At 63.6% G+C, this 57,671-nt stretch carries 52 protein-coding genes and 1 pseudogene (1 of these 53 running past the window's edge); 27 read left to right on the top strand and 26 right to left on the bottom strand.

Features of this window, described 5'->3' with window-relative positions; genetic code table 11:
* Positions 1 to 475: 475 nt before the first annotated feature.
* From kdpC to BLT65_RS20265, 8 genes are all read right to left on the bottom strand, one after another.
* Positions 476 to 1,057, bottom strand: a complete 582-nt coding sequence (gene kdpC, locus BLT65_RS20230) for a potassium-transporting ATPase subunit KdpC (RefSeq protein ID WP_042316186.1) — start codon at positions 1,055 to 1,057, stop codon at positions 476 to 478.
* Between the two features lie 46 nt (positions 1,058 to 1,103).
* On the bottom strand, positions 1,104 to 3,188 hold the full coding sequence (gene kdpB / locus BLT65_RS20235; protein WP_042316188.1) for a potassium-transporting ATPase subunit KdpB: 2,085 nt from the start codon (positions 3,186 to 3,188) through the stop codon (positions 1,104 to 1,106).
* Positions 3,189 to 3,230: 42 nt separating this feature from the next.
* Complete coding sequence (gene kdpA, locus BLT65_RS20240) at positions 3,231 to 5,036, bottom strand: potassium-transporting ATPase subunit KdpA (RefSeq protein ID WP_042316190.1); 1,806 nt, start codon at positions 5,034 to 5,036, stop codon at positions 3,231 to 3,233.
* Positions 5,033 to 5,125, bottom strand: a complete 93-nt coding sequence (kdpF, locus tag BLT65_RS20245; RefSeq protein ID WP_007583461.1) for a K(+)-transporting ATPase subunit F — start codon at positions 5,123 to 5,125, stop codon at positions 5,033 to 5,035. The genes kdpA and kdpF overlap by 4 nt, the downstream gene beginning before the upstream one ends.
* Positions 5,122 to 5,235 carry a hypothetical protein gene (locus BLT65_RS20250; protein ID WP_007583456.1) on the bottom strand — a complete coding sequence of 38 codons (114 nt, stop codon included), beginning with the start codon at positions 5,233 to 5,235 and terminating at the stop codon, positions 5,122 to 5,124. The genes kdpF and BLT65_RS20250 overlap by 4 nt, the downstream gene beginning before the upstream one ends.
* A gap of 160 nt (positions 5,236 to 5,395) precedes the next feature.
* Positions 5,396 to 6,370, bottom strand: coding sequence for a quinone oxidoreductase family protein (locus BLT65_RS20255; RefSeq protein WP_091780248.1), 975 nt, complete (start codon positions 6,368 to 6,370; stop codon positions 5,396 to 5,398).
* A gap of 65 nt (positions 6,371 to 6,435) precedes the next feature.
* Positions 6,436 to 6,825, bottom strand: a complete 390-nt coding sequence (locus BLT65_RS20260) for a methylglyoxal synthase (protein ID WP_007583451.1) — start codon at positions 6,823 to 6,825, stop codon at positions 6,436 to 6,438.
* 60 nt (positions 6,826 to 6,885) lie between these two features.
* Entirely contained in the window at positions 6,886 to 7,665 is a 780-nt protein-coding gene (locus BLT65_RS20265) for an SDR family oxidoreductase (protein ID WP_091780251.1), read from the bottom strand.
* A gap of 273 nt (positions 7,666 to 7,938) precedes the next feature.
* Here BLT65_RS20265 and upp point away from each other — a divergent pair, with 273 nt between their 5' ends.
* Positions 7,939 to 8,589, top strand: coding sequence for a uracil phosphoribosyltransferase (gene upp / locus BLT65_RS20275; RefSeq protein WP_042316195.1), 651 nt, complete (start codon positions 7,939 to 7,941; stop codon positions 8,587 to 8,589).
* Between the two features lie 717 nt (positions 8,590 to 9,306).
* On the opposite strand, the gene BLT65_RS48880 is transcribed toward upp, so the two are convergent.
* Complete coding sequence (locus BLT65_RS48880; RefSeq protein WP_482811879.1) at positions 9,307 to 9,750, bottom strand: hypothetical protein; 444 nt, start codon at positions 9,748 to 9,750, stop codon at positions 9,307 to 9,309.
* A gap of 37 nt (positions 9,751 to 9,787) precedes the next feature.
* Between BLT65_RS48880 and BLT65_RS20280 the strand changes: the two genes are divergently transcribed.
* From BLT65_RS20280 to rng, 8 genes are all read left to right on the top strand, one after another.
* On the top strand, positions 9,788 to 10,516 hold the full coding sequence (locus tag BLT65_RS20280; protein WP_091780256.1) for a YebC/PmpR family DNA-binding transcriptional regulator: 729 nt from the start codon (positions 9,788 to 9,790) through the stop codon (positions 10,514 to 10,516).
* 274 nt (positions 10,517 to 10,790) lie between these two features.
* Positions 10,791 to 12,074 (top strand): phosphoribosylamine--glycine ligase, encoded by a 1,284-nt coding sequence (gene purD, locus BLT65_RS20290; RefSeq protein ID WP_091780261.1) that lies wholly within the window; start codon positions 10,791 to 10,793, stop codon positions 12,072 to 12,074.
* A 279-nt stretch (positions 12,075 to 12,353) separates the two neighbouring features.
* Entirely contained in the window at positions 12,354 to 13,286 is a 933-nt protein-coding gene (gene hemF / locus BLT65_RS20295) for an oxygen-dependent coproporphyrinogen oxidase (RefSeq protein WP_042310233.1), read from the top strand.
* A gap of 51 nt (positions 13,287 to 13,337) precedes the next feature.
* Entirely contained in the window at positions 13,338 to 14,078 is a 741-nt protein-coding gene (locus BLT65_RS20300) for a nicotinate-nucleotide adenylyltransferase (RefSeq protein WP_042310235.1), read from the top strand.
* Positions 14,079 to 14,080: 2 nt separating this feature from the next.
* Positions 14,081 to 14,539, top strand: coding sequence for a ribosome silencing factor (rsfS, locus tag BLT65_RS20305; RefSeq protein WP_091780264.1), 459 nt, complete (start codon positions 14,081 to 14,083; stop codon positions 14,537 to 14,539).
* A gap of 70 nt (positions 14,540 to 14,609) precedes the next feature.
* Positions 14,610 to 15,080, top strand: coding sequence for a 23S rRNA (pseudouridine(1915)-N(3))-methyltransferase RlmH (rlmH, locus tag BLT65_RS20310; RefSeq protein ID WP_007583432.1), 471 nt, complete (start codon positions 14,610 to 14,612; stop codon positions 15,078 to 15,080).
* Between the two features lie 160 nt (positions 15,081 to 15,240).
* On the top strand, positions 15,241 to 15,867 hold the full coding sequence (locus BLT65_RS20315; protein ID WP_091780267.1) for a Maf family protein: 627 nt from the start codon (positions 15,241 to 15,243) through the stop codon (positions 15,865 to 15,867).
* A gap of 9 nt (positions 15,868 to 15,876) precedes the next feature.
* Entirely contained in the window at positions 15,877 to 17,346 is a 1,470-nt protein-coding gene (gene rng, locus BLT65_RS20320) for a ribonuclease G (protein ID WP_007583428.1), read from the top strand.
* 6 nt (positions 17,347 to 17,352) lie between these two features.
* Here the strand turns inward: rng and BLT65_RS20325 are convergent, their stop codons facing one another.
* A complete protein-coding gene (locus BLT65_RS20325) occupies positions 17,353 to 17,769 on the bottom strand; it encodes a DUF4279 domain-containing protein (protein ID WP_091780270.1) in 417 nt (138 codons plus the stop codon).
* Positions 17,770 to 17,780: 11 nt separating this feature from the next.
* Positions 17,781 to 18,698 (bottom strand): hypothetical protein, encoded by a 918-nt coding sequence (locus BLT65_RS47920; protein ID WP_244186533.1) that lies wholly within the window; start codon positions 18,696 to 18,698, stop codon positions 17,781 to 17,783.
* Positions 18,699 to 18,863: 165 nt separating this feature from the next.
* Here BLT65_RS47920 and BLT65_RS20335 point away from each other — a divergent pair, with 165 nt between their 5' ends.
* The 3 genes from BLT65_RS20335 (at position 18,864) to BLT65_RS20340 (ending at position 19,821) form a co-directional block, all read left to right on the top strand.
* A complete protein-coding gene (locus tag BLT65_RS20335; protein ID WP_091780273.1) occupies positions 18,864 to 19,052 on the top strand; it encodes a hypothetical protein in 189 nt (62 codons plus the stop codon).
* 182 nt (positions 19,053 to 19,234) lie between these two features.
* Positions 19,235 to 19,405 (top strand): hypothetical protein, encoded by a 171-nt coding sequence (locus BLT65_RS47250; protein ID WP_007744176.1) that lies wholly within the window; start codon positions 19,235 to 19,237, stop codon positions 19,403 to 19,405.
* 119 nt (positions 19,406 to 19,524) lie between these two features.
* Positions 19,525 to 19,821 carry a hypothetical protein gene (locus BLT65_RS20340; RefSeq protein ID WP_042310245.1) on the top strand — a complete coding sequence of 99 codons (297 nt, stop codon included), beginning with the start codon at positions 19,525 to 19,527 and terminating at the stop codon, positions 19,819 to 19,821.
* A gap of 37 nt (positions 19,822 to 19,858) precedes the next feature.
* Here the strand turns inward: BLT65_RS20340 and BLT65_RS20345 are convergent, their stop codons facing one another.
* The 3 genes from BLT65_RS20345 to msbA form a co-directional block, all read right to left on the bottom strand.
* Complete coding sequence (locus tag BLT65_RS20345; RefSeq protein WP_091780276.1) at positions 19,859 to 21,115, bottom strand: O-antigen ligase family protein; 1,257 nt, start codon at positions 21,113 to 21,115, stop codon at positions 19,859 to 19,861.
* A gap of 235 nt (positions 21,116 to 21,350) precedes the next feature.
* The gene (locus BLT65_RS20350) at positions 21,351 to 22,325 is read right to left on the bottom strand and encodes a glycosyltransferase family 4 protein (protein WP_244186534.1); all 975 of its coding nucleotides are present in this window, start codon (positions 22,323 to 22,325) and stop codon (positions 21,351 to 21,353) included.
* A gap of 108 nt (positions 22,326 to 22,433) precedes the next feature.
* The gene (msbA, locus tag BLT65_RS20355) at positions 22,434 to 24,227 is read right to left on the bottom strand and encodes a lipid A export permease/ATP-binding protein MsbA (protein WP_091780283.1); all 1,794 of its coding nucleotides are present in this window, start codon (positions 24,225 to 24,227) and stop codon (positions 22,434 to 22,436) included.
* 316 nt (positions 24,228 to 24,543) lie between these two features.
* On the opposite strand from msbA, the gene BLT65_RS20360 reads away from it, so the two are divergent.
* Positions 24,544 to 25,311, top strand: coding sequence for a glycosyltransferase family 2 protein (locus BLT65_RS20360; RefSeq protein ID WP_091780286.1), 768 nt, complete (start codon positions 24,544 to 24,546; stop codon positions 25,309 to 25,311).
* Positions 25,312 to 25,352: 41 nt separating this feature from the next.
* On the opposite strand, the gene dnaE is transcribed toward BLT65_RS20360, so the two are convergent.
* Entirely contained in the window at positions 25,353 to 28,919 is a 3,567-nt protein-coding gene (dnaE, locus tag BLT65_RS20365) for a DNA polymerase III subunit alpha (RefSeq protein WP_091780289.1), read from the bottom strand.
* 283 nt (positions 28,920 to 29,202) lie between these two features.
* Between dnaE and BLT65_RS20370 the strand changes: the two genes are divergently transcribed.
* Positions 29,203 to 30,078, top strand: a complete 876-nt coding sequence (locus tag BLT65_RS20370; RefSeq protein ID WP_091780659.1) for a sulfurtransferase — start codon at positions 29,203 to 29,205, stop codon at positions 30,076 to 30,078.
* An 86-nt stretch (positions 30,079 to 30,164) separates the two neighbouring features.
* Positions 30,165 to 31,055 (top strand): tRNA glutamyl-Q(34) synthetase GluQRS, encoded by an 891-nt coding sequence (gluQRS, locus tag BLT65_RS20375; RefSeq protein WP_091780291.1) that lies wholly within the window; start codon positions 30,165 to 30,167, stop codon positions 31,053 to 31,055.
* Between the two features lie 108 nt (positions 31,056 to 31,163).
* On the opposite strand, the gene BLT65_RS20380 is transcribed toward gluQRS, so the two are convergent.
* The 6 genes from BLT65_RS20380 to purT all read right to left on the bottom strand — a co-directional run bounded on the left by BLT65_RS20380 (position 31,164) and on the right by purT (position 38,455).
* On the bottom strand, positions 31,164 to 32,624 hold the full coding sequence (locus BLT65_RS20380) for a DEAD/DEAH box helicase (RefSeq protein WP_079486244.1): 1,461 nt from the start codon (positions 32,622 to 32,624) through the stop codon (positions 31,164 to 31,166).
* A 458-nt stretch (positions 32,625 to 33,082) separates the two neighbouring features.
* Positions 33,083 to 34,519 (bottom strand): aldehyde dehydrogenase family protein, encoded by a 1,437-nt coding sequence (locus BLT65_RS20385; protein ID WP_091780294.1) that lies wholly within the window; start codon positions 34,517 to 34,519, stop codon positions 33,083 to 33,085.
* A 91-nt stretch (positions 34,520 to 34,610) separates the two neighbouring features.
* Entirely contained in the window at positions 34,611 to 36,263 is a 1,653-nt protein-coding gene (locus BLT65_RS20390) for an acetolactate synthase large subunit (protein WP_091780297.1), read from the bottom strand.
* A gap of 245 nt (positions 36,264 to 36,508) precedes the next feature.
* Complete coding sequence (locus BLT65_RS20395; RefSeq protein ID WP_420852475.1) at positions 36,509 to 36,805, bottom strand: MliC family protein; 297 nt, start codon at positions 36,803 to 36,805, stop codon at positions 36,509 to 36,511.
* 159 nt (positions 36,806 to 36,964) lie between these two features.
* Positions 36,965 to 37,129, bottom strand: a complete 165-nt coding sequence (locus tag BLT65_RS20400; RefSeq protein WP_318225822.1) for a DUF6726 family protein — start codon at positions 37,127 to 37,129, stop codon at positions 36,965 to 36,967.
* 111 nt (positions 37,130 to 37,240) lie between these two features.
* Positions 37,241 to 38,455 carry a formate-dependent phosphoribosylglycinamide formyltransferase gene (purT, locus tag BLT65_RS20405; RefSeq protein WP_042310267.1) on the bottom strand — a complete coding sequence of 405 codons (1,215 nt, stop codon included), beginning with the start codon at positions 38,453 to 38,455 and terminating at the stop codon, positions 37,241 to 37,243.
* Between the two features lie 344 nt (positions 38,456 to 38,799).
* On the opposite strand from purT, the gene BLT65_RS20410 reads away from it, so the two are divergent.
* Both BLT65_RS20410 and BLT65_RS48440 read left to right on the top strand, forming a co-directional pair.
* On the top strand, positions 38,800 to 39,408 hold the full coding sequence (locus BLT65_RS20410; protein ID WP_091780301.1) for an META domain-containing protein: 609 nt from the start codon (positions 38,800 to 38,802) through the stop codon (positions 39,406 to 39,408).
* A 135-nt stretch (positions 39,409 to 39,543) separates the two neighbouring features.
* Positions 39,544 to 43,578, top strand: coding sequence for a DNA translocase FtsK (locus BLT65_RS48440; RefSeq protein ID WP_091780303.1), 4,035 nt, complete (start codon positions 39,544 to 39,546; stop codon positions 43,576 to 43,578).
* A gap of 90 nt (positions 43,579 to 43,668) precedes the next feature.
* On the opposite strand, the gene BLT65_RS20420 is transcribed toward BLT65_RS48440, so the two are convergent.
* Complete coding sequence (locus BLT65_RS20420; protein WP_091780307.1) at positions 43,669 to 44,826, bottom strand: lactonase family protein; 1,158 nt, start codon at positions 44,824 to 44,826, stop codon at positions 43,669 to 43,671.
* 376 nt (positions 44,827 to 45,202) lie between these two features.
* On the opposite strand from BLT65_RS20420, the gene BLT65_RS20425 reads away from it, so the two are divergent.
* Positions 45,203 to 45,358: a DUF3096 domain-containing protein gene (locus BLT65_RS20425; protein ID WP_081921138.1), complete on the top strand. Its 156-nt coding sequence runs from the start codon at positions 45,203 to 45,205 to the stop codon at positions 45,356 to 45,358.
* Between the two features lie 202 nt (positions 45,359 to 45,560).
* Here BLT65_RS20425 and BLT65_RS20430 read toward each other — a convergent pair whose 3' ends face one another.
* Positions 45,561 to 45,806, bottom strand: coding sequence for a hypothetical protein (locus BLT65_RS20430; RefSeq protein WP_007583392.1), 246 nt, complete (start codon positions 45,804 to 45,806; stop codon positions 45,561 to 45,563).
* A 243-nt stretch (positions 45,807 to 46,049) separates the two neighbouring features.
* Between BLT65_RS20430 and BLT65_RS48575 the strand changes: the two are divergent.
* From BLT65_RS48575 to BLT65_RS20440, 3 genes and pseudogenes are all read left to right on the top strand, one after another.
* Positions 46,050 to 46,238: pseudogene (locus BLT65_RS48575) on the top strand (trehalase-like domain-containing protein); the annotation flags it as partial.
* Positions 46,239 to 46,331: 93 nt separating this feature from the next.
* A complete protein-coding gene (locus tag BLT65_RS20435) occupies positions 46,332 to 48,170 on the top strand; it encodes a glycoside hydrolase family 15 protein (RefSeq protein WP_425273138.1) in 1,839 nt (612 codons plus the stop codon).
* Positions 48,171 to 48,391: 221 nt separating this feature from the next.
* Complete coding sequence (locus BLT65_RS20440) at positions 48,392 to 49,675, top strand: polyhydroxyalkanoate depolymerase (RefSeq protein ID WP_007583390.1); 1,284 nt, start codon at positions 48,392 to 48,394, stop codon at positions 49,673 to 49,675.
* Positions 49,676 to 49,806: 131 nt separating this feature from the next.
* On the opposite strand, the gene BLT65_RS20445 is transcribed toward BLT65_RS20440, so the two are convergent.
* Complete coding sequence (locus tag BLT65_RS20445; RefSeq protein WP_007583389.1) at positions 49,807 to 50,439, bottom strand: TetR/AcrR family transcriptional regulator; 633 nt, start codon at positions 50,437 to 50,439, stop codon at positions 49,807 to 49,809.
* Between the two features lie 418 nt (positions 50,440 to 50,857).
* Here BLT65_RS20445 and rsxB point away from each other — a divergent pair, with 418 nt between their 5' ends.
* From rsxB to BLT65_RS20460, 3 genes are all read left to right on the top strand, one after another.
* Entirely contained in the window at positions 50,858 to 51,730 is an 873-nt protein-coding gene (rsxB, locus tag BLT65_RS20450; protein WP_091780662.1) for an electron transport complex subunit RsxB, read from the top strand.
* 9 nt (positions 51,731 to 51,739) lie between these two features.
* Positions 51,740 to 52,384: an endonuclease III gene (gene nth / locus BLT65_RS20455; RefSeq protein ID WP_042310279.1), complete on the top strand. Its 645-nt coding sequence runs from the start codon at positions 51,740 to 51,742 to the stop codon at positions 52,382 to 52,384.
* A 133-nt stretch (positions 52,385 to 52,517) separates the two neighbouring features.
* The gene (locus BLT65_RS20460) at positions 52,518 to 52,952 is read left to right on the top strand and encodes a DUF1841 family protein (RefSeq protein ID WP_036003650.1); all 435 of its coding nucleotides are present in this window, start codon (positions 52,518 to 52,520) and stop codon (positions 52,950 to 52,952) included.
* Between the two features lie 103 nt (positions 52,953 to 53,055).
* On the opposite strand, the gene BLT65_RS20465 is transcribed toward BLT65_RS20460, so the two are convergent.
* Positions 53,056 to 53,439 carry a c-type cytochrome gene (locus BLT65_RS20465; RefSeq protein ID WP_091780313.1) on the bottom strand — a complete coding sequence of 128 codons (384 nt, stop codon included), beginning with the start codon at positions 53,437 to 53,439 and terminating at the stop codon, positions 53,056 to 53,058.
* 111 nt (positions 53,440 to 53,550) lie between these two features.
* Positions 53,551 to 53,931: a c-type cytochrome gene (locus tag BLT65_RS20470; protein ID WP_007583383.1), complete on the bottom strand. Its 381-nt coding sequence runs from the start codon at positions 53,929 to 53,931 to the stop codon at positions 53,551 to 53,553.
* A gap of 374 nt (positions 53,932 to 54,305) precedes the next feature.
* Here BLT65_RS20470 and BLT65_RS20475 point away from each other — a divergent pair, with 374 nt between their 5' ends.
* From BLT65_RS20475 to BLT65_RS20485, 3 genes are all read left to right on the top strand, one after another.
* A complete protein-coding gene (locus BLT65_RS20475) occupies positions 54,306 to 55,148 on the top strand; it encodes an AAA family ATPase (RefSeq protein ID WP_042310284.1) in 843 nt (280 codons plus the stop codon).
* Positions 55,149 to 55,191: 43 nt separating this feature from the next.
* Complete coding sequence (locus BLT65_RS20480; protein ID WP_091780316.1) at positions 55,192 to 56,367, top strand: vWA domain-containing protein; 1,176 nt, start codon at positions 55,192 to 55,194, stop codon at positions 56,365 to 56,367.
* Between the two features lie 124 nt (positions 56,368 to 56,491).
* A protein-coding gene (locus BLT65_RS20485; RefSeq protein ID WP_091780320.1) for a benzoate/H(+) symporter BenE family transporter crosses the window boundary here: on the top strand, positions 56,492 to 57,671 show its 5' portion. The gene runs 32 nt beyond the window's last position; the window shows 1,180 of its 1,212 coding nt (coding positions 1-1,180); it begins with the start codon at positions 56,492 to 56,494; its stop codon lies beyond the right edge, outside the window.

Below are 57,671 nucleotides of genomic sequence, written 5' to 3' on the forward strand. Positions count from 1 at the left end.
AGCGCACGCGCTCCACCCTGTCAGAGCGCCGAGCTATACGCCGCCACAACCTACACACAGTTTGCCACCTGGGCGGCACATACCATTCGCTGCCACTAACACGTGTACGGGTGTGTGAAGCGGGTGAGGCGTTCGTTCAAAGCGTTGGCAACGAACGTGGGTCACGTGATTGCCGTGTGAGGCGTAAGACCCTGTGGGGGCCCTCAGGCAAGAAGAAATGTTGGCGGTGTTAGCCGCTTTCTTTTGCCTACTTTTCTTTGCGGCGGCAAAGAAAAGTAGGTGCCGCCCCGCACAGGGGCGACGCTTGAAGCGGGCTAACAAATCGCGGATGCCAGCGCAAAAGCAAGAGCAACAAACCCAAACCGGATGCCACCGCAAACCCAAGCAAACCACCCCAGCGTCGCAGACAGAAAAAAACCAAAAAGCCCAGGGCGACGCCATCACCAAAAAAACGTCGCCCCGGGAAGGTCACACCTCACCCACGCTGCGCGTCATCCAGCGCAAGATTCAACTCAAGCACATTAACCCGCGCCTCGCCAAACAACCCAAACTGCCGCCCATGCGTATAGCGATCAACGAGAGCGGCAACATCATTGGCATTCATCTTCCGCGCAGCAGCAACCCGCTCAACTTGAAAAGCCGCCGCGGCAGGCGAAATCTCCGGATCAAGCCCACTACCCGAAGAAGTCACGAGATCAACAGGAACAGCCGTATCAGCAGGCATATGCCCAGCAGCCTTCAACGCATCGAGACGACCTTTAACCTCATCGGCGAGAGCCGGATTAATCGGCCCGAGATTCGAGCCACTCGACCCCTGCGCGTTATACGGCATCGGCGCCGTCGCCGACAAACGCCCCCAGAAGTACTGCGGCGCATCGAACTGCTGCCCGATCAACCGCGACCCGACTACCTTGCCGTCCTTCTCGATCATGCTGCCATTGGCCTGATCGTGAAAGACAGCCTGGCCGAATGCCGTCATCACGGCAGGATACGCAAGCCCAGTCACAGCCGTCAGCACGGCAAAGATCACCACCATCGGGCGAAAAAGCGATTTCATGATTCAGATTCCTTTTATCTGTCGATAGACGTGCGTCGCACAGCCATCAAACCCAACCGCACGCGGCCAGCACCATGTCGATCAGCTTGATGAACGGGAACGGCAGCAGAATCCCGCCCAACCCATAAACCAGCAAATTACGACGCAACAGCGATGCGGCGCCCAGCGGACGATACGTCACGCCCTTCAGCGCGAGCGGGATCAACGCCACGATGATCAGCGCATTGAAGATCACCGCCGACAAAATCGCCGACGACGGCGAGCTCAGATGCATCACGTCGAGCACGCGCAGCTGCGGATACGTGGTCGCGAACGCGGCCGGAATAATCGCGAAGTACTTGGCGACGTCATTGGCAATCGAGAACGTCGTCAACGAGCCGCGCGTCATCAGCATCTGCTTGCCGATCTCGACGATCTCGATCAGCTTGGTCGGATTCGAATCGAGATCGACCATGTTGCCCGCTTCCTTCGCGGCCTGCGTGCCCGTGTTCATCGCGACCGCAACGTCAGCCTGCGCGAGCGCCGGCGCATCGTTGGTGCCGTCGCCCGTCATCGCGACGAGCCGGCCTTCCGCCTGGTGCGCGCGGATCGTCGCGAGCTTCGTTTCAGGCGTGGCCTCCGCGAGGAAGTCGTCGACGCCCGCTTCCGCTGCGATGGCCGCCGCCGTCAGACGGTTGTCGCCCGTCACCATCACGGTCTTGATGCCCATCTTGCGCAACTCGGCAAAGCGCTCCTTGATGCCGCCCTTCACCACGTCCTTCAACTCGATCACGCCGAGCACGCGCGCCGGGCCTTCCGTCTTTTCCGCCACCACGAGCGGCGTGCTGCCGCGACGCGCGACTTCCGCGACCGCGTTCGACACGTCGGTCGGGAAACGGCCGCCGTGTGCTTCGACGTATTGCTTCACTGCGTCGGCAGCGCCCTTGCGGATTTCACGGCCTGCGAGATCGACGCCACTCATGCGCGTCTGCGCGCTGAACGCAAGAAACACGGGATGCAGAACGGCCATGTCGCGCTGACGAATGTTGAAGCGCTGCTTCGCGAGCACGACGATGCTGCGGCCTTCCGGCGTTTCGTCGGAGAGCGACGACAGTTGCGCGGCATCCGCGAGCGTCTCTTCGGTCACGCTAGACGCCGGAATGAACGTCGATGCCTGGCGGTTGCCGAGCGTGATCGTGCCCGTCTTGTCGAGCAGCAGCACGTCGACGTCGCCAGCCGCTTCAACGGCGCGACCCGATGTCGCGATCACGTTCGCCTGCATCATGCGGCTCATGCCCGCCACGCCGATCGCGGACAACAGACCACCGATCGTCGTCGGAATCAGACACACGAGCAGCGCGACGAGCGCGGTGATCGTCACGACGTGCCCCGCCTTCGCGGCTTCGACGGAGAACATCGAGAACGGCAACAGCGTGGCCGTGGCGAGCAGCAGCACGATAGTCAACGCGACGAGCAGAATGGTCAGCGCGATTTCGTTCGGCGTCTTCTGACGCTTCGCGCCTTCGACCATCGCGATCATGCGGTCGAGGAACGCTTCGCCAGGATTGGCCGTGACGCGCACGACGATCCAGTCCGACAGCACGCGCGTGCCGCCCGTCACCGACGAGAAGTCACCGCCCGACTCGCGGATCACAGGCGCGGATTCACCCGTGATGGCCGACTCGTCGACGGACGCGACACCTTCGATCACTTCGCCGTCGGCGGGAATCACGTCGCCCGTTTCGACCAGCACGACGTCGCCGCGGCGCAGGTCGGAAGCCGTCATGATGCGGATCGGCGACTTCGGATGCGGCTCGTTGAGCTTCTTCGCCATCACGTCTTTCTTCGCGCTGCGCAGCGAGGCCGCCTGCGCTTTCGAGCGCCCTTCAGCGAGCGCTTCGGCGAAGTTCGCGAACAGCACCGTGAACCACAGCCACAGCGACACCGCGAGAATGAAGCCCGCGGGCGCCTCGGCCTGGCCCATCAACGCGGCGATCCAGAGGATCGTCGTCAGGATGCTGCCGACGTACACGCAGAACATCACCGGGTTGCGGAACTGCGTGTGCGGCTTGAGTTTCTTGAACGAGTCCACGATCGCCGGGCGCACAAGCGCCGGATCGAACATGGACCGGGTAGCGGAATGGTCAGTCATTTCTTCCTCTAATTGCTTCGCCGTTTCTTTTCGCGTGGCGTATCAATGGCCCGCGATCATCATCAGATGTTCAACGCCGGGGCCGAGCGCGAGCGCGGGCACATACGTGAGCGCGCCGACCAGCAGCACCGTGCCGAGCAGCAGCACGACGAACAGCGGTCCGTGCGTCGGCAGCGTGCCGCCCGTCACCGCGATGCGCTTCTTCGCGGCCAGCGAGCCGGCAATCGCGAGCACGGGGACGATCGTGCCGAAGCGGCCGAACCACATCGCCACCGCCGTCAGCCAGTTGTAGAACGGTGTGCTCACCGTGAGGCCCGCGAACGCGCTGCCGTTGTTGTTCGCCGCCGAGCTGAATGCGTACAGGATTTCGGAGAAGCCATGCGCGCCCGGATTCAGGATGCCCGCCTTGCCCGCATCGGTGAGCACGGCAATCGACGTCGCGACCAGCACGAGCAGCGGCGTGAGCAGCACGACGATCGACACCATCTTCATCTCGTACGCTTCGATCTTCTTGCCGACGTATTCAGGCGTGCGGCCGATCATCAGCCCCGCGACGAACACCGCCAGCATCGCGAACACCAGCATCCCGTACAGACCCGAACCCACGCCGCCGAAGATCACTTCGCCGAGTTGCATCAGGAGCATCGGCACGAGGCCGCCGAGCGGCGTCAGCGAGTCATGCGTGTTGGCCACGGCGCCGCACGAAGCCGCCGTCGTCGCAACCGTGAAGATGCCCGACTGCGCGATGCCGAAGCGCGTTTCCTTGCCTTCCATGTTGCCGCCCGGCTGCAGCGCGGTCGCCGACTGATCGACATGCAGCGACGTGAAGAGCGGATTGCCGCCTTGCTCCGCGCTGATCTCGCCCGCGACGCACACGGCGAATGCGATCGTCATCACCGCGAGCACGGCCACGCCTTGCCGGCGGTCACCGATCACGCGGCCGAACACGAGACACAGCGCGGCGGGGATGATCAGGATCGAGAAGATCTGCACGAAGTTCGAGAACGGCGTCGGGTTCTCGTACGGATGCGCGGAGTTGCCGTTGAAGAAGCCGCCGCCGTTCGTACCGAGCATCTTGATCGCTTCCTGCGAGGCGACCGGGCCCATCGCAATGGTCTGCGTCTTGACAGGCGTATCGACCATCACCGGGTTGCCCTTCGCGTCCTTCACCGGGTTGCCCTGGGCATCCGTCTTCGGCGCGGAGTACGTGGTGGTCTGCAGCGTCGGCACGTCCTCGTACGACTTGAAGTTCTGGATCACGCCTTGGCTCATGAAGACAGCCGCGACGATCATCGACATCGGCAGCAGCACGTAGAGCGTCACGCGCGTGATGTCGACCCAGAAGTTGCCAATGGTCTTCGCGGTGTGGCGCGCGAAGCCGCGCACCAGCGCAATCACGACGACGATGCCCGTCGCCGCCGACAGGAAGTTCTGCACTGTCATGCCCAGCATCTGCGTCAGATAGCTGACTGCCTGTTCGCCGGAGTAGTCCTGCCAGTTCGTGTTGGTGACGAAGCTGATGGCCGTGTTGAATGCGCCGTCGACGGTCATCGCGCTGAACTGCTGCGGATTGCCGGGCAACAGGCCTTGCACGCGCAGCAGCACGTAAAGGAACGCGACGCCGAGCAGGTTGAACGCGAGCGTGGCGATGGCGTAGTGCTTCCAGCTCATTTCCTGTTCAGGATCGACGCCTGCGAGGCGGTACAGCAGACGTTCGATTGGCCCGCCCAGCTTGACGACGCGCGACGTGCCGTCCATCACGCGCGTCAGATAGCGCGAGACGGGCACGGCGGCAGCGAGCAGCACGACGATGAAGAGCGCCGGCTGCAAGACATTGTTGAGGTTCATTCAATGTCCTCCGCGCGCAGCAGCGCATAGACGAGATAAGCGAACAGCAGCGCGGTTGCCGCGCCCGATAGCCAGAGGATCCAGTTCACGAGCGCGCTCCCTGACCACGGCCGTAACGCGTCAACTTCTCGCATCCGGCGATCAACCCAAAGGTCAGCGCAGCAAAAAGCGCGATGCCCCCGACGTACAGCACATCCATTTCATGTTCTCCATTTGTTGGACGATGGATGGTCGCAACGTTATGCCCATTGACGTAAAGGGCAGGTCAAAGATGGGTGGGGGAGTGTAAAAAAGGTGTAAACGGAAAAGGCCGCTTCACGTCGCGCGTGAAGCGGCCCTTGTTGTTGCGGTGAGGCTTGTTACGGCACCAGAACCGTCGACCCCGTCGTCCTGCGCGCCTCCAGATCCGCATGCGCCTTACCTACGTCGGCAAGCGCATAGCGCTGATTGATGCTCGTCTTCACCTTGCCCGACGCGATCACGTCGAATAGATCGGCCGTCATCGCGTCGAAGTCGCTGCGCTTGCCCATATACGTAAACAGCGTCGGCCGCGTAAAGAACAACGATCCGCGCCCGGCGAATTCCGATGAATCGATGGGCGGCAGCGGGCCCGATGCATTGCCGAAGCTCACGAACATGCCGAGCGGCGCCAGGCAGTCGAGCGACGCCGTAAACGTATCCTTGCCGATCGAGTCGTACACGACGGGCACACCGGCGCCGTTCGTGATCTCGCGCACGCGCTTCGTGAAGTTCTCGCGCGTGTACACAATGGGATGGTCGCAGCCGTGCGCCTTCGCGATCTCCGCCTTCTCGTCGGAACTGACCGTGCCGATCACCGTCGCGCCCAGCGCCTTCGCCCACTGGCACACGAGCAGCCCGACACCGCCCGCCGCCGCCTGGATCAGGATCGTGTCGCCCTGCTTCACGGGATACGTGCGACGCAACAGATATTGCGCGGTCAGCCCTTGCAGCATCACGGAAGCGGCTTGTTCGTAGTCGATCGCATCGGGCAGTTTCACGACCTGCGCAGTGGGCAGCACACGCTCTTGCGCGTACGCGCCCGGCGGCCGCGCGACGTACGCGACGCGGTCGCCCGCCTTCAGGTCCGTCACGCCGGCGCCGACGGCGGTCACCTCGCCCGCCGCCTCCATCCCGAGACCGCCCGGCAACGGCAGCGGATACAGCCCCGTGCGGAAATACACGTCGATATAGTTCAGGCCGACGGCATGCTGTTTGATACGGATTTCGCCGTTGCCCGGCTCGCCCACTTCGACGTCGACCCACTTCATCACTTCCGGGCCGCCTGTCTTGTCGAATCGAATTGCCTTGGTCATGTCATCTCCGGATTTATTCGTTGCCTGGTTCGTGTTGATGGCGCGGTTAAAAGCGTCCGACGCCGTCAGACCTGATGGTTCAGACGCAGCGTCAGCACGTCGAGGATCATCCGCGCCGTCGAGATGTTGGTCGCGCACGGCACGTTGTGGACATCGCACGCGCGGACCAGCGCGTTGATGTCCGGCTCGTGCGGCTGCGGCGTCATCGGGTCGCGCAGGAAAATCACCATATCGACATTGCCTTCGGCCAGTTGCGCGCCGATCTGCAGGTCACCGCCGTGCGGACCGGACAGCATCCGCTCGACTTTCAGGCCATGCGCGTCGGTGATGCGCGAGCCCGTCGTGCCCGTCGCGATCAGATCGCAGCGCGACAGCGTGTCGACGTACTCGCCCGCCAGCCTGACGATGTCATCCTTCTTATGATCGTGCGCGATCAGCGCGACGCGTGTTGTCATGTCGTTGCTCCTCTTGTGTTGTCGTTATGGTGTTTGCGATGTGCCGCAAAGGGCCTTGCATCAATAGGTGCCGGGATACGAGCCGCCGTCGATCAGCCAGTTCTGCCCGGTGATATAGCCCGCATGCACGCTGCACAGGAACGCACAGGCGCGGCCGAACTCGTCGGGTGCGCCGAAGCGGCGCGCGGGAATCGTCGCCATGCGCTGCTTGCGCGCATCGTCGACGGAAATGTTTTGCGATTTCGCCGATGCCTCGAACGTCACGGCGATGCGGTCCGTGTCGAACAGGCCAGGCAGCAGGTTGTTGATCGTCACGCCGTCCGGCGCCACCTTGCGCGCGACGCCCGCGACGAAGCCCGTCAGCCCCGAGCGCGCGCCGTTCGACAGGCCGAGCACGTCGATAGGCGCCTTCACCGACGAACTCGTGATATTCACTACGCGCCCGAAGCCACGCGAGATCATGCCGTCGATGGTTGCGCGGATCAGTTCGATCGGCGTGAGCATGTTCGCTTCGAGGGCCCGAATCCAGTCGTCATGCGTGAAGTTGCGGAAGTCGCCCGGCGGCGGGCCGCCCGCATTGTTGACGAGAATATCCGGCTGCGGACACGCGGCGAGCGCCGCGGCGCGGCCTTCGGGCGAGGTGATGTCGCAGGCCACCGCTTTCACGTCGACGCCCGTCTTCGAGCGGATCGCGGCCGCCGTGGCTTCGAGCGTTTCCGCCGTGCGCGCGACGATCGTCACGTTCACGCCTTCCGCCGCCAGCGCCTCGGCGCAGCCGCGCCCCAGTCCCTTGCTTGCCGCGCACACCAGCGCGGTCTTTCCAGCGATGCCCAGATCCATGTGAATTTTCCTGTTGTCGTGCGCGCAACGAGCGGGACGTGCCTGCGCATTGCGCCCGGGGTGGTCGGTCAACTGTCCCCCGATTCTAGAAGAATCGACGCGGCGCTGCCGGACGTCGCTGATATACCTTTCATCAGCATCCGTCTCTTTGCGCCGCCCTTCCGGTAAACTTGCAGCCATGGCGCAGCCGCGCGCCGCCGCCCCGTTGCGGGGTGCGTGCGCCGCGCCAACTCATCGTCAGCCCAGCCTAACTTCGCCGCGAGGCGCTCCGTCATGACTCAGGACAGCCGTTTTCCCAATCTTTTCATCCTCGATCACCCGCTGATCCAGCACAAGCTGTCGCACATGCGCGACCGCGACACGTCCACGCGGACGTTCCGCGAACTGCTACGCGAGATCACGCTGCTGATGGGCTATGAAATCACCCGCAACCTGCCGATGACGACTCGTCGCGTAAGCACGCCGCTCGTCGATATCGACGCGCCTGTGATTGCTGGCAAGAAGCTTGCGATCGTGCCCGTCCTGCGCGCGGGTGTTGGTATGTCGGACGGGCTGCTGGAGCTGATTCCGTCGGCGCGGGTCGGGCATATTGGGGTGTATCGCGATGACGATCATCGGCCGGTCGAGTATCTGGTGCGGTTGCCTGATCTCGAGGATCGTATTTTTATTCTTTGCGATCCGATGGTCGCGACGGGGTATTCGGCCGTGCATGCTATCGACGTGCTGAAGCGGCGCGGTGTCGCGGGTGAGAATATCTCGTTCCTCGCGCTTGTGGCTGCGCCTGAAGGCGTGCAGGTGTTTCAGGATGCTCACCCTGACGTGAAGCTGTACGTTGCTTCGCTCGATTTGCATCTGAATGAGCATGCTTACATTATTCCTGGGCTTGGGGATGCTGGGGATCGGTTGTTCGGGACGAAGAACTAGTCTTTTTTTGCCCTTCGGGCCGTTCGCGGGTTTGCGGTGGTGTTCGCGGTTTGCCTTTGTGGCGTGGCCGGTTTGGTTTGCTTGTGCTCGTGGTGGCATCCGCGTTTCGTTATCTGGCTTCATGCGTCGCCCCTGTGCATTTGCCTTTCGCTGGCATCCGCGATTCGTTAGCGTGCTTCAAGCGTCGCCCCTGTGCGGGGCGGCACCTACTTTTCTTTGCCGCCGCAAAGAAAAGTAGGCAAAAGAAAGCGGCTAACACCGCCAGTTCTTGTGTTTGCCTGAGGGACCCCAAAGGTTCCTACGCTTCACACGGCAATCACGTCATTCATGCTCGTTGCCAGCGCTCTTGCGGTACGCCTAACCCGCTTCACGCAACCGCAATCCAGCATGCCGCGCCAGATAGTCCACGGCCGCCCAGGTGGCAAACTGTGTGTCGGCCGTAGCACCTCAGCCGCCTCACTTCGGACCGATTGCGCACGTGTCCCACCATGTAAGAGCGCTAACTTATACGACGCGACAACCTACACACAGTTTGCCACCTGGGCGGCAAATACCATTCGCTGCCGCTTGCCCGAGTACGGGTATTCGAAGCGGGTGAGGCGTTCATTCGAAGCGTTGGCAACGAGCACCAGCCAAGGCACTGCCGTGTGAAGTGTGGGGACGTTGGGGGCCCGTGGATAAGAACACGGGCTGGCGGTGTGAGCCGCTTTCTTTTGCCTACTTTTCTTTGCGGCGGCAAAGAAAAGTAGGTGCCGCCCCGCACAGGGGCGACGCGTGAAGCACGCTAACGAATCGCGGATGCCAGCGCCAGCGCAAGAGCAACAAAACCAAACCGGATGCCACCGCAAACCCAAGCAAACCACCCCAGCGTCGCAGACAAGACCAAAAACCGAATACCAAAACCAAACCCAAACCCCATGGCCCCTGCGGCCACCCCCTCCCATGATAAAATCTCGGTCTGCCCACCGAACGGGCGGCACACCCACCACCGGCATTGCGATGGCCGATTCCGTCGATGTTAAGACGTTTGCGCGGCGTCCTTCCCGACACACCACCGCCGAACAGGCCCGCAAGCCACAGCATTCCAGGGTGCGACCAGACTGACATCGGGGCGCGAGCGCACATCCGCCACGCCCGACAAACGCAACGACAATTGCACAATGCGTGCGCCCCGCTGGCGCGCGCGACGGAGAAAGGTATGGCGGGTCATTCGAAATGGGCCAACATCAAGCATAAGAAAGCAGCAGCCGATGCCAAGAAGGGCAAGGTCTGGACGCGGCTCATCAAGGAAATCCAGGTCGCGGCCCGCATGGGCGGCGGCGACATCGACTCGAACCCGCGCCTGCGGCTCGCCGTCGACAAGGCGTACGACGCCAACATGCCGAAGGACAACATCAACCGCGCGATCCAGCGCGGCGTCGGCGGCGTCGATGGCGCGAACTATGAAGAAATCCGCTACGAAGGCTACGGCATCGGCGGCGCAGCCATCATCGTCGACACGATGACGGACAACCGCACCCGCACCGTCGCGGAAGTGCGCCACGCGTTCTCGAAGTTCGGCGGCAACATGGGCACGGACGGCTCGGTGTCGTTCATGTTCGATCACGTTGGCCAGTTCCTGTTCGCGCCCGGCACGCCGGAAGACAAGCTGATGGAAGCTGCCCTCGAAGCAGGCGCCGACGACGTCGTCACGAACGAAGACGGCAGCATCGAAGTGGTCTGCCCGCCGAACGACTTCCCGAAGGTCAAGTCCGCGCTCGAAGCAGCCGGCTTCAAGGCGGAAGTCGCGGAAGTGACGATGAAGGCGCAAACGGAAGTCGAATTCGCCGGCGACGACGCCGTCAAGATGCAAAAGCTGCTCGACGCGCTGGAAAATCTGGACGACGTGCAAGAGGTCTACACGAACGCGGCCATCGCCGACGAGTGAGGCGGCAAGTGAGCGCGCCGCCCCGATCAGGGTTCCCGTCCCGGTTCCCTTCAATGACGGGGCAGTGGCTGCGCTTCTTGCTGCGCTCGCCGCGCGAGCGTTCGTGCATTGACACGGGCGCGTCGTTCGCCGCGTATTTCTCTGCGTTTACCGCCACATGGCCCGGCTTTGTGGCCTGTCTCACAGGCAACGCGTTCGCGTTGTGCGAAGGTAGATATCCACGGCTCGCGCCGCTGCGCGGGCCGTTCACGGTTTTTAGCATTCGGGGAATCACATGAAGTTACTCGTCGTCGGTTCCGGCGGTCGCGAGCATGCGCTCGCATGGAAGCTCGCACAGTCGCCACGCGTGCAGCTCGTCTATGTCGCGCCTGGCAACGGCGGCACCGCGCAGGACGACCGGCTGCTCAACATCGGCATCACCGATCCGAACGCGCTCGCCGACTTCGTCGAGAAAGAGCAGATCGCGTTCACGCTGGTGGGCCCGGAGCAGCCGCTCGCGGCGGGCATCGTCAACATCTTCCGCGCGCGCGGCCTGAAAATCTTCGGCCCGACGAAGGAAGCGGCGCAGCTCGAAAGCTCGAAGGACTTCGCGAAGGCGTTCATGAAACGTCACGCAATCCCGACAGCGGAATACGAGACCTTCTCGGACGTGGCTGCCGCGCACGCCTACATCGACGCCAAGGGCGCGCCCATCGTCATCAAGGCCGACGGCCTCGCGGCCGGCAAGGGCGTGGTCGTCGCGCAGACGCTCGAAGAAGCGCACCACGCCGTCGACATGATGCTGTCGGACAACAAGCTCGGCGATGCGGGCGCGCGTGTCGTGATCGAAGAATTCCTTGCCGGCGAGGAAGCGAGCTTCATCGTGATGGTGGACGGCATCAACGTGCTGGCGCTGGCGTCGAGCCAGGACCACAAACGCCTGCTGGACGGCGATCAGGGCCCGAACACGGGCGGCATGGGCGCCTACTCGCCCGCGCCCATCGTCACGCCGCAGTTGCACGCGCGCGTGATGCGCGAAATCATCCTGCCGACCGTGCGCGGTATGGAAAAGGAAGGCATCCGCTTCACCGGCTTCCTGTACGCCGGTCTGATGATCGACGCGCAAGGCAACCCGAAAACGCTCGAATTCAACTGCCGGATGGGCGACCCGGAAACGCAGCCGATCATGGCGCGCCTGAAGGGCGACTTCTCGAAGGTCGTCGAGCAGGCGATCGCGGGCACGCTGGATACGGTGGAACTGGAATGGGACCGCCGCACGGCGCTGGGCGTGGTGCTGGCCGCGCACAACTATCCGGAAGCGCCGCGCAAGGGCGACTTCATCAGCGGCATTCCCGTCGAGACGGCGGACGCGGTGACGTTCCATGCCGGCACGGCACTGACGGACGGCAAGCTGACGACGACGGGTGGACGCGTGCTGTGCGTCGTCGGGCTGGCCGACTCGGTGCGCAGCGCGCAGTCGGTCGCGTATGAGGCGATCAACCATATTTCGTTCGACGGCATGCAGTATCGCCGCGACATCGGTTATCGCGCGGCCAACCGCAAGCACGGCCAGAGCTGACGCTCTCCATGCAACAGCACTTTCCGGCGCGGCGTTCGGGCACTTACCCCGGACACGCAGCACGGCCCTCTGGGGCCAGTCGACCGCGCCGGCGCTACACTTGGGTTTGCAGGTAGAGGTTTGCGACTGCGGGCAGCGAAGCGCGCCCGGCCGCTGGCGGGCGACGGCAACCGTCAAGACGGAAACCGCCAACCTCCCCGCTGCGATCACATCGCGCCCAACCTGTCCCATCGAGACCCGACCGCGCCAGCGTTCTGAACCTGCCGCGCCCCACACACCATGACTGATTCGATTCACGACGCCCACGATACCCAGACGGTCCGCAGCTGGATGCAAGGCCTGCAGACGCGGATCGCCGACGCGCTCGGCGCATTCGACGGCACGCCGCTCGCCACCGACAGCTGGCAGCGCGCGCCCGGCGAAAAGCTGCGCGGCGGCGGCTGCACGCGCATTCTGGAAGACGGCCAGTTCTTCGAGCGCGCGGGCATCGGCTTCTCGGATGTGCAAGGCGACGCGCTGCCCGGCTCGGCGAGTGCGCTGCGCCCGCAACTGGCGGGGCGCGGATTCGAGGCGATGGGCGTGTCGTTGGTGCTGCACCCGCGCAATCCGTACTGCCCGACCGTCCACATGAACGTGCGGCTGCTCGTCGCGACAAAAGCAGGCGAAGCGCCCGTGTTCTGGTTCGGCGGCGGCATGGATCTGACGCCCTACTACGGCTTTGAAGAGGACGCGCAGCATTTTCACCGCGTCTGCCGCGACGCGCTGCAACCGTATGGCGACGATCTGTACCCGCGCTTCAAGCGCTGGTGCGACGACTATTTTTTCCTGAAGCACCGCAACGAGCCGCGCGGCATCGGCGGGATTTTCTTCGACGACTACGCGGAGCCCGGCTTCGAGCAGTCGTTCGCGATGGTCAAGAGCGTCGGCGACGCGTTTCTGGACGCCTATCTGCCTATCATCGAAAAACGCCGCGACATGCCGTACGGCGACGCCCAGCGCGACTTCCAGGCCTACCGGCGCGGCCGGTACGTCGAGTTCAACCTCGTCTTCGACCGTGGCACACTGTTCGGGCTGCAAAGCGGCGGCCGCACGGAATCGATCCTGATGTCGATGCCGCCTGTCGTAAACTGGCGCTACAACTGGCAGCCCGAGCCGGGCACGCCGGAAGCGCGCCTGACCAGCGACTTTCTCGTGCCGCGCGAGTGGGTCTGACGCGCCCCGTCGCGCGCTACCCGCTTCTACTGAAAGGCAAAGGAACCGCAACTGAATCCGACCGCTCAATCCGTCGCACCTCAACGGGCATTGCGCCGACGCATCGGCATACTCGGCGGCACGTTCGACCCGATCCACGACGGCCATCTCGCGCTCGCGCGACGTTTCGCCGATGCGCTCGATCTGACCGAACTCGTGCTGATGCCGGCTGGCCAGCCGTGGCAGAAGGCGGACGTATCGGCGGCCGAAGACCGGCTCGCGATGACGCGCGCGGCCGCCGCCTCGCTGACCCTGCCGGGTGTGACCGTCAGCGTTGCCACGGATGAAATCGAGCACGATGGCCCTACTTATACGGTCGAAACGCTGCGGCGCTGGCGCGAGCGCGAAGGCGCGGACGCGTCGATCTCGCTTCTGATCGGCGCCGACCAGCTCGTGCGGCTCGACACGTGGCGCGACTGGCAGCGCCTGTTCGACTATGCGCATATCGCCGCCGCGACACGCCCGGGCTTCGACGTAACGGCCGTGCCGGCCCCCGTCGCGGCAGCCATCACGCAGCGCGCGGCGCAAGCCGGCACGCTGCAGGCAACACCCGCCGGGCATTTGCTGATCGACACGTCGCTTGCGTTCGACGTGTCGGCCACCGACATCCGCGCGCATCTGCGCGCGTGGTTCGAAAACGATGCGGACGCCTCTGCAAGCGGCGCTGCCGCCCACGGCCAGTCCGCACCAAATCATGTCCCCACTGCTGTGTGGGACTATATTGTTCAACATCACCTGTACCAACATCGGTAACCATGGATATACGCAAGCTGCAACGCGCGATCGTCGACGCACTCGAAGACGTGAAAGCGCAAGACATCAGGGTGTTCAACACCAGCCACCTCACCGAACTGTTCGATCGCGTCATCGTCGCGAGCGGCACGTCGAACCGCCAGACCAAGGCGCTCGCGTCCAGCGTGCGCGAAAAGGTCAAGGAAGCGGGCGGCGACATCATCAGCACCGAGGGCGAAGACATCGGCGAATGGGTGCTGGTTGACTGCGGCGACGCCGTCGTACACATCCTTCAGCCGGCCCTGCGCCAGTACTACAACCTCGAAGAGATCTGGGGCGACAAGCCGGTGCGCGTAAAGCTGTCGACGCCGAACCCGTTCGGCGGCGCCCGTCCGTCCGAGCCGCTCGACGACGAGGACGAAGACGAGGAAGCACCCGTCGCGCGTCCGGCACGCAAGGCACCTGCCCGCCGCCGCTCGTGAGCGTGCCGCTGTCCACGACCAGGTTTGCGCCTGCCGCTACGGGCGGCGCTGACCGGGCGCGAGGCTGACGATGAAACTGCATATCGTCGCGGTTGGCCACAAGATGCCGGACTGGATCGCCACGGGCTTCGACGAGTACGCGAAGCGCATGCCGCCCGAGCTGCGCATCGAGCTGCGCGAGCTCAAGCCCGAGCAGCGTTCGTCGGGCCGCTCCGCCGAAAGCGTGATGGCCGCCGAGCGCCAGAAGATCGAAGCCGCGTTGCCGAAGAACGCGCGCATCGTCGCGCTTGATGAACGCGGCAAGGACTGGACCACGATGCAGCTCGCCAACGCCCTGCCCTCGTGGCAACAGGACGGGCGCGACGTCGCGTTTCTGATTGGCGGTGCGGACGGGCTCGACCCCGAACTGAAGGCGCGCGCGGACATGCTGCTGCGCCTGTCGAGCCTCACCCTGCCGCACGCGATGGTCCGTGTGCTGCTTGCCGAGCAACTGTATCGCGCGTGGACCATCACGCAGAATCATCCGTACCATCGGGCCTGAACTCCGGGTCTGAACACGCCTTCATCTTCCGGCTGTCTCGCACGGTGTACAACCTGGCCGAATGGCCAGGTTGTACCGTCTGCGCCATCTGTTACGCTCAACGCTTTCGTGGGCTTGCGCCTTTGCCGAGCCGCGTTTCCCGTTTCTTTGAAGCCGATCCATGTCTAATCAGTCCGCTGTCTTTCCGTTCGTCTATCTCGCGTCGCAAAGCCCGCGCCGCCAGGAGTTGCTCACGCAACTGGGCGTGCGCTTCGAGCTGCTGCTGCCGCGCCCCGATGAAGACGCGGAAGCGCTCGAAGCCGAGTTGCCCGGCGAGCGCGCGCACGACTACGTGATGCGTGTGTGCATCGCGAAGGCGCGTGCGGCGCGCGCGCGGCTCGTCGCGGGCGGCCACGCGAACGCGCCCATTCTGGTTGCCGACACAACCGTCACGATCGACGATGCGATTCTCGGCAAGCCGATCGATGCCGACGACGCCGTCACCATGCTCACGCGCCTTGCGGGCCGCGATCATGAAGTGCTGACGTCCGTGGCTGTCGTCGATGTACAGGGCGAACTGCTCGCGCCCGCGCTATCGGTATCGCGAGTGCGCTTTGCTGCAGTGCAAAGCGATGCGCTGCGCCGCTACGCAGCAAGCGGCGAGCCGCTCGGCAAGGCGGGCGCGTATGGGATTCAAGGCCGCGCGGCGGAGTTTATCGAGCATATCGACGGGTCCTATTCAGGTATCATGGGTTTGCCATTGTTTGAAACCGCTGCCCTTCTACGTGCGGCGCGCATCGACTTCTAAAACAACACCATGAACGAAGAAATCCTGATTAACGTTACGCCACAGGAGACGCGCGTAGCGTTGGTCCAGCAGGGCGCAGTGCAGGAGCTTCACGTCGAGCGCACGCTGTCACGCGGGCGCGTCGGCAATGTCTATCTCGGCAAGGTGGTGCGTGTGCTGCCGGGCATGCAGTCCGCGTTTATCGATATCGGTCTGGAGCGCGCTGCGTTTCTGCACGTCGCCGATATCTGGCATCCGCGGCTCGCGGGCGAACCGCAGCAGCAGGTGCCGCATCAACCCATCGAGAAGATCGTCTTCGAAGGGCAATCGCTGATGGTCCAGGTCGTCAAGGACCCGATCGGCACGAAAGGCGCACGGCTGTCCACGCAGGTGAGCATCGCCGGGCGCACGCTCGTCTATCTGCCGCAGGAACCGCATATCGGCATTTCGCAAAAGATCGAAAGCGAAGCCGAGCGCGAGGCTGTGCGTGCGCGGCTGACGTCGGTGCTGCCCGTCGACGAGAAAGGCGGCTACATCGTGCGCACCATCGCAGAAGACGCGACGAGCGAAGAACTGGCCGGTGACGTTGCGTATCTGCGCAAGACATGGGCGACCATACTTTCGCAGGGGCAGCGCATGCCGCCCACGAGCCTGCTTTATCAGGACTTGAATCTCGCACAGCGCGTGCTGCGCGACTTCGTCAATGACGAGACCACGCGCATTCAGGTGGATTCGCGTGAGACGTATCAGATGCTCGCGGAGTTCGCGGCCGAGTTCACGCCCGCTGTGTCGTCGAAGCTGCATCACTACACGGGTGAGCGTCCCCTCTTCGATCTGTACAACATCGAGACGGAAATCCAGCGCGCGCTGTCAAGGCGTGTCGATCTGAAGTCGGGCGGCTATCTGGTGATCGACCAGACGGAAGCGATGACGACCATCGACGTGAACACGGGCGGCTACGTCGGCGCACGCAATTTCGACGACACGATCTTCAAGACCAATCTCGAAGCGGCACATACGATCGCGCGTCAGTTGCGGCTGCGCAATCTGGGCGGCGTGATCATCATCGACTTCATCGATATGGAGAATGTCGAGCATCGCGATCAGGTGCTCAACGAACTGAAGAAGGCGCTGTCGCGTGACCGTACCCGCGTGACGGTGAACGGGTTCTCGCAACTCGGGTTGGTCGAGATGACGAGAAAGCGCACGCGTGAGTCGCTTGCGCATGTGTTGTGCGAGCCGTGCCCTATTTGCCAGGGCAAGGGGCAGGTGAAGACGGCGCGTACCGTCTGTTATGACGTGCTGCGGGAAATTCTGCGTGAGTCGCGTCAGTTCAATCCGCGCGAGTTTCGCGTGGTCGCGTCGCAGCAGGTGATCGATCTGTTTCTCGAAGAAGAATCGCAACATCTGGCCATGTTGATGGATTTCATCGGCAAGCCGGTTTCGTTGCAAGTTGAGTCGAATCTGAGTCAGGAGCAGTACGATATTGTGCTGATGTAAGCAGCGTTATCGGTATTCGTCAATGTCGATGGCAATCCCCTGGTCCTCGGCCATCGTCTGGATATCGCACGGAATGACGGGCACGCGGTTACCGCTTTCGTTCACCCAATAGCAGAAGAACCGCATTCTTGCGCCGGCCTGTTCGACAAGTGCCCGGAGGTCGGCGCGCGGAAGACCGAGGCGTTTCTGCAGAAACTGCAAGTGCGGACCGAGTTGATCGTTCCGGACAGCCAACCTGCTTTCCAATCCCCAAACACCCGTACGCCGCTGCGCCGTTCCTGTTCCGCCAGCACCCCTGATCGGCGCGCCCTTCGTCACGGCGATATCTGGCTGAACACCGAAATACCCCGTCCAGAACCCGGGCGCTACGTTGTCGCCCGAGATTGTAAAGCTGACATAGGCTAGTTCGACTTCAGCATTCATAAGTCTCCCGTTCAGTTTTGATAGTCGTGGAAATTGTCGATGTATTCGCCATTGAAATAGACGTCGCCATTGTCGTGCCACTCGAGGTCGTCGTTCGGCCCGACTCCATTCTGAGCCTTGAAGCGGTGGACCATCTCACGGAACTGCTGACTGCTGTAACCAAGCATTTTCGCTGCATAGCCCGGTTTAAGTGTGCTGGCTGCAAGCTCTTCAACGTCACCGCCCGTCTCGTCGGGGACGTATTCGAAAGGCTGCGTAGTGCCCAATGTCGTGAAAGAGCCGCCTCCGACGTCATCTGCACCGGCCACATCGTCCGCTCCAAAGTCAGACAGATCCGGCAATCCGTATCGGCTGATCCATCCTGCTTGAGCAAACAACGGCAAGGTCCCGAGCGGATCTTTGAGCACCATCGCGTGCATGAACTCCTGGTTCATGCCGTCCATCATCGCCTTGATTTCGGGCCAGGTTAGCGCACTCGCATTCATCCGTTCGAGTTGTGCCCGATAGCGATCCGCAAGCGGGACGTCAAGTTCGGCTTCGTAGTCGACGCAACCCCAGAATGACGATGCAACTGATTTGACTGACGCCGTGCTGCTATTTCCGTCGAGCGAAGTATTTTCCGGGATCACCACGATGGCGCTGACATGGCTTCGGACCATGCGCTGCAGCATTTGCACGACTTCAAGATCTGAGCCGGATCTGGCCAACCGATCATGCCAGTGAAAATTGTTGCCAAGAAACCGGCGCACGCGCCGGACAAGCGCAGCGTCCTTCGCCCAGACGTCAGCGTAGGCAGCGAGCGTGAACTTCCGGCCGGCATCAATAGCGGTTCGTTTCGCCGCCTCGTCTCCGACCGTAGCGCGCATGTAATCGTCGCGCTTGTACAGCACATAGCGATGCCATGAATCCGCTTTCAGTTCCGTTCCCATACCCGACCGTGCGAGTGGATGTGCCGAATTAGTAGCACGGAGCCACGATCCATTTGCAAAAGTTCGTGAAGCAACTGCCGCACATCGAACTCGCAAACAGACAGAGCAAGCCCCACATGGCACACCGTTTGCTGTCAGAGGATCACACCGCACGCGGGAGGCGACATGCGCTCCGAACAATACGAATACAACGACGATCAGACAGCTCTACCTACCCCTTGCTACGACGGGCTTTACCGCCCGGCGTCTAACGAGAAAAGCGCGTTACCGAAGCGCTCAGCGGCGGGCCCACTGACCTTCAGCATCGCATGGCTTTTCGGCCTCGAAGCGCTGCTTTCCGACGACGAAAACTGACTCACCAATGCAACCCGCATCGGAAGGCAATACGAAATTTCAATGACTTCCGTGTAGGGGTTACAGAGATTGATCGGGCGCGGCGTGCCGAAGGTGTATGGGGCCTGACGAAACCGCCGCCCGCCCTGTTCCGGCAAATCAACTAGACTTTCGATATGCAGTTGCAATAGACGGAGGCAGCCATGGCTGAATCAATGGTTGGCATCGTGGTCGGCATCGTCGTGCTGGCGGTCATCGCGACGCTGCTGTCGCATCAGTTGCGGCGCGAGCATCACGTGCATCACATCCGCGACGGAACGTCGGGCCGCTACGACGGGCATCGCTGGTGGGAACGCCTGCGCCACCGGCACTGAACCCCTTTCCCCGCCACATTAAATAGCGCCGCGCACCGCGGCGCACGACACACGGCAAGCGTGGACGTCGCCCATCATCGTCAGGCCGCCGACGCCCCGCCGCCCGCACGGAGGCAATCATGCCCGACGAGGCCGCAACCCTGAATTGGCAAAAAGTCGACTATGAAGGCTTCGAGATTCACGTCGCGCCGTCACTGAAAGACGGCAGCGAACGCTACACGTATATCGGCTACGTGTGCCATCCCGGCGCAGACCCGAAATCGCCCGGCCACACGGTGACGTTTCACGCGGACGGCGAGGAGTCGTTCAAGACACTCGACGACGCGACCTATGAAGCCGTACACGTGGGCAAGAGCATCGTCGAAGGTACGCATCCGGATCTGTCGGTGTTGTCGCTGGTGACGAGCGGCGTCTGATCCAGGTCGAACTCGTCTTACCGTCCTGGAGGCGCTCTTACGCCTGCGCCGGTGTGCCTTTACGACAGCTCAAGAAAATGCCGATGAGGAAGATAAACAGATTGCCTTCGGTAAAGTTGAGCAACAGCGAGTTCGCAAAGCAGCCGATCGTAAAAGCGAACAGATAAGCGAACACGATCGTGCGCGCGGGCTCGCTCAATTCGGTCGCGGTCCGACCGATCTGCACGAGCAGGAACACGAATAGCGCAATGCCGACCGCGCCCAGCTGAATACCCATCAGCAGAAATTCGTTGTGCGGATTGCCCGCCGTGGCCGCGGCGGCGCCCGTGTTGTTGCGCGCGTACGCGTCGAACTCGTCCTGCACAGTGCCCACGCCGTGGCCGATGATCGGCCGCTCGGCCAACAATTCGAGGCTGCGCCGGTAGAACACAATACGCACGCCCATCGACGTGTTCTTGTTCGACGTTTCGTATGCGCTGATTTCGTCGTTCGTTTCCGCGAGCCGCGAACCATGCGAATGCAGCGCCGCGTACACGAGACCGCCCGCAATGGCCACCAGCACCACGCCGCTCCCCCACCGCACCCACGGCTTCACGCCGCGCAGCGACGTAAAGTACGTCACGACGTAAATCAAGATGAAGAGAATCGCGATGATCTGCCCCGTGCGACCCTGCATCATCAACAGCACGTTGACGATGGCCAGCAGCGCGACGACATAGAGCGCCATCTTCGCGGCCCGCGCGCGCGCGTGCTTCGCGAAGTTCAGCGCCAGATAGAACAGCAGCGCCATCATGATGCCCGCCGCGATATGGTCCTTGAAGACCCACGCCCTGCGGATCGGATCGGTATTGGAGTGCCACGGGCCAATGGACGTCCAGCCGAAGTAATTCGAGCATGACAGCAACAGCAAAAGCGTCAACGCGCTGAACAGCGCCCACTTCGCAGCCGTCGTCCACGCGGACGTGCGGCAATCGCGGAACGTCAGGATCAGCAGCGGCAGATAGATCAGCTTGCGGTACTTCATCAGGAAGTCCAGCGCATGCACGCGATCCGCCGTCGTCCACGCGAGGCTCAGCGTCAGCACGGCGGCGAGCAACAGCGCCGCGACGCTCACGCGGTCGGTGAACAGCGAGCGCCAGTTGCGCCACACTTCGGGCGACAGCAGCGCGCACACCGCAAACAGCGTCGCCGCGATATTGACGCCGGCCGTCGACAACGGCACGGCAAACAGCGCGAACACCGCGAAACTTCGCGCAAGGATCAGGGGATACGAATCTTTTGTAGCGTGTTGCATGTAGCTTCGACTCTCATTGACGAAATGCGCTCGCGTAGCCTCGGACCAAGGGCTCGCTGCGTCGATGGCCCGGTTTTCGTCGGCCGGTGCCTTTTGTTGATCTTTGCTGATCCTGCCTGATTCTGCCTGCGTCCGTGCCCGGGCGACGGGTCACGCCATCGCCATCATCTCATGGTCACCATGCGATTTGGTTTCACACCTGCGCGCCATGCAAGCGGCGGTAAGGCGCGGAAAGTCATCGCGTGGCGTCGCGCAGATAGAACGCGGTGCGGGCATCGAGTGCCTCTGGGGAATACAGTTGCTCGACAGTCTTGCGCGCGGCCGCACCAATCTTTGCGCGCAACGCCGGCTGCGCGATCAGTTCAGCGAGTATCGCCAGCGCTTCGTCCGACGTATCGAACAGATAGCCGTTTTCGCCATGCCGGACGACATCCGCGTAGCCGCCGTGCCGGTGGCACACGACGGGCAAACCGCACGCCATCGCCTCGAGCACCACGCGGCCGAACGTCTCGACGTGCTCGCCCGTACGGTAGTAGAAGATATCGAGCTCGTGCAGAAAGTCCGGCGCGGCCATCGCGCCTTCGGGCAACAGACGGATCGCGTCGTCTTGCGGCAGCGCGCCCGCCAGCGTCGTCGCGCCTTGCAGCAGCAGCTTGCAGCCGCGCTCAGCGAGCGTCCTGTACACGGCGATGTCGTCGGGGTGATGTTTGTCGGCCGTGTCGCGGCTCAGACGGCCGATTACCGGCTGCGCGCGCGTTTCACGCTCGCGCGGCGCAAAGCGGCCGATATCGATCGGCGACGGCTGGATCTCGCCCTTCACGCCGAGCAGCCTCGACTGAAACGCGGAAATCAGCACGAACTCGGTCGCGGGCCAGCGCAACAGCGGCGGCGGTGCCGACGTCAGCGCGAGCAGCTTCGGATGAAACGTGTTGAACACGTACACGAGCCTCTCGGGACGCCCTGCGAAATACGGCCATACGCGGTGGCGCCAATGCGCGCCGACGAACACATACGTGCCGCCGCGCGGCACGCTGGCCTTGAGCGGCGCGAGCCGGCGGATCGGATACGCCGCCGACAGTTCGTCCGACGTCCGCGACGACGTGCTCCAGAGCTGCACGTCGCCCTTGCCGTGCAGCAGCTCGTACAGGCGCAGTGCCTCCTGCTCGCTGCCGCCGTTCGGATTGTGAAAGCCGTTGAAGATGTGAATCATGCCAACTGTCTGAATGGTCGCCGGCTGCATCGCACGCATCGCAGCGGCGGGCGCGCCCGCGTGCGGCCCAGGGCCGCGCGGGCGTTCTATTGTGGGGTCACGCGGTCGTCACGCCGCATGCTGCTGGAACTGGATGCGATGCAGATGCGCGTACAGCCCGTTCTGCGCGAGCAGCTCACGATGGCTGCCACGCTCGACGATGCGCCCCGCGTCGAGCACGAGGATGCGGTCCGCGCGCTCGATGGTCGACAGCCGATGCGCGATCACGAGCGTCGTGCGGCCCTTCATCAGCGTTTCGAGCGCGGCCTGCACGTGGCGCTCGGATTCGGAGTCGAGCGCGGATGTGGCTTCGTCGAGAATCAGGATAGGCGCGTCCTTGTAGACCGCGCGCGCAATCGCGAGACGTTGACGCTGGCCGCCCGACAGCATCATGCCGTTGTCGCCGATCAGCGTATCGATGCCGTTCGGCATCGCCGCCACCGTGTCCCACAGATTGGCCGCATGCAAGGCCGCCTTCACGCGTTCCGCGTCCGCGGGCTGTCCGTAGGCGACGTTGTTCGCGATCGTGTCGTTGAACAGCACGACGTCCTGGCTCACCATCGCGATCTGGCTGCGCAATTCATGGATGCCGTACTCCGGCAACGCGACGCCGTCGACGAGTACCTGCCCGTCGCTCGGATCGAAGAAGCGCGGCAGCAGGTTCACCAGCGTCGTCTTGCCGCTGCCCGACGGGCCGGCCAGCGCGACCATTTCGCCTGGCGCGACCTTGAACGACACGCTATCGAGCGTCTGCCGCTGCATCGGACCCGTCGCGCCGTACCTGAACGACACGTCGCGGAACTCGACTTCGCCCGTCGAGCGCTCCAGTTTGAGTCCGCCGCCTGGCGGCTCCGACGGCTCGTCGATCAGTCCGAAGATCAGTTCGGCCGCCGTCATCCCGCGTTGCAACGGTTGATTCACGTCCATCAGATGCTTGAGCGGCGAAATGATCAGCAGCATCGACGTGACGAACGCGACAAAGCCGCCGACCGTCGTCTGATCGTGCGACGACTGCACGACGGCAATCGTGATCACGACAGCAAGCGCGATCGACGCCAGAAATTGCGTCAGCGGCTGCGCGAGGCCGCCCGATACCGTCATGCGCATCGAATAGCCGCGCAGCTGCTTGCTCATCTCCGTGAAACGGTCGATCTCGTAGCGCTCGCCGTTGTGCACCTTGACGACCTTGTAGCCGCCCACCGTCTCCTCGACGATATAGGACAGCTCGTTGGTGAGCGTCTGATGTTCGCGGTTCAGGCGGCGCAGCCGGCGGTTGATCTTGCCCACCAGCCAGCCGATGCCCGGCAGCAGCACCGCGACGATCAGCGTCAGGCGCCAGTTCAGATAGAACAGATAGCCGAGCAGGAACACGACCGTCAGCGAATCGCGCACGAGCGTCACCATCACGCCGATCAGCACGTTCAGGATCTGGTTGACCTCGAAGACGATCGCGTTGATGACCGTGCTGGCCGTCTCGCGCTGAAAGAACGAAACACTGCTGTGAATCATCCTGTTGAACATGGTCAGCCGCAGATCCAGCAGGATGCGGTTCGACACGTAGGAAAGAAGGTAGCCCGACGCGTACTGCGTGACGCCGCGCAACAGCGCGAGGCCGATTATGGCGAGTGGCACGAACCATTTCGCGCTGTCGCTGCTGTGCGTGCCGAAGCCGTGGTCGAGCAGCGGCTTGAGCAGTGCGGGAATCCCCGCCTCGGTGGCGGCGACGACGCCCATCGTGAGGATGGCGGCGACAACGGTCCAGATGAGCGGCTTCACATACGGCCACAGCCGGCGCAGGACGACGACAGTCGACGTTGCTTCACCGGAGCCGATGGGCTTGCTTAACGTTGGCTTGGCGCTCAAGAGTTCCTCTGGGAATGCGGGCACCCTTCACGGCACCCGTGGGCCGCCCTCGGGCGGATTGCAAATGCGACATTGTAAACCGTTCGGCATGCCATCCCGACGCGGCTAAATGATTGGAAATCCACGCGTTTGCAGATTTTCGCGGCGCGGCGCGAGCGAGGGGGTCCGACGCGCACGTTCGTCAACGGTTTGCGCCCTCGCCCACTGCGCGCCGCTGTACGCCGCTGTGTATATACTTGCGCAACTTTCGTTGGGCGACGGTGCCTCGGCAGCAGGCTGGGCGGACCGTGCGCCGTCCCTCCCGGCATCGATTCGCATGACACAACCCACACTCGGCGTCGCCCTCATCACTAAGAACGCCGCGCTCCGCCTCGACGAATGCCTGCGCGCCGTCGCATTCGCCGATGAAATCGTCGTCGTCGACAGCGGCAGCACCGATCGCACTGTCGATATCGCCCGCGCACACGGCGCGCGCGTGCTCGCGAACACCGATTGGCCAGGCTTCGGCCCGCAGAAGAACCGCGCGCTGGATGCGCTCGGTACGACCTGGGTGCTGTCGATCGACGCCGATGAGATCGTCACGCCGGAACTGGCCGTGTCGATCGCGGGCGTGCTCGCCGCGCCCGCCGCGGATGTCTACGCCATCGACCGCCTGTCCGCCTTCTGCGGACATTGGGTGCGCCACAGCGGCTGGTATCCCGACTGGATTCCGCGTCTCTTCAAACACGGCGCCGCGCGCTTCTCCGACGACCTCGTGCATGAGCGGCTCGTATTCGATTCGCCCGCGAAGCGGCTGGAAGGCAAGCTGATGCACCACTCGTACGAAGACCTCGAGACGGTGCTGCGCAAGCTCGACGCGTATTCGACGGCGGGCGCGCAACAGCGTCATGCGGCGGGTCAACGCGGCAGCTTCGGCAAGGCCGTCGCGCGAGGCGCCTGGGCGTTCGTGCGGACCTATCTGTTGCGGCGTGGGTTTCTCGACGGCCGGGCGGGTTTCATGATCGCGATGTTCAATGCGGAAACCGTGTATTACCGGTTTCTGAAGCTTGCCCAACTCGGCCGCGAGGATGCTTCGGGTCGTTGAGCGCGGGCGGTTCGGTTAGCCAACCCCGCCCGTCACCGGCATCAATACACGATCTCGATCGCGCTGCCTGAAAACTCGCTGCGCAATGCGGCGAGCAGTTCGTCCGTTGGCCTCACGCGCCACGCATCGCCAAGCCGCACTTCGCCTTCCGCGTTGTCGCTGCGATAGACGATCTGCACGGCGAGGCCGTTCGGTATCGGCGCGGATGGCCGCTGCCCGCGTCCGCCCGAATCGCCGCCGCCGAAGCCACCACGTCCGCCGCCTCGGGCAGCGGGTGCAGGCGCGGCCACTTCCGCGTCTTCCGGCTTCGCGCGATAGGCTTCGAGCACGGAGCGCAACACCAGCGCATTCGCATTGCCGTTCATCTGCACCTTCACCGCCTGCGCGTAACGCGTGCGCGCGCGGCCGAGGTCCATCGGCGTATCGACGGTGAAACGGATGCCGCCCGTGAACGCATCGTTACGCGCCTGACCTTGCACGACCAGCAGTTCGTCTTCCTTGAACAGCTGCTTGTGCGCCTCGAATTGCTCGTTGAAGACGGTCACTTCGCACTGGCCCGTGCCATCGTCGAGCAGCGCAATCAGCATCTTGCCGCGCTGGGTCATCTGCGTACGCAGCGACACGATCACGCCCGCCACCAGCTTGTCGCGCCCTTCCTTCAGTTCGCCGATCTTCTGACGCACAAAGCGGCGCACTTCGTCCTTGTAGGCGTCGAACAGATGGCCCGACAGGTAGAAGCCGAGCGCCGTCTTCTCTTCCTGCAAACGACGCTTTTCCGGCCACGCGGGTTCGTCGATCAGTTCATGGCCTTGCGACGGCGCATCGCCCATATCGAACAGGCCCGCTTGCATCGCGTTGGCGCTCGCCTGATCCGCGGCCTCCATTGCGAGCGACACCGACGCGATCAGTTGCGCGCGGTTCTCGTGCAAGGAATCGAACGCACCTGCGCGAATCAGCGCTTCGATCGTGCGGCGATTGACGATGCGGCGATCGATGCGGTTGCAGAAATCGAAGATATCGATGAACAAACCTTCTTCGCGCGCACGCAGGATTTCTTCGATCGCGTTCTGGCCGCTGCCCTTGATCGCGCCGAGACCGTAGCGGATCGTGCGCGAACGCTTGCCATCCGCTTCCGCGACCGGCTCGAAACGGTACGCGGACATGTTGATGTCGGGCGGCAGCACGGCCATCTTGTTCGCGAGGCAGTCTTCGAACAGGATCTTGACCTTGTCCGTGTCGTCCATCGCGAGCGACATATTGGCCGCCATGAATTCGGCGGGATGGTGTGCCTTGAGCCACGCGGTGTGGTACGCGAGCAGCGCATAGGCGGCCGCGTGCGACTTGTTGAAGCCGTAGCCCGCGAACTTCTCCATCAGGTCGAAGGTCTCGTCGGCCTTCTCGCGTGTCAGACCGTTCTTCGCCGCGCCTTCCGCAAAGATCTCGCGGTGCTTCGCCATCTCCTCGGGCTTCTTCTTGCCCATCGCGCGACGCAGCAAGTCGGCGCCGCCCAGCGAATAGCCGCCGATGATCTGCGCCATCTGCATCACCTGCTCCTGGTAGACCATGATGCCGTAGGTCTCTTTCAGAACAGGCTCGACGCGCGGGTCCGGATACTCCACCACTTCGCGGCCGTGCTTACGCGCACAGAAGCTGGGAATCAGGTCCATCGGGCCCGGACGATACAACGCCACGAGCGCGATGATGTCCTCGAAACGGTCGGGCTGCGCGTCCTTCAGCATGCCCTGCATGCCGCGGCTTTCCAGCTGGAACACGGCGACCGTGTTCGCTTTCTTGAGGATCGAGAACGACGCCGGGTCGTCGAGCGGCACCTGCGCGAGCGACCAGTTTTCCTTCGACGGATCGAGACGGCGAATGTAGCGCTCGGCCCAGTCAAGAATGGTCAGCGTGGTCAGGCCCAAAAAGTCGAACTTCACGAGGCCGACGGCTTCGACGTCGTCCTTGTCGTACTGGCTCACGACGCCGCTTTCATCACCCTGCGTATAGAGCGGACAGAAATCCGTCAGCTTGCCGGGCGCGATCAGCACGCCGCCCGCGTGCATGCCGACGTTACGCGTCAAGCCTTCTACGCGCTGTGCGAGTTCGAGCAGCTGATGCACTTCGTCTTCGTTGTCGAAGCGCTCCTGCAGCAGCGGCTCTTCCTTCATCGCGTCGGCGATGGTGACGTGCTTGCCGGGCTTGAACGGAATCAGCTTCGCGACGCCGTCCGTGAACATGTAGCCGAGATCGAGCACACGCCCGATATCGCGCACGGCCGCCTTCGCGGCCATCGTGCCGAACGTCGCGATCTGCGACACGGCGTCCGCGCCGTACTTCTCCTTCACGTACTGAATCACGCGATCGCGGCCATGCTGGCAGAAGTCGATGTCGAAGTCGGGCATCGACACCCGCTCCGGATTCAGAAAACGTTCGAACAGCAGGTTGTAGCGCAGCGGATCGAGGTCGGTAATGCCGAGCGCGTACGCGACCAGCGAGCCCGCGCCCGAACCCCGGCCCGGACCGACGGGCACGCCATTGTTCTTCGCCCAGTTGATGAAGTCCGCGACGATCAGGAAGTAGCCCGGGAAGCCCATCTTGATGATCGTGCCGCACTCGAAGTCGAGACGCGCATAGTACGTTTCGCGCTGCGCGTCGCGTTCGGCCTGCTCCGGGAACAGCTGCTCGAGACGCTTCTCCAGCCCTTCTTTCGACAACTGCACTAGGTAGTCGTCGAGCGACATGCCGTCCGGCGTCGGGAACAGCGGCAGCTTGGGCTTACCGAGTTCGAGCGTCAGATTGCAGCGCTTCGCGATTTCAATGGTGTTCGCGACGGCCGACGGAATGTCCGCGAACAGCTCGACCATCTCGGCCTGCGTGCGGAAATACTGGTCTGTCGTGAAGCGCTTCTGGCGACGCGGATTCGCGAGCATATCGCCTTCCGAAATACACACGCGCGCTTCGTGCGCGGTGAAGTCGTCGGGCGTCATGAACTGCAGCGGATGCGTGGCGACCACGGGCAGTTTCAGCGACGCCGCGAGCGCGACCGCCTGCTGCACATACGCCTCCACGCCGGGCTGGCCGCCGCGCTGCAGTTCGATATAGAAACCGTTCGGGAAGATCGACGCCCAGCGCTGCGCGTTGCGCTTCGCGGCTTCTTCGTTGCCCGCCGCGAGCGCGAGGCCAACGTCACCATGCTGCGCACCCGACAGCGCGAGCAGCCCTTCGGCGAGCCCGCTTTCGAGCCACGCCGGTTCCACTTCCGCACGCCCGCGATACTGGTTCGTCAGCCACGCCTTCGACAGCAGTTCGCAAAGATTCAGATAGCCAGTCTTGTTTTTGACCAGCAGTAGAAGCCGCGAAGGCTTGTCGCGGTCGTCGGGATTCGTGATCCAGACGTCGCAGCCGGCAATGGGTTTGACCCCTTTGCCACGGGCTTCCTGATAGAAACGGACGAGACCGAATGCATTGCCGAGATCGGTGAGCGCGAGTGCGCCCTGACCGTCTTTGGCAGCGGAATCGACGACGTCGTCGATGCGCACGATGCCATCGGCAATCGAGAATTCGGAGTGAACGCGGAGATGGACGAAGCGGGGATCTGACATGGGCGACATTGTAACCCCGGCCTCCCGAAATTTTTCGGCCAAAGCGCCCCAAACCACCCCATTGGCGACCCGGCCAGGGGCCCTCACGCGCGAGCCTTTGTCAATGGCCGCGAGCGCTTGACGGGGTCGGCTATTCGGCTATTTCGACGCAGGTCAATATGCCGTCCGGCGGATTGCGGGCCGACTGTCAGGATGAGGGATAATACGCGTTCGAATCCATTTTTCTGCCGTACGCGTGCTGCGCCTGCCCTTGATGCGCGCGCCGCGCATGGCGCTTTATCGCTGGACCAGCATGAATATCCTGAATCTTTCGTCCTACCAGTTCGTGTCGCTCGACAAAACCGTCGAATGGCGGCCGCACGTCACCGCGCGCTGCAACGAACTCGGCCTGCGCGGCACCATCCTGCTCGCGCCGGAGGGCATCAACCTGTTTATCGCCGGTGAAATTCCGCAAGTGCGCGAGTTCATCGACTACGTTCGCCACGATCCCCTGTTCGAAGGCAAGTTCGCCGAACTGCAGTTCAAGGAAAGCCGGTCCGAGAAGCAGCCGTTTCGCCGCATGCTCGTCAAACTCAAGCGCGAAATCATCACGATGAAAAAGCCGGCCATCCAGCCGGAACTGGGCCGCGCGCCGGCCGTCGACGCCCGTACGCTGAAGGCATGGCTCGACCGCGGCCACGACGACGCGGGCCGCCCCGTCGTGATGCTCGACACACGCAACGCGTTCGAAGTCGATGTCGGCACGTTCGACAACGCGCTCGACTATCGGATCACGAAGTTCAGCGAGTTCCCCGAAGTGATCGAGCAGAACCGCGCAGACCTCGAAGGTAAGACAGTTGTGTCGTTCTGTACGGGCGGCATCCGCTGCGAGAAGGCGGCCATCCACATGAAGGAAGTCGGCATCGACAACGTCTATCAGCTCGAAGGCGGCATCCTGAAGTATTTCGAGGAAGTGGGCGGCGCGCACTATAACGGCGAGTGCTTCGTGTTCGACTATCGCACCGCCCTCGACCCGAACCTGCAGCCCACAGCGACCGTGCAATGCTTCGGCTGCCGCGCCGTCGTCATGCCGGAAGACCAGAAGTCGCCGTTCTACGTGCCAGGCAAGACCTGCGCATCCTGTCATCCTGAAGCGCAGCGGCAGACCGATGCGGCGCACGCGGCGTAACCGCGTCGCGCGCATTGCGTCATCGTTGCCCGCATGAATCCGCTTCGCATGAATCGCCTCGTCGCGGCCCGTAACGGCCTGGCGGCATGACAACCGGCAGCGAACCCTATCGCGGCCGTTTCGCGCCGTCGCCGACAGGCCCGCTGCACTTCGGCTCGCTGGTCAGCGCGCTGGCGAGCTGGCTCGATGCGCGCGCACATCACGGCGTGTGGCTCGTGCGCATCGAGGACATCGACGGTCCGCGCACCGTTCCCGGCGCAGCGGAAGATATTCTCGATACACTTGCTCGCTTCGGCATGGTGGCCGACGAGCCGCCCGTCTGGCAAAGCCAGCGCATGCCGCTCTACCAGCACGCGTTCGAGCGCCTGCAGGCCAAGGGCTTCGTCTATCCGTGCGGCTGCACGCGCAAGGAAATCGCTGATTCGCTCGTGCGCGTGCATGCGCGGCACACGACCCTCGCCTATCCCGGCACCTGCCGCAACGGCCTGAACGGCAAGCCCGCGCGCGCATGGCGTCTGCGCGTGCCGGACGGCGACGCGGCCATCGTGACGTTCGACGACGGCTGGCAAGGCCAGCAAACTCAGAACCTCGCCACGGAAGTCGGCGATTTCGTCCTGCGCCGCGCGGACGATCAATGGGCATATCAACTGGCCGTCGTCGTCGACGACGCGGATCAAGGCATCACGCACATCGTGCGAGGCGCGGACCTGCTCGATTCGACCGCGCGGCAGATCTATCTGCAACAGTGTCTGGGCGTGCCGACGCCCTCTTATCTGCATGTACCCGTCGTGACGAATGCCGACGGCGAAAAGCTCAGCAAGCAGACGGGCGCATTGGCGCTAAGCGCGACGGACCCGCTCGTCGCGCTGAACGACGCGGCGCTGCATCTTGGACTGAAGTTGACGCAAGCAGCGACGTCGCTCGATATGTTCTATGAGGGAGCGATCGCTGCCTGGTCGGAGCGCGTGAAACGCTGACGCGTCCGCCCGCACTGACCGCAAAAAACAAACGGCGCCTGCAAAGGCGCCGTTTCTATTTGAGACCATCGCCGCCCGCGCAAAAACACAAACAGCGGCGGCACGACGTCAGTTCGAAGGCGTCGTCTTGCGCGGCATACCGAAGCCGCCCAGCAGCGCAGCGAGCGGCTGCTTCGATGCGGGCTTCTGGGGCGCGGCAGGCGCTTCATCGCGCTTGGCAGCAGCCGACACCGCCGAAGGCGACGGCTCATACGGCTTCAGGAAGAAATCGTCGACAGGCTGCTGACGATGGTGCGTCCCATGCGGACGCTCGTGCGCGCCCGTCGTGCGGCGGCGGCTGCCACCGCGATCGTCGCGTTCGCGCCGCGGCGCGCCGCGCTCATCGTGATGATGACGCACGGGCGTATCGACGGTCAGGCGCTGCACGTCGAGCGGCCGCTTGATCAGCTTCTCGATGTCGGCAAGCTGCTTGCGCTCGTTCGGGCTGAACAGCGACAGCGCATCGCCCGATGCGCCCGCACGGCCCGTCCGGCCGATCCGGTGAACGTAGTCTTCCGCGTTGAACGGCAGATCGAAGTTGATCACGGCGGGCAACTCGGCGATGTCGAGACCGCGCGCCGCCACGTCCGTCGCGACGAGCGCTTCGATCTCGCCGCGCTTGAACGCGTCGAGCGCCTGCATGCGCTCGCTCTGCGTGCGGTCGCCGTGAATCGCGGTGGCGACCACGCCGTCGCGCTCCAGCTGACGCGCAAGACGGCTCGCGCCGATCTTGCTGTTGCAGAACACGATGACCTGCTTGAGGCCGCGGTCGCGGATCAGTTTCACGACGGCGCCCGTCTTGTCGCCCTCGGCCACCTCGTAGACGATCTGCGTGACGTTGGTCGCCGTCGAATTGCTGCGCGCCACTTCGATCGTCTGCGGATTGCGCAGATACGTGGACGCGAGCTTCTTGATTTCGGGCGAGAAAGTCGCCGAGAACAGCAGCGTCTGACGCTCGGCGGGAAGCAGGTTCAGGATGCGCTGCAAGTCGGGCAGGAAGCCCATGTCGAGCATCCGGTCGGCTTCGTCGAGCACGAGAATCTGCACCTGGCCGAGATTGGCCGTCTTCTGCTGCACGTGATCGAGCAGGCGTCCCGGCGTCGCGATCAGGATTTCGACGCCGCGCCGCAGTTCCGCCGATTGCGGATTCATGTCGACGCCGCCGAACACGACGGCGCTGCGCAGCGACGTGTGTTTGGCGTACGCCTGCACGTTCGCTGCGACCTGGTCGGCGAGTTCGCGTGTCGGCGTAAGGATCAGCGCGCGGACCGGGTGGCGCGCCGGCGAGGCGCTCGTGCTGGCGAGCGGCAGCAGACGCTGGATGATCGGCAGCGAGAAGCCCGCCGTCTTGCCCGTCCCGGTCTGCGCGGCGCCCATCACGTCCCGGCCGCCCAGTACAACAGGGATCGCCTCGGCCTGGATCGGCGTTGGCGTCGTGTAGCCCTGTTCCGCGATGGCTTTGAGAATGTCGGCATGCAGGCCGAACTGGTCGAAGGTCGCGTTGGTAGGCGTGGTTGCTGTGTCGGACATGGTGGCTTTCGCTAAAAATGCGCCTGCGCTTTGCCGCTTGCGCGTTGCCAAAGGCGGCCGCGGGGGCGTCCGCTCAGATTATTTCTGCAGCTTCTTCTGCAGCGGCCGCGGCCGCGGAGGGCGTCAGGACATCAGGATGAAGGCGGAGCCACGGCGTTCCGCACAAGGCCCGAACTCGCGTCGGCGAATAGCGGCGAGCGTCGGTAAACATGCGGCCGGCTCCGGCCGACGGAAACATCCGCCGGAAAGGGCGGTATTGTAGCACTTCGGCACTAATACCCATGGCGCGTGCGCGGAGTTTCTGCTTGGCGCGCCCGCGCCGTCACGAAAACGGCATATTTCAAGCAGGGGACGGACCACGGCCGACGCGGGCAGCGTAGACGCGCAACGAGTCAATCTGGTGACAGCGCGCCGACATACGCCTGACGCCGCCCCGCCCCCGCTTACGTCGACCCGGTTCACCACGTTTCGCGCATCACCATCAGCCGCAGTTCCGTCATGTCCTCGATCGCGTAGCGGATGCCTTCGCGCCCGAGCCCCGAGTCCTTGACGCCACCATACGGCATATTGTCGACGCGGAACGACGGCACATCGTTGATGACCACGCCGCCCACTTCGAGTTCGTCCCAGGCCTGATGCGCGTGCGCGAGCGAATCCGTGAAAATGCCCGCCTGCAGGCCGAAGTCGCTGTCATTGACGGTCGCGAGCGCACTCTTGAAGTCGTCGAACTTTTCGAGGATCGCCACGGGCCCGAACGCCTCCTTCCGATACAGGTCGGTGTCGCGCCCAACGTTTTCCAGCAGCGTCGCCTCGAACATCGCGCCGTCCACCTTGCCGCCCGCGACGATCTGCGCGCCCGCCTTCACCGCGCCTTCCATCCAGCCCGCGAGCCGCCGCGACTCCGACTCGGAGATCATCGGCCCGACGAAAGTCTTTTCGTCCTTCGGATCGCCCATTTTCAGCGACTTGGTCTTCGCGATCAGCTTTTCGCGCAGCGCGTCGTACAGCGACGCATGCGCGAGAATCCGCTGCACGCCAATGCAGCTTTGCCCCGACTGATAGAACGCGCCAAACGCGAGCCGGTCAACGACGTAATCGAGCTTGTCGCGCTGGTCGCCATCGACGATCGCGGCCGCGTTGCCGCCCAGTTCCAGAATGACCTTCTTCTTGCCAGCCTTCGCTTTCAGGTCCCAGCCGACGGCGGGCGAACCCGTGAACGACAGCAGCTTGAAGCGTTCATCGGTGGTGAAGAGATCGGCGCCGTCGCGATGCGCGGGCAGCACCGAGAACGCGCCTTTCGGCAGATCGGTTTCCGCGAGCACTTCGCCGATGATCAGCGCGCCGATGGGCGTGCGGCTAGCGGGCTTCAGCACGAACGGCACGCCCGCCGCCAGCGCAGGCGCGACCTTGTGCGCGGCCAGATTCAATGGGAAGTTGAATGGCGAGATGAACGAACACGGCCCAATGGGCACCCGCTTCACATAAGCGTGATAGCCCTTCGCGCGCGGCGAGATTTCCAGATTGACGATCTCGCCGTCGATGCGCACCGACTCTTCGGCCGCAACCTTGAACGTATCGATCAGCCGCGTGACTTCGCCGCGCGAATCGTTGATCGGCTTGCCCGCTTCGATGCACAGCGCCATCGCCATCTCGTCGAAGCGCTCGCGAAAACGCTTCACGCAATGTTCGAGCACGGCCTGACGCTTGAATGGCGGGAACGCGCGCATCGCGGGCATCGAGGCGGCGGCGAGGCCGATCGCTTTATCGATTGCCTTCGCGTCGGCCATCGCGACGCGGGTCGCCACTTCGCCGCTGAACTTGTCGGTGACTTCGAGATCGGTGTTCGCGGCTACCGCAACGTTAGCGAGGTAGTACGGGTAACTCTTCTGCAACATGACTCGTTCTCCTTGATCGCAATCGGCTGACGCAGCAAACACCGGCAGCAAACACCGCGCCGCGCGCCGGACAAGAAAGACAACGCAACGCTCAAAGCTGCGCCGAAAGCCGCTTGATCTCGCGATTCAGCACGCGCTCGTTGTCGGAGTAATCGATCGGCACGTCGATCACATGCACGCCCGGCGTCGCGAAGCATTCGCGCACGAGCGGCGCGAGTTCCGCCGCCGCTGCCACGCGGTGCCCATGCGCGCCATAGCTCTTCGCGTAGTCGACGAAATCGGGGTTCTGCAGCGTCATCCCGTAGTCGGGGAAGTTCATGTTCTCCTGCTTCCAGCGGATCATGCCGAACGCGTCGTCGCGCACGATCAGCACGACGAGATCGAGCTTCATCCGCACGGCCGTCTCCAGTTCCTGCGAGTTCATCATGAAGCCGCCGTCGCCGCACACGGCCATCACGTTGCGCTCGGGATGCACGATCTTGGTCGCGATCGCCGACGGCAGCCCCGCGCCCATCGACGCGAGCGCGTTGTCGAGCAGCAGCGAGTTCGGCTCGTGCGCGCGGTAATAGCGCGCGAACCAGATCTTGTACATGCCGTTGTCGAGACAGATGATGCCGTCGACGGGCATCGTCTCGTACACGTCATGGACCACACGCACCGGATACATCGGGAAGCGGTCGTCGTGCTGGCCCTTCGCCAGATGCGCTTCGAAATGCTCCTTGATCTCCTTGAAGCGCGCGAAGTCCCAATGCTCGCCTTTGCCTTGCAGCGCTTCTTTCATCTGCCAGACGGCGTTGGCGATATCGCCGACCACTTCGATCTGCGGGAAGTACACAGTGTCCACTTCCGCGCCGAGAAAATTGACGTGAATCACGGTCTTCTCGCCCGCATCAGCGCCGCGCATGAAGAACGGCGGCTTTTCGATCACGTCGTGACCGACGTTGATGATGCAATCGGCGTGATCGATCGCACGATGCACGAAGTCGCCGTCCGACAGCGTCGCGTTGCCGAGCCACAGCGGATGCGATTCGTCGATCACGCCCTTGCCCATTTGCGTCGTGAAGAACGGAATGCCGATCTGATCGACGAATTCGCGCAGCATCTTGCGCGTGGTCTTGCGATTGCCGCCCGCGCCGATCATCAGCAACGGATGCTTCGCCTCGACGATCGCCTTGACCGCGTGCGCAACGGCCTTCTCCTCGGCGACGGGACGGCGGCTGTAGCTCTTCGGAATCGGTTTGCCGTCGCCCTCTTCGTGCGCGACGTCTTCGGGCAGTTCGAGATGGGTCGCGCCGGGGCGCTCTTCCTCGGCCTGACGGAACGCCTCGCGCACCGACGCAGGAATATTGGCCACCGACACGATCTGCCGCGTGTACTTGGTAAGCGGCTCCATCATCCGCACCACGTCGACGATCTGGAAATGACCCTGCTTGCTCGACTTGATCGGCTTCTGGCCGGTGACCATCAGCATCGGCATGGCGCCGAGCTGCGCATACGCGGCCGCCGTCACGAAGTTGGTCGCGCCGGGGCCGAGGGTCGCGAGACACACGCCCGTGCGCCCCGTCAGACGCCCGTAGGTCGCGGCCATGAAGCCCGCTGCCTGTTCATGGCGGGTCAGCACAAGCTTGATTCTGGAGCGGCGCAGCGATTCGAGGAGATCGAGATTTTCTTCGCCGGGAATGCCGAACACGTACTCGACGCCTTCAGCCTCCAGCGATTTGACGAACAGATCCGATGCTTTCATGGGAGGTCTCGCTTGACGAACGAACGCAGACCGGGCCGCTACAACAACTTATGCAACGGCACACGGACAAGGATGATCGAAGACGATGACAGCCGCGCCGATGCATCGAAATGGGGCGCGGCCTGTGCGTGGCACACAGCTTACTACCGGAGGCGAAAACGTGTCGTTTCACGCGCACGCGGCCGGGACGTGCCGCGCGTCACGCGGAAAGATGCGAGTAAGTGAAATTACGCAATGGCAAAAAATCAGCGGACGATCGTCACGCAGTCGGACAACAACGGCGGCGCGTCCTCGCCTAGCATCGCGTCATAGAGCGTGGCCTGTGGGCCCTTGGTCCACCACGTGTAGCTGCCCGCCTGATACTTCGCGCCGGAGCCGGACAGCACGTTGACGAACAGCATCTGCCGGCCCTTCACCGGCAACACCGCGAAGCTCTGACCGTTGGTTGCGTTCAGATAGGTGACCTGCAGGATGCGGCCCGTCGCGCAGGTGTACTTCTGCGTCACGCGATGCGAAGTGCGGATATCGGGCAACGGCAGCATCTCAGCCGCGCGGGCCACGCCCGACGCAGCGACGAACGCCAGCACGCCCACTGATGCAACCCACCGTCTGCTCATCGAATGCCTCGCTTCCTGACGTCCTTTCGTTATGACTGCGCGACCCTGCCGAAGTTTGCGGCTCATGGATCGCTCATGTATCGCTTACGGATCGATCACGTCAGCGCATGCATCGGTCGGCGCGGCGGCCACGTGGCCGACCACGGGAACGATCTTGAGTCCCGCCGAGGCGATGCGGCATGGCGCAGCGGCCAGCCCGCAGCCGCTCAACGCGGTCATCAGCCCAATCGCCGATGCGAGCAGCGCGATACGCCGCGCGACCTTGCTGCCTGGCTGTCTAGCTTTCACGCACACCGCTCCTTGCCCGCTACACGTTCGATCCGCAACAGCCGCGACGGGGCGAACCGCCACGCGTTGTTGTTACCTCGCCGACACCGGCTTGACTGCCGCGGCCGCCTGCTTGGCGCGCTGCAGTGCTTCGCCGATATCGCTGCCCGTTGCGAGCGCCACGCCCATGCGGCGCTTGACGAAGCTCTCGGGCTTGCCGAACAGGCGCAGGTCCGCGCCCGGCACAGCGAGCGCCTGCGCGACGCCTTCGAACGCGATGCCCGTCTCGTCGAGCCCGCCGTAGATCACAGCCGACGCGCCCGGCGCGCGCAAGGTCGTATCGACGGGCAAGCCGAGAATGGCGCGCGCGTGCAACTCGAACTCGGAGAAACGCTGCGATGCGAGCGTCACGAGCCCGGTGTCATGCGGACGCGGACTCACTTCCGAGAACCATACGTCATCGCCACGCACGAAAAGTTCCACGCCGAACAGACCCCGGCCGCCAAGCGCCGTCGTCACCTTGTCGGCGATGTCTCGCGAGCGTTCGAGCGCGCGCGGGCTCATCGGCTGCGGCTGCCACGATTCGACGTAGTCGCCCGCGACCTGCACGTGGCCGATCGGCTCGCAGAAACAGGTGGTCGTCTGCTGCGTGGCGGAATCGATCGCGCGCACGGTCAGCTGCGTGATCTCGTATTCGAAGTTGATGAACCCTTCGACGATCACGCGCCCGTGATTCACGCGGCCACCCGCCATCGCGTACTGCCATGCGGGCTCGACATCGGCGTCGCTGCGCAGCACCGACTGCCCCTTGCCCGATGACGACATCACCGGCTTCACGACGCACGGATAACCGACCTTCGCGATGCCCGCCTTCAGTTCGTCGATCGAATCGGCGAACGCGTACGGCGACGTGGGCAGGCCGAGTTCTTCGGCGGCGAGGCGGCGGATGCCTTCGCGGTTCATCGTCAGTTGCGTGGCGCGCGCGGTCGGGATCACTTCGGCGACGCCTTCCGTTTCGATCGCGGCCAGTGCATCCGTGGCGATGGCCTCGATCTCCGGCACGATCAGATGCGGGCGCTCTTTTTCGACCAGCGCGCGCAACGCCTTCGCGTCAGTCATGTCGATCACGTGCGAGCGGTGCGCGACCTGATGCCCCGGCGCGTTCGGATAGCGGTCGACCGCGATCACTTCGACGCCGAGCCGTTGCAGCGCGATGATCACTTCCTTGCCCAGTTCGCCCGCGCCGAGCAGCATGACGCGCGTAGCCGAAGTCGAAAGAGGTGTGCCGATGCGTTGGCCGATCATCATGGAAGCTCCAGAGAATTTGTGACAAAAAGCGGGTGGAATGAATGACTGCGCCGATGTTAACATGCGCGGCCCCTGCGGCTACGCCCGCCGCGTGCCGATAACCCGTGTTGGGAGTGTGTCGTGGGCGACGTTGCCGGCCGTGCTTTCAGACGGCCAGGGCGACGTCCAGTCATGCCGACGAAACCCCGCGAACGGACTGCAACCGCGGCGCGAACGGTGTTGCCACGGCAACCCTACGTTTTGTCTATGCCGCCTATGCCGTTTATCACCCGCGTTTGCGCTCGCATGCGGCAAGCGTAGTGCGATACCCTTACGCCTTCGCCAGTTTAGAGAGGAACGACGATATGCAGCCCACGTCCGCCACGCCACGCGACGCACGCACGAGCGCCACCCACGACGCATCGTCGAATGCACCTGACACGGCTGCGCGCGTGTCGCTGCGCCGGCGCGCGGGTTATGCGCTGGCCGTCGTGTCGATGGCCGCGTCACTGTCCATGCTGGTCGCCGCCTGCTCGATGCCGAAACATGCCGACACGGAAGCCCCGCCGCCCGATCCGTTCAACCCCGCGGCCACGCAACTGCTCGACAACACCGACTGGCAACTCAGCGGCTGGAAGCTCGCCTCGGGCAGCGCGCGCGAGGTGCCGGGCGGCGCGAGCGGCGAACCCATCACGCTCGTGCTGTCGACGGAAACAGGCATGCGCCGCGCCAGCGGCTTCTCCGGCTGCAACCGCTACACGGGCACGTACATGCTGAAGGACGGCAAGCTGAACTTCGGGCCGCTCGCGGGCACGCGCATGGCATGCGCGACGCCGGGCGGCAAGATCGAAGGCGCGTATCTCGCCGCGCTTGCGCATGTCGAGCGCTCGGCCGTCGACATGCGCAAGCCGCAACAACTTCAGTTGATCCTCGATAACGGCGACACGCTTGTGTTCGCGCGGCGCGACCAATGACCGCGTGGCCGGCGAACGTCAACCGTATAGGGACGCGGCGCGCTGCGCGGCATTCGCTCGCGGATATGGCCCGCTTTGCCCAGTTAAACTCGACGGATCGCGCGCTCGCGCATCCGTCATTCGTTGATGTCTAGCATGCAAACGGTAGTTTTCGGCTGGTTCGGCGCTTCCGCCGTCTGGTTTCTTCCCCTGTTGTGGCGTCTCGTGAAGTCCGCGCTGCCGGGCGGCGCGGGCTTGCGCGGTCCCGGCACGATCCGGCTGTGGCTCGGCTTTGTCTGCGTGCTGATCGCGAGCTGCACGCTGGAGGCGTCGCTCATCAATGTGCAGGGACTCGACCGCTTCGGGCATGCGCTGTCGACAGGTCTCACGCATCTGATGGGGCGCGTCGCGACGCCGCTCGTGATGCTCGGCCTGTTCGCGGTGTCGCTGCCGTGGCTCATCGGTTTCAGGTGGCCGTCGTTCTTCGCCTGGGCCAATGAGGCGTTTGGTCTCGGGCTGTCGCGTGGCGCGCGCGAAGACGAACCGCGTGGTCACGCCTCGCGTGCCGCCGAGACGGCGCCGTCCCATAGCAGCGCGCCTATCAATACGATGGCGCCGAAAACCAATGGACGTTATGCGCGGCCGACCGTGTGGCGGCCGCCTACTGCAACGCGCGCCGCTGGCGCCGCGAGTGCCGCCGTCGCGGCGGGCGAAGCGATGGGCATGCCGGCTGGTTCGATGGCGGGTGCCGGCGGTTCCGTGCGCAACGCCGTCGGCAATGCAACGGGCGGCGCACCGGGAAGTCCCGCCGCCGTTCACCGGCCGGGCGCACCCAAGCCATGGGCGCCCGCCGAGCCGGTCGCGCCCTCTGGCTGGCTCAACACCGACGCTCCGCGCGCGCATTCGCGCGAAACGGTGGCTCCGTTGATGGAAGCCGCACGCGTCGCGGCCACGCCGCCGACTGTCTTCGGCAGCACAGCTGCCCTGCAATCGTCGAAAGCGGCAGCGGCCAATGCCGGGACGCGCGGCCCGTCGGTGAATCCGGCTGTGGCATCGGCGCGCTCGGCGGCCTTGCGCGGAGCGACGGTCACGCAGAGCCGTCAGACGGCATCGGTCGGCGCAGCAACACCCGCCGCGCAAACGCGGCGAGCCGTCGCGCCGTCCGCTTCGCCGGCCATGCGCCGCGACACGCCAAATCTCAAAGTGCCCGCGTACACGCGCGCCAATCCGCCTGCCCAACCCGTCGCGCCTGCGTCGAGCGTGCAGGACACCTTGCGCAGCATCGAGGAAAACGCGGCACGCTGGACGACGCTCGCGGGCGCAAGTCTCGCCCGCCGTACGGCGAGCGATCCGGCGAAGGTTGTCGACACGCGTAGCGTGCCCGCTCCCGCCGATGGAGTGAATGCGCAGACGCCATCCGCTACTGGCCCGGCGGTCGAGGCTTCTATGATGGGTTCCGCAAGCTCGGCGGCCGTTTCGGGCGCGGCGGCCGTCGCTGCCGTCGATCAGGCCGTGTCGGCGCTTGAAGCGGCCATTGCCACGCACACGACTCCCGCTGCGGAAACAGTTGCGCCTTTGGAATCAGCGAGCGGAGTCGAACGAAACGAAGAAGAGGCTCGAGCGGTTGTTGTCGCGCCGTCCGTGGTGTCTACGGGAGTCGCCGAGGCAGAGCCGCAATTGCAAGCCGTCGCCGCAGAGCAAACGGATTCGCCTCGCGCAGAGCCCGAGATTGCGCACGCTGAGCCGAGCGCGATCGCCAGCAACGTGACGACAAGTGCTATTGCTGTCGAACCGCACGGACGGACTGACATCGCGCCGGACATTGAATCGGCTGTTGCAGCGGCTGTGTCCGAGCCAGTTGAACCGCAACCGCAAGTCGTTGCCGAACGGGTCGCGACAGAGACACAGGCGATCGCGCAGAACGTGACGCCCGTTGCCCCGACCTTCACGTCGTTCGAACCGTCGACTGCCATCGCATCGCCCGAGCAACAGGCGGCGTCTTCGACCGGAGTGTCGACGCCCTCCGTCGAATACGCGCCAGCCGATGCAATCGCAACGCCGGCACAACCTACTTCGACGCAGATCGAAGAGCATGAAACCGCAGCGAGTCAGCCGGAATTGCCGACGCAAATCGCCGTCGCGGAGCAGCTTGCAACTGCCGCAGACGCTGTCGAGTCCGCTGCCGATCCTGAAGCTCCGGTTGCGCCGTCAGCGCATATCGCGAGCGAAACTGCTTCACCCGCAGCGGAAGAGTCAGAGCTCGCAGAACAGGTTGAAGCAACCCCTACCCCGCTTGCGCCGTGGGATGCGATCACGCAATCCGTGTCGCTCATGCGCGTGGCTTCGGCAACCGCTCCATCGATACAACAAGCGCATCACGAGTCGGTATCCAACGCGCCTGCATACGGCGACGCTGACACGCCGTCTGAACCTGTCGCCGCGTCGACCGCCTTCGACGACACGACGAACGAGCACGCACCCGAAGCACCTTCGAACATCGTGCGTTTCCCGGGCCCGGCCCTCGCTGCGCAAGCGCCTGAACAGAACGCGGCCGACGAGTTCGAGCCAGACCTGGCGCAAGACGAGCCCGCCGCCGCGCCCGAAGCACAGCAAGACGCGCAGCAGGAGCCGCCTGCCGCTGCCCCGCCCCGCCCTGCCGTGCGCGGCCACAGCGGTCCCGCGTTCGAGTTCTACGCACCCGCGGCCTCGCACATCGAACTGCCGTCGCTCGATCTGCTCGCGCCCGCCTCGACCGAGACCGAGCCCGTCAGCGAAGAAAAGCTCGCCGAAACCGGCGCGCTGATCGAACAGCGTTTGCAGGAGTTCAAGGTGCCTGTGACGGTAGTCGGCGCATCGGCGGGCCCGGTCATCACGCGCTTCGAAGTCGAGCCGGCGCTCGGCGTGCGCGGCAGCCAGATTGTCGGGCTGATGAAGGATCTGTCGCGTGGCCTTGGTCTTACGTCGATTCGCGTCGTCGAGACGATTCCTGGCAAGACCTGCATGGGTCTCGAACTGCCAAATGCCAAGCGTCAAACGATCCGTCTCTCCGAAATTCTGGAGGCCAATGTCTATCAGAAGTCCACGTCGAATCTGACGCTCGCGATGGGCAAGGACATCACCGGCCACCCGGTCGTCACCGATCTCGCGAAAGCGCCGCACATGCTGGTCGCGGGTACGACGGGCTCGGGCAAGTCGGTGGCGATCAACGCGATGATTGTCTCGCTGCTATACAAGGCGACGCCCGAAGACGTGCGAATGATCATGATCGATCCGAAGATGCTGGAGCTTTCTGTGTACGAAGGCATTCCGCATCTGCTCGCGCCCGTCGTGACGGACATGAAGCTCGCCGCAAACGCGCTCAACTGGTGCGTCGGCGAGATGGAGAAGCGCTACCGGCTGATGTCGGCCGTCGGCGTGCGCAATCTGCAAGGCTTCAACCAGAAGATCCGCGACGCCGCCGCGAAAGAGAAGAAGATCGGCAATCCGTTCTCGCTGACGCCCGACGCGCCCGAACCGCTGTCGCCGCTGCCGCTGATCGTCGTCGTGATCGACGAACTGGCCGACCTGATGATGGTCGCGGGCAAGAAGATCGAAGAGCTGATCGCGCGTCTCGCGCAAAAGGCGCGCGCAGCGGGCATCCACCTGATTCTCGCGACGCAGCGCCCGTCCGTCGACGTGATCACGGGTCTCATCAAGGCGAACATTCCGACGCGCGTCGCGTTCCAGGTGTCGTCGAAAATCGACTCGCGCACGATTCTCGACCAGATGGGCGCCGAGTCGCTGCTCGGCCAGGGCGACATGCTGTTCCTGCCGCCCGGCACCGGCTACCCGCAGCGCGTACACGGCGCGTTCGTCGCGGACGAGGAAGTGCATCGGATCGTCGAGCATCTGAAGCAGTTCGGCGAACCGGAATACATCGAAGGGATTCTCGACGGCCCGGCGACGGATGGCGGCGGCACGCAGGATCTGTTCGGCGAAACGCCGGATGCGGAAGCCGACCCGCTGTACGACGAAGCCGTCGCGTTCGTCGTGCGTACGCGCCGCGCGTCGATCTCAGCCGTGCAGCGGCAGTTGCGCATCGGTTATAACCGCGCGGCGCGGCTCGTCGAGCAGATGGAAACGGCGGGCCTCGTGTCGGCAATGGGCATCAACGGCAGCCGCGAAGTGCTCGCGCCGGGCCCGGCGGAGTAAGCCGCTTTCGGGATTGAACGAGCGCCGCTGCGAGAACAAAAGAAATAGTCGAACGCAGCGGCGACACCCGTCTCTCTCACATCGCAGTCATCACGACGGCGACACCCACTTGAAGTCGACAGGCGATCCGATATCGATGCGCTTCGGGTTCGCTTCCAGCAGCCCGCTTTGCGGATCGCGACGGAACACGTACGCCGTATCGCTGTTCTGATTGCCAACGATCAGCCATTGCCCCGTCGGATCGATTGAGAATTCTCGCGGCGCTTTTCCAAGACTCGACTGACGGCCGACTTCCCGGATATGCCCGTTGCCGGGATCGACGGCGTAGATCACGATCTCGTTCGCATCGCCGCGATTGCTGGCGTACAGAAAGCGCCCGTCCGGCGACAGATGGATCGCGGCCGCGCCCACCTGCCCCTTGAAGCCGGGTTTCGTCATCGGCACGACCTGCAGTTGCGTAAGCTTGCCGTCGTCGTAATGAAATGCTGTGACAGTCGCCGTCAGCTCGCTCGTCAGATACGCGTACTTGCCGTCGGCGCTGAACACCAGATGGCGCGGGCCCGAGCCGGACTTCACATCGGTATAGCGTTTGTCCGTCGGGCCGAACAGGCCGCGGCTGCCGTCGGGCGTGTAGCGGTATGCATAGAGCTTGTCGGTGCCGAGATCCTGTGCGAACAGATACTTGCCGTCCGGCGAGAACACGGTCGAATGCACGTGCGCGTTGTCCTGGCGTCCCTTCACGGGACCGCCGCCTTCATGATGCACCGTCAGCACCGACGCGCCGACCTGGCCATCCGCCTGCAACGGAAACACCGCGAAGCTGCCGCCAGGGTTCGCGGCGACCGAGTAGTTGGCCGTCGTCAGATATTTGCCGTCCGGCGAGAGGCTCAGATAGCACGGATCGTTGCCATCCGACGACACGCGGTTCAGGAACGTTAATTGCCCGCTTTTTGCATCGAAACCGAACGCGCTGATGCCGCCGCGCTGATCGGCGGGGCCGTTGTCGCCAGGCTGCTCGTTGACGGAATAGACGTAGCGCCCGTCGCGCGACGCGATCACGTACGACGCATTGTCGGTCTTCGCGGACGATACCTGCGTTGCGTCGCCCGACTTCGTGTCGAAGCGATAGACATAGATGCCTTCGCTCTTCGGGCCGGTGTAAGTGCCGACGATCAGATCGTAGACGCCATCGGCGGGTGCGGCGGTCGTGCCTTGAGCGAAAGACTGCGTGGCGGCAATCGATACCATCAGTGTCAAACCTCTTATGATCGAACGGGCGGACAAGCGCGGATTCACGCGCAAACTGAAAGACTGTGGCACGGCACACGCTAAGGCTCGTGTACGACGCTGCATGACGACCTCCTGGCGAGACGGTTGTTCGGTTCGTGTGTGTCGCTGGTCTGCCGCGCGGCTCGATCGGAGCGTGCCGTTGTCGTAACGGATGCATGACGATTACGGCCTGCGCGCTGCGCGCCCTCGTGGCCCGGCCGCCGCCGCTGATCGTCGATGTCGTATTTGGGGCAAGTATAAGAGCGTTGCCTGCGCTCGCACAGTCAGATCCGCGTACGCAGGCTATCCGACAGGTTGTCTCTTACCGTCGTCAATTCGAACAAAAGGAGTCGCCATGAACATCCATCTCACGCTCGGCCCGCTCGTCGCGCTGATCGCCGGCATTCTCATTCTGATCGTGCCGCGCCTGCTCAACTTCATCGTCGCGCTTTATCTGATCATCATTGGGTTGATCGGGCTGTTCGGCGTCGGTGGCACGGCGCACTTGTGACGCATGCGCACGGACGCGTGCATGCGGGCGGGCCGCTGCGGGTCCGCATAGGTCGCACAGGTGCTAGACGCGCCGGGTGACTGCACTTCAGACGGGCGTAACGAAACGACGCGCAGCACCGCGCGGGCCGCTTGTCGCGGTCCGCGAGCGCACTGCGCGTGTTTGTTCTGAAGCTTGGCTGTTCCGGATAACGCGCGTCGCGTCAGCCGTTCGACAGTTGATCGAGGCGCCAGCGCCCCTGCAAGGACAGGCCACCGACGGCATAATGACCGTCGGCTTCGCTATAGCGCTTGAAGCAGGCGCGTTCGATCAGAAACGCTGCGGCGGTTTCCATCCCGTTGCGCGAGATGCCGAGCGTGCGGAAGTCGAGTGGAAGAAGCGAGTCGTCAGGCAATTGACTCGCGGCGGAAAGAATCGTGATGCAGTCAGATTTCGACGGGTTCAGCATGGCTTATCCTCGAAAACGGCGCCGTGGCTGCATACTGCAACACCGGACACCGGTGGGCTGCGATTCGTCAGAACTCACGTTTAAATTCGATTGTAAGCATCAAAAAATTGGATTGGCAATATCCCTGGATGCGCGGGTACATCTGCACCAGAATGCATCGCGCGAGTCCGGTAACTACGACGCTCGCGCACCGTTTCGCGCATGCGGGAACGTACTTATTACACGCCGACCGACGGCTTTACCATGTCTGCATCTATCGAAGACTATGCACTCATCGGCGACGGCCACACGGCCGCGCTGGTTTCGCGCGATGGTTCCGTCGACTGGCTGTGCTGGCCACGTTTCGACTCGGGCGCGTGCTTCGCCGCGCTGCTCGGCACCAAAGACAACGGCCGGTGGCTGATTGCGCCCGCGGCGGACGATGAAGCCGACGACGCCGTCGATGCCACCCCGAAGTCTGACGACCCACCGCGTTCGCAGGACGAAGCAGGTAAGGACGAGCGCGCGAAACCCTGCGCCAGGCCAGTGCCGCGCCAGGCGGATAAGCCGGGCACCGCGCGCACGGCGACGCGCGAGGACATGGCTGAGGCAGCGCAAACGGAAGCAGGCGGCGCGTCAGTCGCCCGCGACGACGGCGAGCTGGACTTCAGGAGCGGCTTTACGCGCGCGACGCGCCGCCGTTATCGCGGCGAAACGTTGATCCTCGAAACCGACTTCGAAACACCGGACGGCGCCGTCACGCTGATCGACTTCATGCCGCCCGGCAACGGCTGGTCGGAGATGGTCCGGATCGTCGTCGGCAAGCGCGGCACCGTGAAGATGCGCATGGAACTCGTGCTGCGCTTCGACTACGGCTTCTCGATTCCATGGGTCAGCCGCCTCGCGCGCGAGAGCGGCATCAAGGCGATCGCCGGACCGGACACCGTCGCGCTGCGCACGCCCGTCGACCTGCGCGGCGAGAACATGAAAACGGTCGCCGAGTTCACCGTATCGGAAGGCGAGCGCGTGCCGTTTTCGCTGACTTACAGCGAGTCGCATCTGAATATCCCGCCCGCGCGCGATCCGCACTCGGCCCTTGCCCGTACTGAGAACTACTGGCTCGAATGGTCGTCGCGCGGCACCGTCGAGGGCAAGTACGCGACCGCCATCCGCCGCTCGCTGCTGACGCTGAAGGCGCTCGCCTACGAGCCAACGGGCGGCATCGTCGCTGCGCCGACCACGTCGCTGCCCGAGAAGATCGGTGGCACGCGTAACTGGGACTACCGCTACGTGTGGTTGCGCGACGCAACGATCACGCTGCTCGCGATGATGCGCGGCGGCTACTACGAAGAGGCGCGCGCGTGGCGTTCGTGGCTGGGCCGCGTGATGGCCGGCTCGCCCGATCAGTTGCAGATCATGTATGGCCTCGCGGGCGAGCGGCGGCTGCCCGAGTTCGAAATCGACTGGCTGCCGGGTTATGAGAACTCGAAGCCCGTGCGCATCGGCAACAACGCGGTCGGGCAATTGCAGCTCGACGTGTACGGCGAAGTGATGAACGCGCTGCATCTGGCGCGTGTCGGCGGTTTGCAGGCGGACGAAACCGCGTGGAACGTGCAGTGCGCGATGTTGCGGCACCTCGAAACGATCTGGCAGGAACGCGACGAAGGCATCTGGGAAACGCGCGGCGGCCGTCAGCACTTCACGTTCTCGAAGGTGATGGCGTGGGTCGCGTTCGATCGCGCGATCAAATCGGCGGAAAAATTCGATCTGCCCGCGCCGCTTGAGCACTGGTACGAGGTGCGCGCGCAGATTCACTCGGACGTCTGCGCGAAAAGCTGGAATGCGCAACTCAATGCGTTCACGCAGACCTACGGCGGCGACGAACTCGACGCGAGCGTGCTGCTGATGCCGCTGCTCGGCTTTTTACCGCCTTCGGACCCGCGCATCACCGGCACCGTCAATGCGATCGAGAAAGACCTGATGCACGACGGCTTCGTGATGCGCTACCGCACCACCGAATTCGACGACGGCCTGCCGCCCGGCGAAGGGACGTTTCTCGCCTGCAGCTTCTGGATGGTCGACAACCTCGCGCTGCAGGGGCGCATCGACGACGCGCGCGCGATGTATGAGCGGCTGCTGTCGCTCGCAAACGACGTCGGGCTGCTCGCGGAGGAATACGATCCCGTCGGCGGGCGGCTTGTCGGGAATTTCCCACAGGGGTTTTCCCATGTGGCCCTCGTTCATACCGGACTGAATCTGATGAAACACGAGCAGGAGATGGCACACGCGACCGGGCAGCCGCCGCATGACGGCGAAAGCGGACAAGGCGGTCAGCCGCCCACTGGCACGCCTGATGCTGATATTCAGTCGTCGCCCGTCGTCTAAAGAAAGCTGACAAATTGTCGATGACGTAGATATGACATGCATGAGTGTGCTAACGCACTGTTGTTGCATTGCACAAATCGTATGCCTTCTATATCATCACCCGAACCAGACGGCCGATAATCGTCACCACCAACAATTCCACACGTAACCAGAACCGGCCCGCCTCGTCGCTGCGCGTTTAGACACGCTGCCCTGCGCGAACCGTTATAGCTGGAGCACCCATGCTCTATCAAATCCACGAATTCCAGCGGGCACTTTTGAGCCCGCTCACCGCCTGGGCTCAGGCTGCCTCGAAATCGTTTGCGAATCCGGCCAGTCCGCTCGCCTATGTGCCGGGCGCCACACGCCTGTCCGCTGGCTACGAGCTGCTGTACCGCCTCGGCAAGGACTACGAGAAGCCCGAGTTCAACCTGCACCAGATCGTCAAGGACGGCCATAACATCCCCATCGTCGAGCAGACGATCGTCGAAAAGCCGTTTTGCCGGCTGATGCGCTTCAAGCGCTATTCGGACGACAGCGACGCTGTCACGCAACTGAAGGAAGAACCCGTCGTGCTGGTGTGCGCGCCGCTGTCGGGTCACCATTCCACGCTGCTGCGCGACACCGTCAAGACGCTGCTGCAGGATCACAAGGTGTACATCACAGACTGGATCGACGCGCGCATGGTGCCGATCGAAGACGGTACGTTCGATCTCGACGATTACATCGCGTACATCCAGGAATTCATCCGCCACATCGGCGCGAAGAATCTGCACGTGATCTCGGTGTGCCAGCCTACCGTTCCCGTGCTCGCCGCCATTTCGCTGATGGCGAGCCGCGGCGAAGACACGCCGCGCACGATGACGATGATGGGCGGCCCGATCGACGCGCGGAAAAGCCCCACGGCCGTCAATTCGCTGGCGACGCAGCATTCGACCGAATGGTTCGAAAACAACGTCATTTACAACGTGCCACCGAACTATCCGGGCTTCGGCCGCAAGGTGTATCCGGGTTTTCTGCAGCACACGGGCTTTGTCGCGATGAATCCGGAACGTCACGCGGCTTCGCACTGGGACTTCTATCAAAGCCTTCTGCGCGGTGACGAAGAAGATGCGGAAGCGCACCGCCGTTTCTATGACGAATACAACGCGGTGCTCGACATGGCTGCGGAATACTATCTGCAGACCATCCGCGTCGTGTTTCAGGAGTTCAGCCTCGCGGAAGGCACGTGGGAAGTGAACGGCGAACTGGTACGCCCGCAGGACATCACGAAGACCGCCCTCTTCACGATCGAAGGCGAACTCGACGACATCTCCGGCAGCGGCCAGACGCGCGCCGCGCATGAGCTGTGTACGGGCATCCCCGAAAAGGATCGCCGCCATTTCACGGCGGAAAAGTGCGGGCACTACGGCATCTTCTCGGGCCGTCGCTGGCGCACCATCATCTATCCGCAGTTGCGCGACTTCATCCTCGAGCACACGCCGAAGGCGACGACACGCAAGACGGAAGAGCGCGTCGAAGCGTAAGCGCACATCGGCGCAAGCCGCGTGCCGCGGGCGCAGCCAAATGTTGCGCCTGCATCGAACGGATTGCAGCGGATTCCAGCGGATACGAAAACGGCCTCTTGCGAGGCCGTTTGTCCGTCAGGCGTTCAGGCTTAGCGACGCATCAGATACGCAAGCAGGATTTCGGTGTTCATCTGGATCACTTCGCTGCGCTCGGCGGCTGCGCTGAAATCGCGGCCAAGCGTGGCTTCGAGCGTGAAGCGGTTCGACACGATGTAGTAGCCCATCCCCGACAGCGTCACATAGAAGCGCAGCGGATCGACGTTCGTGCGAAACAGGCCTGCGCGCTGGCCGCGCTCGAGTATCGAGCCCAACGTGGCAACGATCGGCGAGATCATTTCGCGAATGCGCGTGGACTTCTGCATATAGCGCGCCTCGTGCAGATTCTCGTTGTTCACGAGTCTCAGCAATTCGGGGTGATCGCGATAGTAATCCCACACGAAATGCGCGAGCCGCGTGACGGCCTCGACAGGCGCGACGCCTGCGAGATCGAGCGTGCGCTCGGCTTCCGTGAGCGCGCTGAACGCGTGTTCGAGGACTGCCGTGAAAAGCTGCTCCTTGCTACCGAAGTAGTAGTAGAGCATGCGTTCATTGGTCTCCGCGCGGCGGGCGATCTGGTCGACGCGTGCGCCGAACAACCCACCATTCGCGAACTCTTCGGCCGCCGCGAGCAGAATGCGGCGACGGGTGCCTTCAGGATCTCTTTTGATTTTCGGCTGATTCATGGTGGCATGTGCTTCGTGAGCCGCGTTATCCGGATCGCTCGCCGTCCAATTGCCTGGCCTTGCAACGGCGGCGCTGCGCGGGGCTGGTTGGTGGGAACACCTTCCTGCGGTCTTACAAAAAAGCGCTTCGATTATGGCACATGCTTCGGTAATAACAACTGGGGAAATCGGCGATAATACGCATTTGACCGATCGACGAACGCCCTTGCAGCGCCGCGTTGACGGTTGCCCTCGCGGCCCGGCGCCCCACGCGGTTTGCGCGATCTGCGAATGCGTCTCGGTGCATACCCGATAATGCACACCAAACGGTGCGCACCCAATGGCGCACACCAAACGGTGCGGTTGATACCGCATCCATTCGATCACACGCATTCGCCGCGCCGGTGAACGGCAACAGCATGTCCCCCACGTCTTGACCGTGACAGAAACCAAAACACTCGCGGATCTCATCGAAGATCTGCTGCCCCAGACACAATGCACGAAGTGCGGCTATCCCGACTGCCGTGCTTACGCCTTAGCCATCGCGCAGGGCGAGGCCAGCTACAACCAGTGCCCGCCCGGCGGCGCGGAAGGCGTCGCGCGGCTCGCGAAGCTGCTCGGCAAGCCCGTGATTCCCCTCAATCTGGACCATGGCGTCGAGCGGGCGCGGCCCGTCGCGTTCATCGACGAGAGCCTGTGTATCGGTTGCACGCTGTGCATGCAGGCTTGCCCTGTCGATGCAATCGTCGGCGCACCGAAGCAGATGCACACGATGGTCGCCGAACTGTGTACGGGCTGTGACCTGTGCGTGCCGCCCTGCCCCGTCGACTGCATCGAAATGATCCCCGTCACGGGCGACAAGACAGGCTGGGACGCGTGGAGCCAGCAACAGGCGGACGCCGCGCGCACGCGTCACGACGGTCGCCTCGCGCGCCTCGCTGCGGATCGCGAAGCGGCAGAGGCGCGCGCGGCAGCCAAACGCGCGGCGGCGGTGTCGGCGAGTTCGCCGGCCCGGGCTGCGCCCGTCGTTGGCCCCGCCCCAACAGAAACGATAGTCGAAGCAGCCGCCGCGCCCGTCGCCGACGCCGAAGCGAAGAAACGCGCGATCATCCAGGCCGCGCTCGAACGCGCGCGCGCGAAGAAGGCGGAAAACGCCGCGCAAGGTCTCGGCCCCAGGAACACAACCGATATCAGCGCAGAAACGCAAGCGCAGATCGACGAAGCCGAGGCACGCCGTCGTCGGCTGGGTATTGCTAACGACAGTTCCGAATCCACACCCAAGCAAGACGTCGATCAACCCAAAAAGTCCTGACCGAGCCGCATGAACGCGACCAAACGACGTGCGATCTACGAGACGCTCCAGAGCCTGAACCCACATCCGACGACCGAACTGGAATACTCGACACCGTTCGAGTTGCTGATCGCCGTGATGTTGTCCGCGCAAGCAACGGACGTCTCCGTGAACAAGGCGATGCGCCGGATGTTTCCCGTCGCCAACACGCCGCAGAAGGTGTTCGACCTCGGCGAGGAAGGTGTCGCCGACTACATCAAGACGATCGGCCTGTATCGCACGAAAGCGAAGAACGTGATCGCGACGTGCCGCATCCTGCTCGACCAGTACGGCGGCGAAGTGCCCGCCGAGCGGGAAGCACTCGAAAGTCTGCCGGGCGTCGGCCGCAAGACGGCGAACGTCGTGCTGAACACGGCATTCGGCCAGCCGACCATCGCCGTCGATACGCACATCTTTCGGGTTGCCAACCGAACGGGCCTCGCGCCAGGCAAGGATGTACGCGCTGTCGAACTGGCGCTGGAAAAATTCACGCCCGCCGAGTTCCTGCAGGATGCGCATCACTGGCTGATCCTGCACGGGCGCTATGTGTGCAAGGCGCGCCGGCCGGAATGCTGGCATTGCGTGATCGAGCCGCTGTGCGAGTTCAAGCCGAAGACGCCGCCGCCTGATCTGTGACGCTGCGGCGCTTGCGCCATCCGTCTGCGCGCGCTGCGGTCGCGGCGTAAAATGAACGGCTGCTGGCGACGTCCGAGCCGACGCACAGCGCAAACAGCCGGCCCCACTCGCTTTCACCGTCCGAAGTCCATCGATGTTCAATCCCAGCCGCGACGAAGTCCGCCGTTTTTTCACCGACACCTGGCGCAAGCAGCGCGCGGGTGAAATCCTGACGCCGCTCGAAGCCATCGCCGCCGACTGGATCATCGAGCATCCGGAGTATCACGCCGAACTCAAGGACGCCGAGGCCGCTTCGGCGCAGGACTACTCTCCCGAACGCGGGCAGACCAATCCATTCCTGCATCTGTCGATGCATCTCGCGATCAGCGAACAGTTGTCGATCGATCAGCCACCCGGCATTCGCGCCGCGCACGACCGGCTCGCCGCGCGCCTCGGCTCCACGCACGACGCGCAGCACGCGATCATGGAGTGCCTCGGCGAAACGATCTGGGAAGCGCAGCGCACCAACACGCCACCCGATACGGACGCCTATCTGCAGCGCATCGAGCGCCGCGCGTCGCGCGACTGACTGACGGCGCGAACCTTCGCGCCAGCTGAAACCCGTCGCATGAAAACAAACACCCCGCCACGGCGGGGTGTTTGTCGTGATCCGTCAGCGAACGTGCAGCGGCTTACTTCTTCTGCACGAGGTCGCCGTCCAGCGATTCGATGTACGCGGCGATGTCCTTCATGTCGCTCGGCGACAGGCTTTGCACCTGGGCCTGCATGATCGCGTTGTTGCGGCCGAGGTGCGGGTTGCCCGTGCCCATCTGATACTGGCGCAGCGCCCAGTAGACGTAATCCGCGTGCTGACCGGCGAGCTTCGGATATTCGGGCGTCACGGGCTTGTTCAGATTCGGGCCGTGGCAGGCCGCACAGTTGTGGCTCTCGGAGAGCGCCTTGCCGTTGGCGGCATCCGCCGCGTGCGCGTTCGATGCGACGACAAAACCGGCCAGCGCGAGCGTCGCGCATGCAGCCTTGACCACCGTATGAAGTGCGTGGGGATGCTTCTTCATGGATTCTCCTGTGTCGACGGACGTCTGCGCTTTAGCGCCTACCGCCGTCCCATGCAAACTGGTTGCGCCGCGAACTGAATGAGCCGATGACGCGCTGGCGCGCGCCACCCGTCATTTGTCGGGATTATTCTTCGAAGAGGCCGTCTGCACCGAGTAATACGCGGCGATGTCGGCGATGTCCTGGTCGGTCAGCGTCACGGCGATTGCATGCATCGTGTCGAAATGGCGGTCGCCCTTTTTGTACGCGTGCAGCGCGTTTTCCAGGTAGGTCCGGTTCTGGCCGCCCAGCATCGGCACCCGGTACACCTCGGGGTAAGCCGTACGATAGTCGGGAATACCGTGACAGCCGATACACATCGCGACCTTGCCCTGTCCCGCCTTGGCGTCGCCCACGATATCCGCTGCCTGCGCAGTTGCCGCCAAAGTTGCCGCAAAACCCGCGGCCACCGACATCGCTGCGACCACGACATGTTTGCCAACGAATTTGTTCATAGCTCTTTTAACCTGGCTTGAGGGGGAACGGGCGCCCAAAAAGGCTACGGCCTGCGCCGTTTTACTTGTCTGGGTTGCCACGCAGGCCAAAAAAATCGGCCCAATTGTACCGCGACGCCGCGCCGGGCGTCCACCGGACAGGACCCGACCCCTGCCCCGGCAGAGCGCCGCGCCACAAGGCGTCGCGCGAAATGCCGAAATGGGACAGTCATAACCGGCTTCCATCCGGGCGCGGCGGATTGCCGCATGCGGAAATCCGTCTCTTGCACGCGCCGCGCATACCGTCCGACGCGGCTGACACCTTACGCGCGCCCCGCGGAGCACAACAGGCCTTCTGACTTATACTGGAATTTTTCCCGAACGAGCGTCCTGTCATGCGTTTCGAAGGCTCATCGCAATACGTCGCCACCGACGACCTCAAGCTCGCGGTCAATGCCGCGATGACGCTCAGGCGGCCCCTGCTGATCAAAGGCGAGCCGGGCACGGGCAAGACGATGCTCGCAGAGGAAGTCGCGGCGGCCCTCGACATGCCGCTGTTGCAGTGGCACATCAAGTCCACCACAAAGGCACAGCAGGGTCTGTACGAATACGACGCCGTATCGCGTCTGCGCGATTCGCAGCTCGGCGACGAGCGCGTGAAAGACATTCGCAACTACATCGTCAAGGGCGTGCTGTGGCAGGCGTTCGAGTCGGATGAACAATCGGTGCTGCTGATCGACGAAATCGACAAGGCCGACATCGAGTTTCCGAACGATCTGCTCCGCGAACTCGACCGCATGGAGTTCTACGTGTACGAGACGCGCGAGCTGGTGAAGGCGAAGCACCGGCCGCTCGTCATCATCACGTCGAACAACGAGAAAGAACTGCCTGACGCGTTCCTGCGCCGCTGCTTCTTCCACTACATCAAGTTCCCCGATCCGTCGACGATGCAGCAGATCGTCGAAGTCCACTACCCGGGCATCAAGCAGGAATTGCTGCGCGCCGCGATGGAAAGCTTCTTCGAGCTGCGCAACGTGTCGGGGCTGAAGAAGAAACCGTCCACCTCCGAACTGCTCGACTGGCTCAAGCTGCTGCTCGCCGAAGACATTCCGCCCGAAGCGCTGCGCTCGAAGGATCAGAAGCAGATTGTGCCGCCGCTGCATGGCGCGCTGCTGAAAAACGAACAGGACGTGAGCCTGTTCGAGCGGCTCGTTTTCATGAACCGCAACAACCGCTGATTGCGCGACTGACGCCAGGCGAACACGGATCGGAGACAAGGGCATGCTGATCGACTTTTTCTACACGCTGCGCGCCGCGAAGCTGCCCGTTTCCGTGAAGGAATACCTGACGCTGCTCGAAGCGTTGAAGGAAAGCGTGATCCAGCCGTCGCTGGACGAGTTCTACTACCTCGCGCGCATGACGCTCGTGAAGGACGAGCAGTATTTCGACAAGTTCGACCAGGCGTTCGGTGCGTATTTCAACGGCGTTGCGCAGAAGGCCGATCTCGCGATGGACGTGCCGCTCGACTGGCTGAAAAAGAAGCTGCAACGCGATCTCAGCCCAGAGGAGAAAGCGCAGATCGAAAAGATGGGCGGCCTCGACAAGCTGATGGAGCGCCTGAAGGAACTGCTCGACGAGCAGAAAGGCCGTCACGAAGGCGGCAACAAATGGATCGGCACGGCCGGCACGTCGCCGTTCGGCAATGGCGGCTACAACCCGGAAGGCATCCGCATCGGCGGCGAATCGTCGGGCAGCCGGACGGCCACCAAGGTGTGGGACCAGCGCGCCTACCGCGACTATGACGATCAGGTCGAAATCGGCACGCGCAACATCAAGGTCGCGCTGCGCCGCCTGCGCCGGTTCGCGCGCGAAGGCGCCGCCGAAGAACTCGATCTGCCCGACACGATCCGCAGCACGGCCGCGAACGCCGGCTGGCTCGACCTCAAGATGGTCCCGGAGCGGCACAACAACGTGAAGGTGCTGATGCTGCTCGACGTCGGCGGATCGATGGACGATCACATCAAGCGCACGGAAGAGCTGTTCTCGGCCACGAAAGCCGAGTTCAAGCACCTCGAGTTCTACTACTTCCACAACTGCGTCTACGATTTCCTGTGGAAGAATAACCGCCGCCGCCATGTCGAGCGGATGGCGACGTGGGACGTGCTGCACAAGTTCACGCCCGACTACAAGCTGATCTTCGTCGGCGACGCGACGATGAGCCCCTACGAAGTCCTCCAGGCGGGCGGTTCGGTCGAATACAACAACGCCGAAGCGGGCGCCGTCTGGCTGCGGCGGCTTGCCGACCATTTCCCGCATCACGCGTGGCTGAACCCGGAACCGGAAGGCTTGTGGGAATACCGGCAGTCGGTTTCGGTTATACGTGAAGTGCTCGGCCACCGGATGTATCCGCTAACGCTCGCCGGCCTCGAAACGGCGATGCGCACGCTAAGCAAGTAAGATCCCGGGTTTTGCCCATCTGCCGGACGAGCCGAAGCGCAACGACGCCGCGGCCGCAGCGGCATTGCGCGCGCTGCCCGGCCAGCACTCACTACACCAACGACGCTACACAGAGACACGCAGGATGACCTCTTCTTCCCCCGACCTCTCCCCCGCCGCGCGCACGCCGCTGCGGCCATTCGCCGATACGTCCCTGTCCGCGCTCGTCGCGGGTTTCGTCGCGATGATGACGGGCTACACCAGTTCGCTCGCGCTGATGTTCCAGGCAGGCCGCGCCGCGCATCTGACGGACGCACAGATCTCCTCCTGGATCTGGGCGCTGTCGATGGGCATGGCGCTCTGCACGATCGGCCTGTCGCTGCGGTTTCGCGCGCCCATCGTGGTCGCGTGGTCGACGCCCGGCGCGGCGCTGCTCGTTTCGTCGCTGCCGCACGTCGCCTATCCGGAGGCGATTGGCGCGTTCGTCGTGTGTGCGCTGTTGCTGACGCTTGTCGGCCTCACAGGCTGGTTCGACACGCTAATGAAGCGGATTCCGGCCGGCATCGCGGCCGCGTTGCTGGCGGGCATCCTGTTCGAGATCGGCATCGAGATTTTCCGCGCTGCGCAATTCCAGACAGCGCTCGTGCTGGCGATGTTCTTCACCTACCTCGTCATCAAGCGTTTTGCGCCGCGCTATGCGATTCCGGCGACGCTCGTCGTCGGCACGGCCGTTGCAGGCGCGCTCGGGCTGCTCGATTTCAGCCGCTTTCATGTGGCCTTCGCCGTGCCTGTGTTGACGCTGCCCGCGTTTTCGCTGTCGGCGGTGATCAGCATCGGCATTCCGCTGTTTGTCGTGGCGATGGCGTCGCAGAACGTGCCGGGCATCGCCGTGCTGCGCGCGGATGGCTACGAGACACCGTCCGCGCCGCTGATCGCGACGACGGGCGCGGCTTCGCTGCTGCTCGCGCCATTCGGATCGCACGGCGTGAACCTCGCGGCGATCACGGCCGCCATCTGCACCGGGCGCGAAGCGCACGAAGACCGGAACAAGCGCTATATGGCGGCAGTCTGGTGCGGCGTGTTCTATCTGATCGCGGGCATTTTCGGCGCGACGATCGCCGCGCTGTTCGGCTCGCTGCCGAAGGCGCTGGTGGTGTCGGTGGCGGCGCTCGCGCTGTTCGGTTCGATCATGAGCGGCCTCACCAACGCCATGCAGGACCCACGGCAGCGCGAAGCTGCGCTCGTCACGTTCATGGTGACGGCATCCGGCTTGACGTTGCTGTCGATCGGCTCGGCATTCTGGGGACTCGTGGCAGGGCTGGTGA

It is taken from the genome of Paraburkholderia steynii (assembly GCF_900100565.1).
GTDB classification, from domain to species: Bacteria; Pseudomonadota; Gammaproteobacteria; order Burkholderiales; family Burkholderiaceae; genus Paraburkholderia; species Paraburkholderia terrae.

Coding starts and splice junctions, on each gene's coding strand:
- purT (WP_042310267.1), bottom strand. CDS start 38,455: ATGATGATCGGCCAACGCATCGGCACACCTCTTTCGACTTCGGCTACG.
- BLT65_RS20250 (WP_007583456.1), bottom strand. CDS start 5,235: ATGGATGTGCTGTACGTCGGGGGCATCGCGCTTTTTGCTGCGCTGACC.
- BLT65_RS20410 (WP_091780301.1), top strand. CDS start 38,800: ATGCAGCCCACGTCCGCCACGCCACGCGACGCACGCACGAGCGCCACC.
- BLT65_RS20360 (WP_091780286.1), top strand. CDS start 24,544: ATGACACAACCCACACTCGGCGTCGCCCTCATCACTAAGAACGCCGCG.
- BLT65_RS20470 (WP_007583383.1), bottom strand. CDS start 53,931: ATGAACAAATTCGTTGGCAAACATGTCGTGGTCGCAGCGATGTCGGTG.
- upp (WP_042316195.1), top strand. CDS start 7,939: ATGACTCAGGACAGCCGTTTTCCCAATCTTTTCATCCTCGATCACCCG.
- kdpA (WP_042316190.1), bottom strand. CDS start 5,036: ATGAACCTCAACAATGTCTTGCAGCCGGCGCTCTTCATCGTCGTGCTG.
- BLT65_RS20255 (WP_091780248.1), bottom strand. CDS start 6,370: ATGACCAAGGCAATTCGATTCGACAAGACAGGCGGCCCGGAAGTGATG.
- BLT65_RS20460 (WP_036003650.1), top strand. CDS start 52,518: ATGTTCAATCCCAGCCGCGACGAAGTCCGCCGTTTTTTCACCGACACC.
- BLT65_RS20420 (WP_091780307.1), bottom strand. CDS start 44,826: ATGGTATCGATTGCCGCCACGCAGTCTTTCGCTCAAGGCACGACCGCC.
- rsfS (WP_091780264.1), top strand. CDS start 14,081: ATGGATATACGCAAGCTGCAACGCGCGATCGTCGACGCACTCGAAGAC.
- BLT65_RS20280 (WP_091780256.1), top strand. CDS start 9,788: ATGGCGGGTCATTCGAAATGGGCCAACATCAAGCATAAGAAAGCAGCA.
- BLT65_RS20390 (WP_091780297.1), bottom strand. CDS start 36,263: ATGAAAGCATCGGATCTGTTCGTCAAATCGCTGGAGGCTGAAGGCGTC.
- rlmH (WP_007583432.1), top strand. CDS start 14,610: ATGAAACTGCATATCGTCGCGGTTGGCCACAAGATGCCGGACTGGATC.
- nth (WP_042310279.1), top strand. CDS start 51,740: ATGAACGCGACCAAACGACGTGCGATCTACGAGACGCTCCAGAGCCTG.
- BLT65_RS20440 (WP_007583390.1), top strand. CDS start 48,392: ATGCTCTATCAAATCCACGAATTCCAGCGGGCACTTTTGAGCCCGCTC.
- BLT65_RS48440 (WP_091780303.1), top strand. CDS start 39,544: ATGCAAACGGTAGTTTTCGGCTGGTTCGGCGCTTCCGCCGTCTGGTTT.
- BLT65_RS20380 (WP_079486244.1), bottom strand. CDS start 32,624: ATGTCCGACACAGCAACCACGCCTACCAACGCGACCTTCGACCAGTTC.
- BLT65_RS20370 (WP_091780659.1), top strand. CDS start 29,203: ATGAATATCCTGAATCTTTCGTCCTACCAGTTCGTGTCGCTCGACAAA.
- BLT65_RS47920 (WP_244186533.1), bottom strand. CDS start 18,698: ATGGGAACGGAACTGAAAGCGGATTCATGGCATCGCTATGTGCTGTAC.
- dnaE (WP_091780289.1), bottom strand. CDS start 28,919: ATGTCGCCCATGTCAGATCCCCGCTTCGTCCATCTCCGCGTTCACTCC.
- kdpC (WP_042316186.1), bottom strand. CDS start 1,057: ATGAAATCGCTTTTTCGCCCGATGGTGGTGATCTTTGCCGTGCTGACG.
- BLT65_RS20465 (WP_091780313.1), bottom strand. CDS start 53,439: ATGAAGAAGCATCCCCACGCACTTCATACGGTGGTCAAGGCTGCATGC.
- BLT65_RS20385 (WP_091780294.1), bottom strand. CDS start 34,519: ATGTTGCAGAAGAGTTACCCGTACTACCTCGCTAACGTTGCGGTAGCC.
- BLT65_RS20340 (WP_042310245.1), top strand. CDS start 19,525: ATGCCCGACGAGGCCGCAACCCTGAATTGGCAAAAAGTCGACTATGAA.
- BLT65_RS20480 (WP_091780316.1), top strand. CDS start 55,192: ATGCTGATCGACTTTTTCTACACGCTGCGCGCCGCGAAGCTGCCCGTT.
- BLT65_RS20335 (WP_091780273.1), top strand. CDS start 18,864: ATGCGCTCCGAACAATACGAATACAACGACGATCAGACAGCTCTACCT.
- BLT65_RS20315 (WP_091780267.1), top strand. CDS start 15,241: ATGTCTAATCAGTCCGCTGTCTTTCCGTTCGTCTATCTCGCGTCGCAA.
- BLT65_RS20475 (WP_042310284.1), top strand. CDS start 54,306: ATGCGTTTCGAAGGCTCATCGCAATACGTCGCCACCGACGACCTCAAG.
- BLT65_RS20445 (WP_007583389.1), bottom strand. CDS start 50,439: ATGAATCAGCCGAAAATCAAAAGAGATCCTGAAGGCACCCGTCGCCGC.
- purD (WP_091780261.1), top strand. CDS start 10,791: ATGAAGTTACTCGTCGTCGGTTCCGGCGGTCGCGAGCATGCGCTCGCA.
- gluQRS (WP_091780291.1), top strand. CDS start 30,165: ATGACAACCGGCAGCGAACCCTATCGCGGCCGTTTCGCGCCGTCGCCG.
- rng (WP_007583428.1), top strand. CDS start 15,877: ATGAACGAAGAAATCCTGATTAACGTTACGCCACAGGAGACGCGCGTA.
- BLT65_RS47250 (WP_007744176.1), top strand. CDS start 19,235: ATGGCTGAATCAATGGTTGGCATCGTGGTCGGCATCGTCGTGCTGGCG.
- BLT65_RS20325 (WP_091780270.1), bottom strand. CDS start 17,769: ATGAATGCTGAAGTCGAACTAGCCTATGTCAGCTTTACAATCTCGGGC.
- BLT65_RS20395 (WP_420852475.1), bottom strand. CDS start 36,805: ATGCTGCCGTTGCCCGATATCCGCACTTCGCATCGCGTGACGCAGAAG.
- BLT65_RS20265 (WP_091780251.1), bottom strand. CDS start 7,665: ATGGATCTGGGCATCGCTGGAAAGACCGCGCTGGTGTGCGCGGCAAGC.
- BLT65_RS20350 (WP_244186534.1), bottom strand. CDS start 22,325: ATGATTCACATCTTCAACGGCTTTCACAATCCGAACGGCGGCAGCGAG.
- hemF (WP_042310233.1), top strand. CDS start 12,354: ATGACTGATTCGATTCACGACGCCCACGATACCCAGACGGTCCGCAGC.
- BLT65_RS20345 (WP_091780276.1), bottom strand. CDS start 21,115: ATGCAACACGCTACAAAAGATTCGTATCCCCTGATCCTTGCGCGAAGT.
- BLT65_RS20425 (WP_081921138.1), top strand. CDS start 45,203: ATGAACATCCATCTCACGCTCGGCCCGCTCGTCGCGCTGATCGCCGGC.
- BLT65_RS20430 (WP_007583392.1), bottom strand. CDS start 45,806: ATGCTGAACCCGTCGAAATCTGACTGCATCACGATTCTTTCCGCCGCG.
- kdpB (WP_042316188.1), bottom strand. CDS start 3,188: ATGACTGACCATTCCGCTACCCGGTCCATGTTCGATCCGGCGCTTGTG.
- BLT65_RS20260 (WP_007583451.1), bottom strand. CDS start 6,825: ATGACAACACGCGTCGCGCTGATCGCGCACGATCATAAGAAGGATGAC.